The organism is Tepiditoga spiralis (assembly GCF_014701195.1).
GTDB lineage: Bacteria > Thermotogota > Thermotogae > Petrotogales > Petrotogaceae > Tepiditoga > Tepiditoga spiralis.
The window spans coordinates 2,355,658-2,413,328 of sequence record NZ_AP018712.1 but is presented as its reverse complement, the minus strand read 5'-3'; the positions used below and the strand labels follow the sequence as shown (position 1 = coordinate 2,413,328).

Annotated in this window: 59 protein-coding genes, 1 tRNA gene, 3 rRNA genes and 2 riboswitches (2 of these 65 only partly in view); of the genes, 39 read left to right on the top strand and 24 right to left on the bottom strand. The window is 26.9% G+C overall.

Annotated elements, in window-relative coordinates; all coding sequences use genetic code 11:
* Positions 1–153, bottom strand: a riboswitch (Lysine riboswitch); it reaches 17 nt to the left of the window's first position.
* Between the two features lie 207 nt (positions 154–360).
* The 18 genes from IGS63_RS11255 (at position 361) to IGS63_RS11170 (ending at position 16,153) form a co-directional block, all read left to right on the top strand.
* Positions 361–801: a GNAT family N-acetyltransferase gene (locus IGS63_RS11255; RefSeq protein WP_190614937.1), complete on the top strand. Its 441-nt coding sequence runs from the start codon at positions 361–363 to the stop codon at positions 799–801.
* Positions 801–1,835, top strand: a complete 1,035-nt coding sequence (locus tag IGS63_RS11250; RefSeq protein ID WP_190614936.1) for a transglycosylase SLT domain-containing protein — start codon at positions 801–803, stop codon at positions 1,833–1,835. The genes IGS63_RS11255 and IGS63_RS11250 overlap by 1 nt, the downstream gene beginning before the upstream one ends.
* A gap of 120 nt (positions 1,836–1,955) precedes the next feature.
* A complete protein-coding gene (rpsO, locus tag IGS63_RS11245) occupies positions 1,956–2,231 on the top strand; it encodes a 30S ribosomal protein S15 (protein ID WP_190614935.1) in 276 nt (91 codons plus the stop codon).
* An 82-nt stretch (positions 2,232–2,313) separates the two neighbouring features.
* Positions 2,314–4,446, top strand: coding sequence for a polyribonucleotide nucleotidyltransferase (locus tag IGS63_RS11240; RefSeq protein ID WP_190614934.1), 2,133 nt, complete (start codon positions 2,314–2,316; stop codon positions 4,444–4,446).
* 2 nt (positions 4,447–4,448) lie between these two features.
* Positions 4,449–5,672: a M16 family metallopeptidase gene (locus tag IGS63_RS11235; RefSeq protein ID WP_190614933.1), complete on the top strand. Its 1,224-nt coding sequence runs from the start codon at positions 4,449–4,451 to the stop codon at positions 5,670–5,672.
* A 16-nt stretch (positions 5,673–5,688) separates the two neighbouring features.
* On the top strand, positions 5,689–6,711 hold the full coding sequence (locus tag IGS63_RS11230) for a cyclic di-GMP phosphodiesterase (protein ID WP_190614932.1): 1,023 nt from the start codon (positions 5,689–5,691) through the stop codon (positions 6,709–6,711).
* Positions 6,711–7,754 carry an HD-GYP domain-containing protein gene (locus IGS63_RS11225; RefSeq protein WP_190614931.1) on the top strand — a complete coding sequence of 348 codons (1,044 nt, stop codon included), beginning with the start codon at positions 6,711–6,713 and terminating at the stop codon, positions 7,752–7,754. Before IGS63_RS11230 ends, IGS63_RS11225 begins: the two co-directional genes overlap by 1 nt.
* Positions 7,738–8,397, top strand: coding sequence for a metal-dependent transcriptional regulator (locus IGS63_RS11220; RefSeq protein ID WP_190614930.1), 660 nt, complete (start codon positions 7,738–7,740; stop codon positions 8,395–8,397). Before IGS63_RS11225 ends, IGS63_RS11220 begins: the two co-directional genes overlap by 17 nt.
* 12 nt (positions 8,398–8,409) lie before the next feature.
* Positions 8,410–9,219 carry a purine-nucleoside phosphorylase gene (locus IGS63_RS11215; RefSeq protein ID WP_190614929.1) on the top strand — a complete coding sequence of 270 codons (810 nt, stop codon included), beginning with the start codon at positions 8,410–8,412 and terminating at the stop codon, positions 9,217–9,219.
* Positions 9,220–9,230: 11 nt separating this feature from the next.
* Positions 9,231–10,196 carry a DHH family phosphoesterase gene (locus IGS63_RS11210; protein WP_190614928.1) on the top strand — a complete coding sequence of 322 codons (966 nt, stop codon included), beginning with the start codon at positions 9,231–9,233 and terminating at the stop codon, positions 10,194–10,196.
* A 4-nt stretch (positions 10,197–10,200) separates the two neighbouring features.
* Complete coding sequence (locus tag IGS63_RS11205; protein ID WP_190614927.1) at positions 10,201–10,623, top strand: Na+/H+ antiporter subunit E; 423 nt, start codon at positions 10,201–10,203, stop codon at positions 10,621–10,623.
* Positions 10,620–10,886: an MrpF/PhaF family protein gene (locus IGS63_RS11200; protein ID WP_190614926.1), complete on the top strand. Its 267-nt coding sequence runs from the start codon at positions 10,620–10,622 to the stop codon at positions 10,884–10,886. Before IGS63_RS11205 ends, IGS63_RS11200 begins: the two co-directional genes overlap by 4 nt.
* A complete protein-coding gene (locus IGS63_RS11195; RefSeq protein WP_190614925.1) occupies positions 10,876–11,160 on the top strand; it encodes a monovalent cation/H(+) antiporter subunit G in 285 nt (94 codons plus the stop codon). Before IGS63_RS11200 ends, IGS63_RS11195 begins: the two co-directional genes overlap by 11 nt.
* Entirely contained in the window at positions 11,157–11,924 is a 768-nt protein-coding gene (locus tag IGS63_RS11190; protein ID WP_190614924.1) for a Na(+)/H(+) antiporter subunit B, read from the top strand. Before IGS63_RS11195 ends, IGS63_RS11190 begins: the two co-directional genes overlap by 4 nt.
* Positions 11,921–12,604, top strand: a complete 684-nt coding sequence (locus tag IGS63_RS11185) for an MnhB domain-containing protein (protein ID WP_190614923.1) — start codon at positions 11,921–11,923, stop codon at positions 12,602–12,604. The genes IGS63_RS11190 and IGS63_RS11185 overlap by 4 nt, the downstream gene beginning before the upstream one ends.
* Before the next feature lie 15 nt (positions 12,605–12,619).
* Positions 12,620–12,958, top strand: a complete 339-nt coding sequence (locus IGS63_RS11180; RefSeq protein WP_190614922.1) for a cation:proton antiporter subunit C — start codon at positions 12,620–12,622, stop codon at positions 12,956–12,958.
* A gap of 4 nt (positions 12,959–12,962) precedes the next feature.
* Complete coding sequence (locus IGS63_RS11175) at positions 12,963–14,363, top strand: proton-conducting transporter transmembrane domain-containing protein (RefSeq protein ID WP_190614921.1); 1,401 nt, start codon at positions 12,963–12,965, stop codon at positions 14,361–14,363.
* Positions 14,360–16,153 carry a hypothetical protein gene (locus tag IGS63_RS11170; RefSeq protein WP_190614920.1) on the top strand — a complete coding sequence of 598 codons (1,794 nt, stop codon included), beginning with the start codon at positions 14,360–14,362 and terminating at the stop codon, positions 16,151–16,153. The genes IGS63_RS11175 and IGS63_RS11170 overlap by 4 nt, the downstream gene beginning before the upstream one ends.
* Before the next feature lie 98 nt (positions 16,154–16,251).
* Here the strand turns inward: IGS63_RS11170 and IGS63_RS11165 are convergent, their stop codons facing one another.
* The 3 genes from IGS63_RS11165 to IGS63_RS11155 are packed head-to-tail and all read right to left on the bottom strand — an operon-like array spanning position 16,252 to position 19,775.
* Positions 16,252–17,853, bottom strand: coding sequence for an ATP-binding cassette domain-containing protein (locus IGS63_RS11165; RefSeq protein WP_190614919.1), 1,602 nt, complete (start codon positions 17,851–17,853; stop codon positions 16,252–16,254).
* Positions 17,846–18,652: a hypothetical protein gene (locus tag IGS63_RS11160; protein WP_190614918.1), complete on the bottom strand. Its 807-nt coding sequence runs from the start codon at positions 18,650–18,652 to the stop codon at positions 17,846–17,848. Before IGS63_RS11160 ends, IGS63_RS11165 begins: the two co-directional genes overlap by 8 nt.
* A complete protein-coding gene (locus IGS63_RS11155; protein ID WP_190614917.1) occupies positions 18,624–19,775 on the bottom strand; it encodes a radical SAM protein in 1,152 nt (383 codons plus the stop codon). The genes IGS63_RS11160 and IGS63_RS11155 overlap by 29 nt, the downstream gene beginning before the upstream one ends.
* Before the next feature lie 778 nt (positions 19,776–20,553).
* On the opposite strand from IGS63_RS11155, the gene IGS63_RS11150 reads away from it, so the two are divergent.
* The 6 genes from IGS63_RS11150 to IGS63_RS11125 all read left to right on the top strand — a co-directional run bounded on the left by IGS63_RS11150 (position 20,554) and on the right by IGS63_RS11125 (position 26,779).
* A 16S ribosomal RNA gene (locus IGS63_RS11150) occupies positions 20,554–22,079 on the top strand.
* 40 nt (positions 22,080–22,119) lie between these two features.
* Positions 22,120–22,196: transfer RNA gene (locus IGS63_RS11145), tRNA-Ile, on the top strand.
* A 37-nt stretch (positions 22,197–22,233) separates the two neighbouring features.
* Positions 22,234–25,151: ribosomal RNA gene (locus IGS63_RS11140) — 23S ribosomal RNA — on the top strand.
* A gap of 30 nt (positions 25,152–25,181) precedes the next feature.
* A 5S ribosomal RNA gene (gene rrf, locus IGS63_RS11135) occupies positions 25,182–25,296 on the top strand.
* The 16S, 23S and 5S rRNA genes sit together here with 1 tRNA gene alongside, the layout of an rRNA operon.
* Positions 25,297–25,603: 307 nt before the next feature.
* Positions 25,604–26,248: a peroxiredoxin gene (locus IGS63_RS11130; protein WP_190614916.1), complete on the top strand. Its 645-nt coding sequence runs from the start codon at positions 25,604–25,606 to the stop codon at positions 26,246–26,248.
* A 57-nt stretch (positions 26,249–26,305) separates the two neighbouring features.
* Positions 26,306–26,779, top strand: a complete 474-nt coding sequence (locus IGS63_RS11125) for a peroxiredoxin (RefSeq protein ID WP_190614915.1) — start codon at positions 26,306–26,308, stop codon at positions 26,777–26,779.
* Between the two features lie 26 nt (positions 26,780–26,805).
* On the opposite strand, the gene IGS63_RS11120 is transcribed toward IGS63_RS11125, so the two are convergent.
* The 5 genes from IGS63_RS11120 to IGS63_RS11100 form a co-directional block, all read right to left on the bottom strand.
* Positions 26,806–27,312: a ferritin gene (locus IGS63_RS11120; protein ID WP_190614914.1), complete on the bottom strand. Its 507-nt coding sequence runs from the start codon at positions 27,310–27,312 to the stop codon at positions 26,806–26,808.
* 15 nt (positions 27,313–27,327) lie between these two features.
* A complete protein-coding gene (locus tag IGS63_RS11115) occupies positions 27,328–28,098 on the bottom strand; it encodes an alpha/beta hydrolase (protein WP_190614913.1) in 771 nt (256 codons plus the stop codon).
* A 202-nt stretch (positions 28,099–28,300) separates the two neighbouring features.
* Positions 28,301–29,305, bottom strand: a complete 1,005-nt coding sequence (locus IGS63_RS11110) for a hypothetical protein (protein WP_190614912.1) — start codon at positions 29,303–29,305, stop codon at positions 28,301–28,303.
* Positions 29,302–30,309 (bottom strand): hypothetical protein, encoded by a 1,008-nt coding sequence (locus IGS63_RS11105; RefSeq protein ID WP_190614911.1) that lies wholly within the window; start codon positions 30,307–30,309, stop codon positions 29,302–29,304. The genes IGS63_RS11110 and IGS63_RS11105 overlap by 4 nt, the downstream gene beginning before the upstream one ends.
* 470 nt (positions 30,310–30,779) lie before the next feature.
* Positions 30,780–32,312 (bottom strand): ATP-binding protein, encoded by a 1,533-nt coding sequence (locus IGS63_RS11100; RefSeq protein ID WP_190614910.1) that lies wholly within the window; start codon positions 32,310–32,312, stop codon positions 30,780–30,782.
* Between the two features lie 235 nt (positions 32,313–32,547).
* Between IGS63_RS11100 and IGS63_RS11095 the strand changes: the two genes are divergently transcribed.
* Entirely contained in the window at positions 32,548–33,105 is a 558-nt protein-coding gene (locus tag IGS63_RS11095; protein WP_190614909.1) for a 3'-5' exonuclease, read from the top strand.
* 80 nt (positions 33,106–33,185) lie between these two features.
* Complete coding sequence (locus IGS63_RS11090; protein ID WP_190614908.1) at positions 33,186–33,875, top strand: hypothetical protein; 690 nt, start codon at positions 33,186–33,188, stop codon at positions 33,873–33,875.
* A gap of 17 nt (positions 33,876–33,892) precedes the next feature.
* Here the strand turns inward: IGS63_RS11090 and IGS63_RS11085 are convergent, their stop codons facing one another.
* From IGS63_RS11085 to IGS63_RS11025, 13 genes are all read right to left on the bottom strand, one after another.
* Entirely contained in the window at positions 33,893–35,440 is a 1,548-nt protein-coding gene (locus tag IGS63_RS11085) for an ABC transporter permease (protein WP_190614907.1), read from the bottom strand.
* Positions 35,419–36,387 (bottom strand): thiamine ABC transporter substrate-binding protein, encoded by a 969-nt coding sequence (locus IGS63_RS11080; protein WP_190614906.1) that lies wholly within the window; start codon positions 36,385–36,387, stop codon positions 35,419–35,421. Before IGS63_RS11080 ends, IGS63_RS11085 begins: the two co-directional genes overlap by 22 nt.
* 48 nt (positions 36,388–36,435) lie before the next feature.
* Positions 36,436–36,532, bottom strand: a riboswitch (TPP riboswitch).
* Between the two features lie 13 nt (positions 36,533–36,545).
* Positions 36,546–37,304 carry a deoxyribose-phosphate aldolase gene (gene deoC / locus IGS63_RS11075; protein WP_190614905.1) on the bottom strand — a complete coding sequence of 253 codons (759 nt, stop codon included), beginning with the start codon at positions 37,302–37,304 and terminating at the stop codon, positions 36,546–36,548.
* 13 nt (positions 37,305–37,317) lie between these two features.
* Positions 37,318–38,520: a tetratricopeptide repeat protein gene (locus IGS63_RS11070; RefSeq protein ID WP_190614904.1), complete on the bottom strand. Its 1,203-nt coding sequence runs from the start codon at positions 38,518–38,520 to the stop codon at positions 37,318–37,320.
* On the bottom strand, positions 38,507–39,172 hold the full coding sequence (radC, locus tag IGS63_RS11065; protein WP_190614903.1) for a RadC family protein: 666 nt from the start codon (positions 39,170–39,172) through the stop codon (positions 38,507–38,509). Before radC ends, IGS63_RS11070 begins: the two co-directional genes overlap by 14 nt.
* Positions 39,173–39,219: 47 nt before the next feature.
* Positions 39,220–39,774 (bottom strand): nucleoside triphosphate pyrophosphatase, encoded by a 555-nt coding sequence (locus IGS63_RS11060; protein WP_420856914.1) that lies wholly within the window; start codon positions 39,772–39,774, stop codon positions 39,220–39,222.
* Positions 39,767–40,270, bottom strand: coding sequence for a Gx transporter family protein (locus IGS63_RS11055; RefSeq protein ID WP_190614901.1), 504 nt, complete (start codon positions 40,268–40,270; stop codon positions 39,767–39,769). Before IGS63_RS11055 ends, IGS63_RS11060 begins: the two co-directional genes overlap by 8 nt.
* Positions 40,264–40,638 (bottom strand): NusG domain II-containing protein, encoded by a 375-nt coding sequence (locus IGS63_RS11050; RefSeq protein WP_190614900.1) that lies wholly within the window; start codon positions 40,636–40,638, stop codon positions 40,264–40,266. The genes IGS63_RS11055 and IGS63_RS11050 overlap by 7 nt, the downstream gene beginning before the upstream one ends.
* Positions 40,635–41,672 carry an FAD:protein FMN transferase gene (locus tag IGS63_RS11045; RefSeq protein ID WP_190614899.1) on the bottom strand — a complete coding sequence of 346 codons (1,038 nt, stop codon included), beginning with the start codon at positions 41,670–41,672 and terminating at the stop codon, positions 40,635–40,637. Before IGS63_RS11045 ends, IGS63_RS11050 begins: the two co-directional genes overlap by 4 nt.
* Entirely contained in the window at positions 41,645–42,640 is a 996-nt protein-coding gene (gene amrS, locus IGS63_RS11040) for an AmmeMemoRadiSam system radical SAM enzyme (protein WP_190614898.1), read from the bottom strand. Before amrS ends, IGS63_RS11045 begins: the two co-directional genes overlap by 28 nt.
* 1 nt (position 42,641) lies before the next feature.
* A complete protein-coding gene (gene amrA, locus IGS63_RS11035) occupies positions 42,642–43,163 on the bottom strand; it encodes an AmmeMemoRadiSam system protein A (protein ID WP_190614897.1) in 522 nt (173 codons plus the stop codon).
* A gap of 471 nt (positions 43,164–43,634) precedes the next feature.
* Positions 43,635–44,534, bottom strand: coding sequence for an ankyrin repeat domain-containing protein (locus IGS63_RS11030; protein WP_190614896.1), 900 nt, complete (start codon positions 44,532–44,534; stop codon positions 43,635–43,637).
* A 7-nt stretch (positions 44,535–44,541) separates the two neighbouring features.
* Complete coding sequence (locus IGS63_RS11025) at positions 44,542–44,766, bottom strand: hypothetical protein (RefSeq protein WP_190614895.1); 225 nt, start codon at positions 44,764–44,766, stop codon at positions 44,542–44,544.
* A 217-nt stretch (positions 44,767–44,983) separates the two neighbouring features.
* Between IGS63_RS11025 and IGS63_RS11875 the strand changes: the two genes are divergently transcribed.
* The 12 genes from IGS63_RS11875 (at position 44,984) to IGS63_RS10970 (ending at position 53,578) form a co-directional block, all read left to right on the top strand.
* Positions 44,984–45,139: an ATP-binding protein gene (locus tag IGS63_RS11875; protein WP_269777960.1), complete on the top strand. Its 156-nt coding sequence runs from the start codon at positions 44,984–44,986 to the stop codon at positions 45,137–45,139.
* A gap of 388 nt (positions 45,140–45,527) precedes the next feature.
* Positions 45,528–45,806, top strand: a complete 279-nt coding sequence (locus IGS63_RS11020; RefSeq protein ID WP_190614894.1) for an AtpZ/AtpI family protein — start codon at positions 45,528–45,530, stop codon at positions 45,804–45,806.
* A complete protein-coding gene (locus tag IGS63_RS11015; protein WP_190614893.1) occupies positions 45,772–46,077 on the top strand; it encodes a hypothetical protein in 306 nt (101 codons plus the stop codon). The genes IGS63_RS11020 and IGS63_RS11015 overlap by 35 nt, the downstream gene beginning before the upstream one ends.
* 17 nt (positions 46,078–46,094) lie before the next feature.
* The gene (gene atpB / locus IGS63_RS11010) at positions 46,095–46,931 is read left to right on the top strand and encodes a F0F1 ATP synthase subunit A (RefSeq protein WP_190614892.1); all 837 of its coding nucleotides are present in this window, start codon (positions 46,095–46,097) and stop codon (positions 46,929–46,931) included.
* A 48-nt stretch (positions 46,932–46,979) separates the two neighbouring features.
* On the top strand, positions 46,980–47,258 hold the full coding sequence (locus IGS63_RS11005) for a F0F1 ATP synthase subunit C (RefSeq protein ID WP_190614891.1): 279 nt from the start codon (positions 46,980–46,982) through the stop codon (positions 47,256–47,258).
* Between the two features lie 31 nt (positions 47,259–47,289).
* Positions 47,290–47,784: a F0F1 ATP synthase subunit B gene (atpF, locus tag IGS63_RS11000; RefSeq protein ID WP_190614890.1), complete on the top strand. Its 495-nt coding sequence runs from the start codon at positions 47,290–47,292 to the stop codon at positions 47,782–47,784.
* Positions 47,781–48,335, top strand: coding sequence for an ATP synthase F1 subunit delta (atpH, locus tag IGS63_RS10995; RefSeq protein WP_190614889.1), 555 nt, complete (start codon positions 47,781–47,783; stop codon positions 48,333–48,335). The genes atpF and atpH overlap by 4 nt, the downstream gene beginning before the upstream one ends.
* 5 nt (positions 48,336–48,340) lie before the next feature.
* Positions 48,341–49,858, top strand: coding sequence for a F0F1 ATP synthase subunit alpha (gene atpA / locus IGS63_RS10990; protein WP_190614888.1), 1,518 nt, complete (start codon positions 48,341–48,343; stop codon positions 49,856–49,858).
* Between the two features lie 14 nt (positions 49,859–49,872).
* Entirely contained in the window at positions 49,873–50,709 is an 837-nt protein-coding gene (gene atpG / locus IGS63_RS10985; RefSeq protein ID WP_190614887.1) for an ATP synthase F1 subunit gamma, read from the top strand.
* 26 nt (positions 50,710–50,735) lie between these two features.
* A complete protein-coding gene (gene atpD / locus IGS63_RS10980) occupies positions 50,736–52,139 on the top strand; it encodes a F0F1 ATP synthase subunit beta (protein WP_198423124.1) in 1,404 nt (467 codons plus the stop codon).
* 15 nt (positions 52,140–52,154) lie between these two features.
* The gene (atpC, locus tag IGS63_RS10975) at positions 52,155–52,553 is read left to right on the top strand and encodes an ATP synthase F1 subunit epsilon (protein WP_190614885.1); all 399 of its coding nucleotides are present in this window, start codon (positions 52,155–52,157) and stop codon (positions 52,551–52,553) included.
* Between the two features lie 47 nt (positions 52,554–52,600).
* Positions 52,601–53,578 carry an HD domain-containing protein gene (locus IGS63_RS10970; protein WP_190614884.1) on the top strand — a complete coding sequence of 326 codons (978 nt, stop codon included), beginning with the start codon at positions 52,601–52,603 and terminating at the stop codon, positions 53,576–53,578.
* On the opposite strand, the gene IGS63_RS10965 is transcribed toward IGS63_RS10970, so the two are convergent.
* Genes IGS63_RS10965 through IGS63_RS10955 form a run of 3 tightly spaced genes read right to left on the bottom strand, consistent with a single transcriptional unit; the run spans position 53,573 to position 56,198 of the window.
* Positions 53,573–54,238: a hypothetical protein gene (locus IGS63_RS10965; protein ID WP_190614883.1), complete on the bottom strand. Its 666-nt coding sequence runs from the start codon at positions 54,236–54,238 to the stop codon at positions 53,573–53,575. The genes IGS63_RS10970 and IGS63_RS10965 overlap by 6 nt on opposite strands.
* Positions 54,235–54,801 carry a hypothetical protein gene (locus IGS63_RS10960; RefSeq protein ID WP_190614882.1) on the bottom strand — a complete coding sequence of 189 codons (567 nt, stop codon included), beginning with the start codon at positions 54,799–54,801 and terminating at the stop codon, positions 54,235–54,237. Before IGS63_RS10960 ends, IGS63_RS10965 begins: the two co-directional genes overlap by 4 nt.
* Positions 54,801–56,198 (bottom strand): aminopeptidase, encoded by a 1,398-nt coding sequence (locus tag IGS63_RS10955; RefSeq protein WP_190614881.1) that lies wholly within the window; start codon positions 56,196–56,198, stop codon positions 54,801–54,803. Before IGS63_RS10955 ends, IGS63_RS10960 begins: the two co-directional genes overlap by 1 nt.
* Before the next feature lie 200 nt (positions 56,199–56,398).
* On the opposite strand from IGS63_RS10955, the gene IGS63_RS10950 reads away from it, so the two are divergent.
* Positions 56,399–57,671, top strand: partial view of a methyl-accepting chemotaxis protein gene (locus IGS63_RS10950; protein WP_190614880.1) — the 5' portion only. 731 nt of this gene lie beyond the right edge of the window; only the first 1,273 of its 2,004 coding nucleotides appear in the window; its start codon is at positions 56,399–56,401; its stop codon lies off the right edge, out of view.

Genomic DNA, 57,671 nt, shown 5'->3' with positions numbered 1-57,671 from the left:
ACATAACTGTGACAGTTAAACGGGTATTTCCCGAGTAACCAGGAATATAAAGTGAGGAACCTTTATATCCTTCGGCATCTTTGCCTTTCGTCTATCCCATGCTTCCTCAAGCGAAAATAGATTACTAATCGCAGATGCGCCTCCGTACTTTTCATTCTTATTTATTTTTCATATAAATTTTAACATTTATTTTAAAAAAAAACAATTAAATTTAGGTTAACAAAAAAATTAAAATTTTTTAAATTTAATTTTTGCATTGTTTCTTTTGTTTATTGTACCATTTATTTTTTTTCATTGAATATTAATGAGAATTTGATATAATTATTATTATAATGTAAAAATAATTAAGGAGTGATTTTTATGAATGTATCAACCGTATCATTTTTATTTAAAGATTTTGATTTATTTCAAAAAGCATATGAAATAAGAAAAACAGTTTTTATTGATGAACAAAAGGTATCTCCACAAGAAGAATTAGATGGTCTTGATGCTGGTTGTATTCATTTTTTAATATTTTTAGAAGAGAAAGCAATAGGTACCGGAAGACTTAGATATATAAACGCAAATACTATGAAAGTAGAAAGAATTGCTATTTTAAAAGAATTTAGAAAAAATGGATATGGTATAGATTTAATGAAAGCAATAGAAGAAAAAGCTAAAATTATGAAGATAAAAAATTTAACTATGAATGCACAACTCTATGCAAAAAAGTTTTATGAAAGATTAGGATATAAAGCAGATGGAGAAGTATTTGAGGAGGCTGGAATTAAACATATAAAAATGACAAAGGAAGTGATTTAATGAAAAAGTATTTGATTTTTATTTTTTTAATTACTTTCATATTTAATTTTTCAGAAATAAGTCAATGGGAAAGACAAATTGAACAAACGGAAAAATTATGGAAAGATCAGCAAGATAAAACTAATAAAGAATGGGATAAATATTATCAACTTGTTCAATCAAAATGGAATGAAAATAAGAGAAAAATAGAAGCTATTTGGGGAAAAATAGAAGATTATACGGCAAAAAAATGGATAGAGTATTCTTATGATAAAAAAACTTATAGTGTAGTTAACTTTGATGAACAAAATGGTGGATATATAGAAATAAAAACAATTTTAAATAAAAATGATTCTATAAATAAAGCAAAATCAAATATAAAAACACAGTATAACAAAATTTCTTCAGAAAGGGATAAATCTACAGGACAGCCAATTTTAAAAGATATAGCACCAAAAAGTATTTCTGTTGATAAAGTAGAAGTAGAAAATAAAGGAGATAAGAAGGTTTATAAAGTAAAGGTTCCTCTTGAAAAAAATTTTATTTTAAAAAAAGCAAAAGAATATATTCCAATAATAAAAAAGTATGCAAAAGAAGCAAAAATACCAGCTGAATTAGTAATGGCAATAGTTCATACAGAATCTTCATTTAATCCAAAAGCATACTCTAAAATAGGTGCTTATGGTATGATGCAGTTGATGCCAAAGTATGGTGCTGCTGATGGATATTATTATTATTATGGTAAAAGAAAATTTGTTAGAATAGATGATTTATATAAAGCTGAATTAAATATAAAATATGGTGCTGGGTATTTAAATATATTAACAAATCAATATATGAAGGTAGTTACGGATAATACCAAAAGACATTATTTAGCAATAGCAAGTTATAATCATGGACCAACTAATGTTCTTAATTTAATGAAAAAGTATAATGTAAACAAGATGTCTGTAAAAGATGTTTATAATTTAATAAAAACAAAAACTCATCCAGAAACTGCTAATTATATAGATAGAATTTTAAGTAGAGAAAAGGAATATAAAAAATATTTTTAAGTTACAAATATTTAATTGACTAAAAAAAATATATATGTTATAATTTCGATACCTAATACTCAGTTTTAGGAATATCCTATTACTTAGTTTTAGGAATTGAAAAAATGGGAGGAACGACAAATGTCAAGAGGAATTGAAGAAGAAAGAAAACAAGAAATTATCAAAGAGTTTAGAATTAACGAAAAGGATACAGGTTCTGTAGAAGTTCAAATTGCTTTATTAACAGCAAGAATAAAACATTTAACAGAACATTTAAAAACTCATCCAAAGGATTTCCATACAAGAAGAGGACTTATGTCAATGGTTGGTAAGAGAAGAAAAATGCTTAAATACTTAAAGAGAGAAAAAACAGAACTTTATTCAGAAATAATAAAAAAATTAGGAATAAGAGGTTAATAAAAAACGGGGCTTATGCCCCGTTTTATTTATTTATAAAAATATGGTAAAATTATAGTAAGTATAATTGTGAGGTGAAAAAATGAAAATATGGGAAAAAGAACTATTTGGTAAAAAACTAAGAATAGAATATGGAAAAATGGCAAAACAATCGTTAGGATCAATTTTATTAATTTATGGTGAATCTTCACTTTTAGTTACTGCAAATGCAAGTGAAGAAGAAAAACCTGGTATAGATTTTTTCCCGCTTACAGTAGAGTTTAAAGAAAAATTTTATGCTGTAGGTAAAATTCCAGGAGGTTTTATTAAAAGAGAAAGTAGACCAAGTGAGGAAGCTATTTTATCTTCAAGATTAATAGATAGACCAATAAGACCTTTATTTCCAAAGTCTTTTCATAATGAAGTTCAAGTTATAAATACAGTTTTTTCAATGAGAAATGAAGATTATATAGATACTTGGGGAATAACAGGTTCTTCAATAGCTTTAAATTTATCTCCAATACCTTTTAAAGGTATTGTAGCAGGAGTGAGAGTTGGATATGTTAATGGAGAATACATAGCTTTTCCAACTGAAGAACAAATGAAAAATTCTAAAATAGATATAGTTGTAGCTGGAACAAAAGATGCAGTTACAATGGTTGAAGGTGAAGCTTTAGAAGCTTCTGAAGAAGAAATGGTAAAAGCATTAACTTTTTCACACAATGCAATAAAAGAAATAATAGAATTTCAAGAAGAAATAATTTCTGAAGTAAGTATTGAAAAATGGGAAGTAAAAGAACCTGAAATTCCAGAAGAAATGATAAATGCATTTATGAATACAGTTAACAATGATATGATTAAAGAATGTATGTTAAAAGAAGGGAAAAAGAATAAAGATAAAGCAATAAAAGAATATAAAAAAGAACTTTTTTCAAATTTTATTGAAAACAATGAAAGTTGGGATGAAGAGTATATAAATGAAAATATGTCTTTCATAAAAGAAGCATTTGAAGAAAGATTTAAAAAAGTTATGAGAAGAATGATAATTGAAGAAAATAAAAGAGCAGATGGAAGAACAGTTGATCAAATAAGGCCTATTACATGTGAAGTTGGTTTGATTCCAAGAGTTCATGGTTCTTCATTGTTTACAAGAGGAGAAACACAATCTTTAGGAATAATAACCTTAGGAATGCAATCAGATGTACAACATGTTGATACTATATTTAGTAATGAAGAAAAGAAATTTATGCTTCATTATAATTTTCCACCATTTTGTACAGGAGAAGTAAAACCTTTAAGAGGACCAGCTAGAAGAGAAATAGGACATGGTCATCTCGCTGAAAGATCACATAAAAATTTAATACCTTCTGAAGAAGAATTTCCATATACAATAAGATCTGTTTCTGAAGTGTTGGAATCTAATGGATCTTCTTCAATGGCAACTGTTTGTTCAACATCTCTTGCATTAATGGATGCTGGTGTACCAATAAAAAAACATGTTGCTGGTGCAGCAATGGGACTTATATTTGAAGAAGATGGATATGTTGTGTTAACTGATATACTTGGAATGGAAGATCATTTGGGAGATATGGACTTCAAGGTTACTGGTACAAGAGATGGAATTACAGCTTTCCAAATGGATGTTAAAGTTGAAAAAGTAAACGAAGAGATAATGACAGTGGCTCTTGATAAGGCAAAAAAAGCAAGAGAACATATATTGAATTTAATGTATGATACAATTTCAGAACCAAGAAAAGAACTTTCACAATATGTTCCTTATGTAAAAATTACAAAAGTTCCAGTTGATAAAATTGGAGAAATTATAGGTCCTGGCGGTAGAGTTGTAAAAGATATTAATAAGAAATTTGAAGTAGAAACTGATATAAATGATGAAGGTTTAGTAAAAGTAGTTGGCTTTGATAGAGAAAAGGTTAAAGCAGCTATTAATTATGTAGATGGAATAATTAAAGTTGTAAAAACAGGAGAACATTATGAAGGGACAATAAAAAAGATTGAAAAATTTGGTCTTTTTGTTGAAGTGTTGCCAGGAAAAACAGGACTATTACATGTTTCTAACTATAATAAAAATGTAAAATATAATATTGGAGATAAGATAAAAGTTGAGGTTCTTAGAGTAGAAGGGGCTAATAAATTTCAATTAAAAGAAGAAGGGTTTGTAAAAAAACCTTATAAAAAACCTGAAGAAAAAAAAGATGAAAAAGATGGAGGGAATTGATTTTGTATAAATTGCACAAATTGAACAGTGGCATGGATCTCATTTTAATAAATAGAGATTCGATGAGAAGTGCCGCCGTTCTATTCTGTGTGAAAGCTGGTTCTGTTCATGAAATTGATGAAAATTCTGGTGTTTCACACTTTATAGAGCATACTGTTTTTAGAAAAACTAAAAATAGAGATATAATTGAAATAAAAAAACCAATTGAAGAAATAGGTGGAACAATAAATGCATTTACGTCAAGAAATATAACGGTTTTTTATTCAAAAGTTCCAGAAAAAGAAGTCGAACTTGCAATAGACACTTTATCTGACATTACTTTTCATGCCTCATTAGATGAAGAAGATATAGAAAAAGAGAGAAGTATTATTTTAGAAGAAATTGCAATGTATGAAGATGATCCAGTAGATAATGCTTTTGAAAATCTTTTTAAAAATGTTTATGATGAAAATTTTGGAAGACCAATACTTGGATCTAAAAAAAATGTAAAAGCATTTAATCATAAAAAAGTATATGAGTACTATGAAAAATATTATGTTCCTCAAAATACAGTAGCAGTTGTTTCTGGTAAATTTAATGAAAAAGAAATAATAGAAAAATTTGAAAGTATAAAATGTTTAAGAAATGGAGAAAAAAATACATTTAAAAGTCCAATTTTAAAACAAGAAAATGTCTTTGTAAAAAAAACAAAGAGAGACTTGAATCAAGTGTATATAATAAATGGATTTGAAGCACCTGCAAAAAATTCAAAATTATATTTTCCAACATTGGTATTGAATACCTTACTTGGAAGTGGAATGAGTTCGTTATTATTTACTGATATAAGAGAAAAAACGGGTTTAGTTTATGAAATAGCAACGGATTATAATGCGTATTCTAAAAGTGGATTATTTGTTATTTTTGCAGCCACTTCTGAAGATAAACAAGAAAAATTTGAAAATAAATTAAAAAACATATTAGAAACAATAATTGAAAGAAAAGATATAAAAGAATGGGTTGAGTATGGTAAAAAAAGAATATCTGGGAAACTAACTTTGGATATTGAAAGTAATGTTTCAATGGGGATGAATAGTTTAGACCTTTATTTAAGTTATAATAGGATAGTGAATATAGATGAAATTATTGAAAATATTTCAAAAGTAACTGTGGAAGATGTAAAAAAAGTTGCTAAAACTATCTTTTTTAATAAAAAATATGTATCTATTTTAAAACCAGAGACTGATTAAATCCGGAGGTGGATTTATGAAAAAAATAAAGATAAGAAATTTGAAACCAGGATTAATCTTGGCTGAAAATTTGACAAAAGACTCAATAATTCTTTTGACGCAGGGGACTGTAGTTACTGAAAAAGATATAGAAAGATTAAAACGCTATAAAGTTGATGAATTATATATTTATGATGAAGATGATTTTCAAAAAGAAAGTAATATAAAAATAGAGTTTAAAGAAATTCCACCAGTTATAGAATCAAAAAAATATAATGCGTGGAATGAACAATTTGATAAAGTTCTTGATATAACTAAAATACAAGAAGATACATCTGAATTAAATGATATGGTTGAAGATATTTATAGTACATTTTTAGAAAAAGATGAAATTTTTTTGAATTTATTTCATTCGATTGGAGATAAAGCGTTACAATCACATTCTATAAATACTTCTATAATATCTTCTATAATATCAATACATTTGAAAATGCCAAAAATATTTTCAGATCAGCTATTAAAATTGAGTTTAATACATGATATGGGGTATGCTTTTATAGACAAAAGAATCGTTTTTGATTATGAAGAAACACAGAGTAAATATGTTAAGTCACATTTAATATCTGGATATAAAGCATTTGAAAATTTAAAAAAGCAACTTTCTAAAGAAGTTGTTAATTCTATAATAGCTCATCATGAAAGATATGATGGTAATGGAATATTAATGGGATTAAAAGGAGAAAAAATAAGTCCATTAATTAGAATTATGCAAATTGGTGATGCTTATGATTCACTCATAGAAATAAAAAAGACTCCATATGAAGCAATGAGTTATTTATTAAAAAATTCTGGGAAAATATTTGATCCATATTATGTTAGCACTTTTTTCTCAATAGCTGGATTATATCCAACGGGAACTAAGGTTTTACTTAATAATAATGAAGTTGGAGTCGTTATGAAAAAAGGAAAAGCTGCTGTATTCCCTATAATAAACTTAAATGGACATATAATTGAAACTGGTCCAAAGTCTGGTGTTTATATTAAAGAGGTAATTGGATAATGATATTTAAAGATGTTGATAAATTAGAAACATGGAAATATATTCTTGCTTCTGATATACCTTCTTTAAAATTAAAAAAAGGTACAATAATTGATAGTTCTAACAAATATTTATTATTAAAAAATGGAATTTTTACAGTTCCAGTATTAAAAAATAGAGCAGCAGATGTTGCTGTAATAGATGAAAAAAAAGTAGAAAAATCATATATGGATATGAAAGATTTATGGAAAAAATTAGATAGTGAAGATAAGGTTATAGATAAAAAAGTAGAGGATATGTCCGAAGAAATAACTGAAAGTGTACTTAAAAATTTTAAAGAAGTTTTATACTTACCTTTAAAAAAATTAAAAGATTACGATGAATATACATACACACATAGTTTAAATGTTGGAATGGTTGCATCTTTAATAGGAGCTGAATTTGGATTAGATAAAAAAGAATTAAAAAACTTAACTTTAGCGGGACTCCTTCATGATGTTGGAAAATCAAAAATTAAATATGAAATCTTAAATGCTCCAAGAAGGTTGACAACAGAAGAGTTTAATGAAATAAAAAAACATGTTGTGTATGGAAAAGAGCTTTGTATAAAAAACCATATATTGGATGAAGATTTAATAGATGGTATTCTTCATCATCATGAAAGATATGATGGTAAAGGATATGTGGAGGGTATGAAAGAAAAAAATATCAGCTTATTTGCACGACTTTTAACTATTTCTGATGTTTTTGATGCGTTAACTTCGAAAAGAGTTTATAAAAAGAGTTGGAATTATTATAGAGTAATTTCTCATATAATACAAAATTCTAACAAAATGTTTGATCCAGAATTAGTTACACTTTTAATAAAAATTTTTGGACTCTATCCACCTGGAACAATAGTAAAATTAAATGATTTTAGAGTCGGTACGGTTGTTGCTTCACAAAAAGGAAATGATATACAACCAATAGTTCAAATTGAAGATAAAGTTATTGATTTAAAAAGTGAAAAAAAATATATTGTAGATGTTGTTGATGAGGTAGAAAATTATGAAGAAAATATCTGAGAGTTTAGAAAATTATTTAAGAGCAATATATATATTACATATTGATGGGAAAATCCCAAGAATAAGAGATATATCTAAAATGCTTGAAGTTAGGGACGCTTCAGCTTTTGATGCTATAAAAAGACTTGAAAATATGGATTATGTTTCACATGAAAAATATGGATATATTGATTTAACAGAAAAAGGTTTAGCAGAAGCCGAAAGTGTTTATAGAAAATATATAACCTTAATAGATTTTTTTGTAAATATTCTTAATATTTCAAAAGAACAATCTTATAAATTATCTTGTGGTGTAGAACATCATATGACAGAAGATTTTTATGTTTCTCTTGAAGCAATGATGATATTTTTAAAGAGAAATCCAATAGAATATAGAAAACTAAAAGATTTTATAAAAAAATATAAAAAAGAAATGCCACATGTATTTAGAAAAACATTAGAAGAACTTAATGTTGGAGAAGAATCTGAAATAATAAATATATCTTGTAATAATGAAAAAAAAGAACAAATCTTTAAATTAGGGCTTTTTCCAGGAATAAATTTCTTAGTAAAAAGCAAAAATGAAACAAGTATAGAATTAGAAATTAATTCTAAAACTATAAGAGTATTACTTGAAGATGCAATGTATGTTATAGTTAAATAGGGGGGAAGTAAGATGGTTGGAAGAGTAAAGAAAGCTGTAGAATATATTTTAGAAAAAATTGAAGAAAAACCAATTATTGGTTTGATTTTAGGATCTGGATTAGGCTATATTGCAGATAAAATTGAAAATAAAAAAGAAATAAAATATGAAGATATACCTTACTTTCCAAATTCAACGGTTTCTGGTCATGAAGGAAAGTTAATAATAGGAAATTTAGAAGGTATTCCTGTAATAGCATTAAAAGGAAGATTTCATGCTTATGAAGGTCACAAATTAAGTAAAATAATTTTTCCAGTATATGTAATGAAAGAACTTGGTGTAAGAGGATTAATTTTAACTAATGCAGCTGGTGGTATCAATAGAACATTTAAACCGGGAGATATAGTAGCAAATACTGATTTCATAAATTTTGCTATAAATCCTCTTATAGGTCCTAATGATGAAGAACTTGGGCCAAGATTTCCATCTATGGCGAAACCAATAGATAAAAAATGGTTTGAAAGAATAAAGATTAACTGTTTTGAAAATGGTATAGAAATAAAAGAAGGGACTTATATATGGATGCTTGGACCAACATATGAAACACCAGCAGAAATAAAGATGGCTGCAAATTTTGGAGCAGATTTAGTTGGAATGTCTACGGTTCCAGAAGTAATAGCTGCAAATCACACAGGAATAAAAGTTGTATCTTTTTCTGCTGTTACAAATATGGCAGCTGGAATACTACCAAAACCATTGAATCATAAAGAAGTAATTGAAGTTGCAGACAAAATAAAAGATAAATTTGAATTAGTTGTAAAAACATCAATTAAATTGTTTTAGGAGGTAAATCAATGATAGACGAAGTAATAAAAGAAATCAATAGAGCTGATACAATATTAGTAGCAGGTCATATTATGCCAGATGGTGATGATGTTTCATCTATATGTTCATTGGTAATGGGATTAGAAAAATATGGTAAAAAAGTTATTGGGGCAATAGATGATGAAATACCAGGATATTTAGAAGAATTACCAATTTTAAAAGAAAAAATAAGAGATTTTGATTGTGTAAAAAATACTCCAGCTGATTTAATAATAATAGTAGATGCTTCTTCACCAGATAGAGTTGGAAGAATACAAGAGTTATTTGAATATAAAAGAATAGTTGTTATAGATCATCATGCAACAAACTTAAATTTTGGACATGTAAATTGGGTAGATGCAACATCTGCATCAACAGCACAATTAGTTTTTAAATTAAATCAAAAACTTGGAGTTAAATATGATGAAGAATTAGCAACAATAAATCTTTTAGGTGTAGCAACTGACACAGGATTTTTTAAATATTCAAATACAAATGCACAAGTATTTGAAGATGTATCGAAATTAGTATCTTTTGGTGGAAATATTTCGTACATCACAAATGCAATATTAGAAAATAAACCTATAGAAAATGTTCTTTTATTTAAAGATGTTATAGAAAATCTTAAATTTAAAAAAGATAAAAAAATAGCTTATACTTATGTAAGTTTAGATATGTTAAAAAAATATAATATATTACCTAAAAACACACCACCATTTGTAGGTGATTTAAGATCATTAAAGGGTGTTGAAGTTGCAATTGTTTTTAATGAACATGAAAAAAATGTTTTTCATACTTCAATGAGATCAAAAAAATACTTTGATGTTTCAGAAGTTGCGTTACATTTTGGTGGTGGTGGACATGTTAGAGCTGCTGGATTTTCAAAAGAATCAGATAATATAGAAAAGTTAATGGAAGAAGTTACAGATTATATAGCAGAAAAAATGGAGAAATAATGAAATGATATATATTTTCTTATTTTCTATATGGTTACTTTTAATGGGTGATTTTTCAGACTTATCAATAACACTTGGAGTTTTTTCTGTTTTAATAACTCTTTATTTAACAAAAGTTTTTTTTAATAAGAAAATTGTTGGTACAGTTGAAATATTTATTTCAGCAGTTGGTATTGTTGTTGAAATGTATAAAAATACATTTAAATTTATTCCATTAATATATGGAAAACATTATTCGGGTATATCTTATTTAGATGTAAAAAACAAAAGTAAAATTGAAAAAGCAGCAATAGCAAATTGTATTACTTTAACTCCAAAAACTTTATTTTTAAAAGAAGAAGACAATAAATTATTGATACATAAAGTTGCTAGAACTAATGAAGAAGCTCATTCAAAGGATGGAATATGGGATGGTGAACTCTTTTGATAGAAAATATATTAGAAATTTTATTAATGATACCAATTATATTAACAATGACAAAATTAATAGTCGGTCCTACAAGTTGGGACCGACTTTTAGCATATGCATCATTTTCAACTAAAATAGTAATTTTAATGATTTTCTATACTTTTATTAGTGAACAATTAATTCTTTTAGATATGATCATAGTTGTTTTAATATTAAATATATGGGGAATATTGATAACAACCAGATTTTTAAAAAAGGTGGTTTTAAAAGATGATAGCTGATATTTTAATCATATTTGGACTTTTTTTATTTATAACTGGAAGTTTAGGTTTTTTTACAATGAAAGATATATTTTCTCAAATTCAAGCAGTTGGAATTTCAGATACCGTTGGGCTTTTTACAATTGTAATAGCCTTTATAATAAAATATCCAGAAGAAATTGGAAGATTACTTTTAATAGGTATTTTAACATTAATTTTAAATCCAGTTATTTCTCATGTAATAGCTCAAGGAGCTAGTGAAAGTGGTTTGAAAATAGGTGGTAAAGAAAAATGACAATAACAATTTATTTTTTATTTTTAATTTTAATTGTAATATCTTTTTATATTTTATTTCAAAAAAAACATATAAATACTCTTTTAGCTTATGGAAGTTTTGGAATAGCTTTATCTGGTATATTTTTTATAATGAATGCACCAGAAGTAGCAATAGTCGAAATAACAATAGGATCAGCATTTGTTTTTTTTATATACTTAATAGCTTTAAAGAAAACAGCAACTTTGAAAGTATTGTATGTAGAAACACCTTATTTAATTGAAATAAAAAAAGGAAATTTGTATGGATTTGAATATTATATACTAGATACTTTTTTAAAAAAAAGAGGTTATGAAGCTGAATACATAAAAGTAGATCCAGAAAAATCTTTAAGCAAATTAAAAAAAAATGGAGATATTTTAATAGGTGGAATAGTTGTTGAAGATAAAATTGAAGGTATACATGTTTCAGAAACTCATTTACCTACTAAAATATTAAAAATAGGAAATTCTTTAAAGACAACACACGGAATTTTATACAATAATTTAGAACAAAAAATGATAAATGAACTAAAAAAAGATTTTGTAATAGATGTAATAAGATATAAACATTTGATGTATAAAGGAAAAAAATTTGATGATATAGAAGAAGTAAAAAAAACTGGATACAAAATAATTTTTAATGAAAAAAATGCATTTTTAATAAAAGATTTTAACGAATATATAAATGAAATAAAAGAAAATGAAAAATTATATAATGAATTAGTAAGAAGGTATATAGGATGAAAAAGATAATTGTTTTTTTATTACTATTAATTTCATTTTTATTATTATTAATTAATTTAAAAACAGGTAATGCTATTAGTGTTTATACTGCAGAAGAAATTAAATTAGAAAACACTTCAAAAAATATGGTTTCAGCAATAGTTTTAGATTATAGAATGCTGGATACTTTTTTTGAAGTCCTTGTATTCACATTAGCAATAACAGGAGTTTCTTATTATTTAAAAAAACTTCCAGAAGTAAAAGATTTTGAATTTGAAAAAGAAAGTGGAATTGTAGAAATTATAACTCCTATTTTATTTCAATTATTAGCTTTATTAGCTTTTTATGCAGTAGTTACAGGGCATGTTGGAACAGGAGGAGGTTTTTCGGCAGGAGTTATTTTAGGAACGGCATTATTAGGTGTAACTTTCGTTAAACCAATTGAAGACATTGAAAGAGTATTTAAAAAATCTAAAATAGAAAAATATAAATATTTAACACCACTTATAATAGTGATATATGGTATGCTTGGTAAAATTTGGGGAGGAGAATTCTTTTGTAATTTCCCAATACTTGGAAATTATGGTCATTTATTTAGTGGAGGATCAGCAATATTTCTAAATTTTTTAATAGGTATAGAAGTTTTTGCTGGAACATGGACAATTTTATATAAATTTATAAAACATAGAGGAATGTTGTAAATAGGAGGGAAAAAAGTGCTTACTTACGAATTATTTTCAATATTTATATGTTTTATAGGACTATCAGGTGTTATACTAAAAAAAGATATAATATTAAAATTAATGAATTTAGGTGTTTTTCAAGGTGGTGTTGTATTGTTTTTTGTAAGTTTAGCGTATAAAGGAAAAGCTCCAATGATTACTGAAGGAGTTACAAAATATTCTGATCCACTTATACATTCATTTTTACTTACAGTAGTTGTAATTGGATTTGCAAATTTAGCTTTAATCTTAGTATTTTCTATGATTTTATCTAATAAATTAAAGACATATAGAATAGATGAATTAGAAAAAAAGATTAATAAAGGTAGGTAAAAAAATGTTTTTATTATCTTCGCTTTTACCAATAAGTTTTGGAATACTTGCATATATTTTTAATAAAAAACATAAAATTTTTGCTATATTTTCCTATATAATTGAATTTTATATTTTAATATTTTCAAAATTTGGAACTATTATACCTGGAAAATGGAATCCAATAAATGGAATAGAACTTTTATATAATTATGAAATTAAAGTTATTTTATTATCAATATTTTTATTTTCTTTAATAAATTATATAAGAATAATTAAAAAATATGGAAGTGAATTTACATTTTTATGGTTAATCTTAAATGGTGTAATAAATAGTTTTTTTATGAGTAGAGATTTTTTTAATTTATATGTTCATCTTGAATTAATTTCAATGATAGTATTTCTTTTAATACCTTTAGATAGAACTGAAAAAAGAATTTGGGCATCATTGAAATACATGATAATGAGTGGAGTAGCATTAAATTTTTATTTAATAGGGGTAGGGATTTGGTATTCTGTATCTGGTACATTAAATATTATTGAAATACAAAATTATACAATGCCTATTTTTGCTCAAACTTTTATAGTGACGGGTCTTTTAATAAAAACAGGATCCTTTTTTTTGGGAGGCTGGTTACCAGATGCCCATGCTGAAGCTATGAAAGGAATATCGCCTATTTTATCTGGTATAGTTGTTGAGCTTGGATATTTTATACTTTATTATATTAATGGTTCTTTTGATAATAAGATAAAAAGAATGTTAGTATATTATGCAGTAATAGCAACAATTGTATCGTCTATTTTTACATACTTTCAAAATAATTTTAAAAGATATTTGGCATATTCAACAATGACACAAATGGGTTATGCATTACTTGTAATATGTTTAAAACCAGAATTATTTCCTTATTTTTTTATATATCATTTATTTTCAAAAGGATTTTTATTTTTTATAGCAGAAGATTTGCATATGGAAAAAATGAATGAAAAAAAGATAGAAGTAAGTTTAGATACTTTTATTTTAACTGCATTGCTATTATTTAATATGAGCGGTATTTATCCTTCAACATTATATTTTATAAAAAAAGCAATACATTCTCCAATAATTTTTGAAATAAATGCATTCATATTTGGTCTTTATTTTATAAAATTATTAAATGGGATGAAAATAAACTTTAAAATAAAACCATTAAAAATATATATGTTTTTTTCATTTTTCATTTTTTACTTTTTGAGTTATAATTATTATGTATTTGATTTAAAAAAAGTTTTAATATCTTATGTGATGTTTATTTTTGCTTTTGTATTTCATAAAATTTTAAAAAAATTCAATGGAGAAAAATTTAATATATATAAATTTGAAGATACAATTATTTATCAAATGATATTTGTAGTATTTCTCATGCTAATGGAGGTGTTAAAATGAAAAAAGTATTAATAATTATTGCTTTATTATTGATTTCAATTAATATTTTTTCAGCAACAATACAAGCAATAGATGGAAATATACTAAAAAAGATAACGGTTATTTCAATAAAAGACGGTAAAGCAGAAATAGAATCAAGATTTACTGGAAAGATAACAATACCACTTGATAATATAGTTTACATATCTTTTGATGATGTTTCAAAAGATATGGAGGGAATATTGATATCTAATTATAATTTATCTGGTTATGTAAAAGAATACAATGCTGAAAGTAATGAAGCAACAGTAGTTACAACATCAGGAGAATTTTTTATTACAGATCCATCTGTAATAAAATTTTGGAATATAAGACAAAATACTATAAAAGAAGAAACAAAAAAGGATTATTCATCAAAAAATTATAATATAAAAATAGAAAAAAATACGTTTTATAAAGGTGAAATAGAAAATATAAAAAATGGTAATATTCAATTTAATGTAAAAGAATTAGGGACAGAAATTATTCCAATAGATAATATAAATATTTTGTATAGAGACACTATTGATAAGATTCCAGATGGAAATATACTCTTAACTAATGGGATATTATTCAAATTTAAAGATTTAAAATATGAAAATGAAAATTTAGAAATAACTTTACCTTTTGGTATATTCAATACAAATATGAAATATGTAAAATCTTTTGCAGGTTTTTCAAAAGAGATATCAAAAATGCCGTATTATTTTATTTTAAATGATGAAGTAAGATTTTATGCAGATATAAAAAGATTTAATGATAAAACAATAACTTTAAAAACAGCATTCCAAGAACATGAAATTTCAAATGATATAATAACAACATTTTTGAAAATGCCAATAAATAAAAAAATGATAATAGCAACAAGTGATGATATTGTATATGGAGATTATACTAATCAAAATGAAAATTATATTTTAAAATCATCTTTGAATGAAAAAAAGATAACTGATGTAAAAATTATAAACAAAGAAAAAACTGAATTTTTATCAAAAACTTCTGATCCAATATATACATTAAAAATTAATTCTGAAATAAAAGATTTTAATGTACAAAATAATAAAATTTATATTATGCAAAATAATATGATAAAAGTTTTTTCTATTTCAGAATTAAAAGAATTAGAATCAATAGATTCAAAAATAAAACTACCAATTGAAATAAAATATATAAATAATGATTATATAACATACAATTTTTTTGGAGAACTATATTATTCTAAAAATGAAAAAAATCAAAAATTTGATAATCAAATATCATATATTAATTGTCAAAATAAAAAAAATTTTTATGTAGCATTAAAAAATGGAGAATTATATTCATTTGATATAGAAAATAATGATGTAAAAAAAGTATTTGATTATAAAGAAGATATAAAACTTATACAAGATAATTATGTAGTTACAAAGTTTGGAAAAATATATTCAAATGGAAAGAAGATAAAAGATTTTAATATAAATTTGAAAAAGGCTTTAAAGTATAAGAATTTTTTATACCTTTTAGATTTTAACAACAATGTATATATATACAATTTAGATAACAATGAACTAAAAACAATAAGTTCTAAGGAACAAATAATAGATTTAAATGTTAGTGAAGAATATATATTTGTTTCATATAAAAATAGTATATCAATTTTAAATAAATCAAGTGAAGAAGAATCAAAGAAAATAAAAATAGATAAAAAAATATTTAAAACTACCATTTATAATAAATATTTGATAATAATGTCAGAGGATGAAATGTTTTTATATAAAATTTTTGAAAACTAAAGTTAAAAATTGACTTTAGTTTTTTAAAAAAAGAATAGAAACATATAAATTTAAATTATTATATAATTAAAAGGTTCTTTCATTTATGAAAGAACCTTTTAATAAACGTATTTATTGTTTAAATCTATTACTTTATCAAATAGATTTGAATTTTTTAATCTATGAGATATTACTACTATACACATATTTGGATACTCTTTTATTAAATTTTCTAAAATATCTTTTTCCATTTTTTCATCTAGAGAACTTAAAACTTCATCTAAAAGTAAGACATCAGGTTTTTTTAGAATAGCTTGAGCCAAATTTATTCTAGCTTTTTCTCCACCAGAGATCTTATCTTTATTTAAATTACGATTATTATTTTTATAAAATTTTTCTAGTTTTACTATTTTTAAAATTCTTTTGAGATCATTTTTATTAAAATTATCTTCATTAAAAAACAAATTTTTTTCCAAAGACCCTTCAAAGATGACTCTATCTTGAGATAACAAAATGATCTTTTCTCTTAAAGAATTGATATCATAATGTTTTTTTTCCAAGTTGGATATTAATATTTCTCCATTATATGAGCTAAATAAACCTATTAAACAGTTAAAAAGAGTGCTTTTTCCTCGACCACTTTCTCCTAAAATCATAACTTTTTCTGAACTATTTATTTTTAAATCTGGAATGTAAATCTTTTTTTTATCATAATTATAAGAAAAATTTTTAAATTCAATAGAATTAACATTTTTTAAAATTAAGCTTCCAGAATATTCTTTTTCTAAGTTTAAAATATCATTCATAGACTTTATATAAGGAGTTATACCTAAAAAGGATAAATATAAATTATAAATTTCTTTAATAGAATTAATAAAAATAGGTACAAAAGTATATAGTATAATTATATTTCCTTGAGAAATAGGTTCATTTTTTAAAAGAATTGTGATTGTTACTATTAAAATGGGTAATATATTTATAAATATATTTAAAATACTTGTCCATGTTTCCGAATAAACAGCAGTTTTTATTATTTCATCATTCATTAAAGAATGCATTTTATTAAATCTTTCAGTAAAAAATTTTTTAGTTTTGAGAAGTTTTATTTGCTTTATTGCAGAAAAAGTTTCTATACTTTCTCCATAAAGATTTCTATAAATATTTAAAACTTTATTTTCATGAAATTTTATTTTTTTACCTAAAAAGAAGGTAAAAAATAAAATTATTGGTAAAGATAATAATAGTAATAATATACCAATTTTAGAACTAGACTTTGTAATAATATAAAAATATACTATTGATTGTATTATGTTTATTGGTAACAAAATTAAAGATTTATAAAATGAAGAAACTCTATTAGTTGAATTTATAAAATCTCCCCAAATATTTCCAATTTTATTTTTTATAAAGTATTCAAACTTTGTGTCTATTATTTTAGAAAGCATATAATTTCTTAAATTTTTAATTCCAGAATATAATAGTTTATGAGAAATGTATGATATAAAGACATTTGTTAAAAGTAAAATCAAGTAAATAAATACTATAATAATTAAAAGCTTGAGAATTGAAGTGTTTTCTGATATTAAAAAATTCTTATTCATAAGTATTTTTGTTTTTTCTGATATAAAAAATGATGAAAATAAATTAAAAGTTAGAAATAATAATAAGATTGCTCCTTTTTTTTTATTCTTATGAAAAAAAATTTTAATTGATTTATTCATTTATATCACCTGAACAAAAAGTTATAGTTTTTAGATATTCTATATTATTTAAATTTTTTGAGTTAGTATACTCAGATAAATATTTTTTTTCAAACGCATTATTCATATCATTGTGTTTAAAGTTTTTTAAAGGATTTTTTTTATTATAATTGACAAATTCAGAAAAATTTTTTAAATATATTTCTATATTCTTTGTGTTGAGTTCATCATAACCATAGTGAAATATAAAATAATAAATTATATAATTAGAATAAATTTCATAATTCATCATAATAGAAAAATATTTTTCATAATCTTTATCTTCATAAAAAGAAAAAATATTAGTTAGTATAGAATTTGGATTACTAACTAAATTTCCTTTAAAATAAACTATTTTATATATTCCATCAGAAAAAAATTTTGATTTAGGAAATTCAAATTTAGATTTGATCTTTAACTCATCTATTTTTTTATAATCAGACAATAAAGGATTTTTTTTAAAATAAATTCTTTTATAATTGTTTGTAAGTGAATAAAAAATAGATTCGGAATCAAAATTTGTATAATTGTGTATATAAAAATCAGATTTCTTTTTAAAATTTTTTAAGGTACAATCATCTAACTTATCTTTAATAAATTTTAAATTATCTGGTAAATCAAATTCATAATTTATTTTAGAGTACTTTTTAAAATCATTTTCTCTTAAAAAAAAACAATTATTTCTATAAATAAATTGAATATCATTGGCTTTAAAATAATTAATGATTGAAATATCAAGACTTATATTATCACTATAAACAGTTGTATAAATTTTTTTCACCTTCTTTTAATAATTCGGAAATTGAATCAAAAAATAATTTTTGAAAACATAATGTGTTTTTTTCAATTGAATTATAATTATTTCTCAAATTATATCTTTTATAAAAACAACTTTCTTTAGCTGAATCAACTATTTTATCAGAACAAAAATCTATATACTTACAATAATTACAATTTTTTGAATTTATTTCAGATTCAACAATTTTTAAAATTTCATACTCAGAAAGATTTTTGAAGTAATAATTTTTTATAAAGGATTCTTTAAAAGTGCTTTCGATATCTTTAATATTATTAAAAGAAAAAATATTTTGAGGAAAGTATCCTTGATTATCATACTCGTATAGAAAATGACAAGGATACAAATTTCCATTTTCGGATATTGAAATTATTGAGTTTTCCTTATTTGTACAACTGCTCAAAGTATTTTTATATTTTTTTCCTAGTTTAAAGTTATTATAAACATTTATATATTCTTTTATATTCCAAAAATCAATACAATCGTTATTCATAACAAAAGAAATTATTTTTTTTATGTTTTCTTTTAATATTTCAATATCAAATGATTCTTTTGATTCTTTTAAATTCATATCTACATTTACATTAGTATTGAAGCCTAAATTATTAAAAAATAAAAAATCATCGTATAGATTTTTATAATTTTTAATAGTTAAAGTTTTTGCTATAGAAATATTTTTAGAAATATTAGATTTAGAAAGAATTTTCAAATTTTTAAAAACGTTATCAAATGTATCTTTATTGGTTAAAGTTTTTCTACCCATATTATGTGATTGTTTATTCCCATCTATACTCAAAAGTAAATTAAAGTTATAATTTTCTAAAAAATTAATGTAATCATTATTTAAAAGACTCAAATTTGTTGTTATTGAAAACTTTTCTACGTTAACATTTAAATTACTTACAATTTTATTCATAATAGGAAAGTTCATAAAAGGCTCTCCACCAAAAAAGTGTATTAATTCTATTGAATCATTTAAATTTAATAAATCAATAATTCTTTCAGCTGTATATTCATTCATAATAGTTTTAGCCTTTTTCTTTTGATAGCAATACTCACAAGAAAAGTTACAATCATTTGTGAGTGAAATCCAATAATACTTACTCATATCAAATCTCCTCCTTCTTTAAAAATAAGCACGTTTTTAAAAAACGTGCTTTAACTTAACATTGAGCCATAAATTCACCGTGTTCTTCTATCATAATAGCACAACCCAAAGGTAGAAAAATATCCACTTTTTTTCTTTTCTTTGATACTATAAAATTCAATTTTCACACTTCCTTCAATATATATGTGTTTGTGTACACAAATATTTTTAAGGTTATAGTTTTTAATATGTTAAAGTTATATAAAATTAACATGCTTTTTTTTCAATTATATAAATATTATACCAAAAAAATGTAATTTTACAAATAAAAAATAAATAAATTTACATATCCATAATATATATTGATTAATTTATAGATGTTTTATAATAAATATATTTTATTAATCAAATATTAATTCTTTTAACCTTATGAAATATTTTAATAAGTATTTGTTTTTTCATCAATTAATGTTTTTTCATAAGTTATCGATTTTTCTGTTTTTTACATTTATTTTTATTGAGGCATTTTGTGTATATAAAGGGTGCTATATCCATAGTAGAGAATATTAAAAAAACAAAAACACACGAACAAGTGGAAAAGGGTAAGATAAAAAAAACAAAAAAGTAAAAGAAAAGCAATTGACAAAAGAAGGAGAAAGTGATAGAATGATTGAGTCGCTGAGCGAAAGTCAAGCGAAGGAGAAACAAGCTCATTGAAAAATGGATAGAGGTAGTAAAATAAAACTTTTCGAAAGAAAAGACGCTAGTAAGAAAGAACTAGAGTGAGAATCAAACCATTCGAATGGAGGGTTTGATCCTGGCTCAGGGTGAACGCTGGCGGCACGCCTAACACATGCAAGTCGAACGAAGAAATCCACTTCGGTGGAGAGTATTAGTGGCGAACGGGTGAGTAACGCGTAGGAATCAACCCTTTGGACTGGGATAGCTATGGGAAACTGTAGGTAAAACCGGATAAGCTCGAGAGAGGAAAGGAAGAGAAGCGCCAAAGGACGAGCCTGCGTCCCATCAGGTAGTTGGTGAAGTAAAAGATCACCAAGCCGACGACGGGTAGCCGGTGTGAGAGCACGAACGGCCACAAGGGAACTGAGAGACGGACCCTACTCCTACGGGAGGCAGCAGTGGGGAATTTTGGACAATGGACGGAAGTCTGATCCAGCGATGCCGCGTGAAGGAAGAAGTCCTTCGGGATGTAAACTTCTGAATTTACAGAATATAAAGTACTGGGGACAGTACAAGGAAGGTATGTAAAGAAAAGCCCCGGCTAACTACGTGCCAGCAGCCGCGGTAAGACGTAGGGGGCGAGCGTTGCCCGGAATCACTGGGCGTAAAGGGAACGTAGGCGGTTATGTAAGTCAGGTGTGAAATGTCACTGCTCAACGGTGGAACAGCGCTTGAAACTGTATAACTTGAGGATACTAGAGGAAGACGGAATTACCAGAGTAGGGGTGAAATCCGTAGATATTGGTAAGAAGGCCAGTGGAGAAGTCGGTTTTCTGGAGTAATCCTGACGCTGAGGTTCGAAAGCTAGGGGAGCGAACCGGATTAGATACCCGGGTAGTCCTAGCCGTAAACGATGTTCACTAGGTGTGGGATGTCAAAGTTCCGTGCTGAAGCAAACGCGATAAGTGAACCGCCTGGGGAGTACGTCCGCAAGGATGAAACTCAAAGGAATTGACGGGGACCCGCACAAGCGGTGGAGCATGTGGTTTAATTCGAAGCTAACCGAAGAACCTTACCAGGAATTGACATGGAGATAAGGTAGTAGAGATACTACTAACTTTCGCAAGAAAGGAGTCTCACACAGGTGGTGCACGGCCGTCGTCAGCTCGTGCCGTGAGGTGTTGGGTTAAGTCCCGCAACGAGCGCAACCCCTGCCATTAGTTGCCAGCATGTGAAGATGGGCTACTCTAATGGGACAGCCGTCGACGAGACGGAGGAAGGAGGGGATGACGTCAGGTAAGCGTGCCCCTTATGTTCTGGGCGACACACGTGCTACAATGGTACGGACAGAGGGAAGCGAAGCTGAGAAGTGGAGCAAATCTCACAAACTGTACCTCAATTCGGATTGCAGGCTGAAACCTGCCTGCATGAAACCGGAATCGCTAGTAATCGCAGGTCAGCCAAACTGCGGTGAATACGTTCTCGGGTCTTGTACACACCGCCCGTCACGCCACCCGAGTTGGAAACGCCCGAAGATGGATGCTGTAACCGCAAGGAACGGATGCATCGAGGGTGGAGCTAGTGAGGGGGGCGAAGTCGTAACAAGGTAGGTGTACCGGAAGGTGCGCCTGGATCACCTCCTTTCTAAGGAGAACAACTACCTCTATCCATTATTGAGTGAGATGGGCTAGTAGCTCAGGTGGTCAGAGCGCACGCCTGATAAGCGTGAGGTCGGAGGTTCAAATCCTCCCTGGCCCACCAGATCACAAAGTTCATTGACAAGTGCATAAGAAAGAAAGTCCAAAGTAAAAAGGGCATACAGGGGATGCCTAGGCGACCAGAGGCGAAGAAGGACGTGGCAAGCTGCGAAAAGCTACGGGGAGAAGCAAGCAATCGAAGAACCGTAGATATCCGAATGGGGAAACCCGGAAGAACCCGAAAGGGAGGCGAACCCAGCGAAGTGAAACATCATAGTAGCTGGAGGAAAAGAAATCAAAGAGATTCCCTGAGTAGTGGCGAGCGAAAAGGGAAAAGCCCAAACCAAATTGATGTAAAAGGGTACAGCCGTTGTCAATTTGGGGTAGAGGGACAGCTTAACTCGAACTGTAAATAGAGGGAATAGGTAAAGAGGAAGTCGAAGTATATGGGAAGATAAACCAAAGAAGGTGAAAGTCCTGTAGACGAAAACTCGTAAACTAATCGAAGCTGATCCCAAGTAGCGTGGGACACGAGGAATCCTGCGTGAATCAGGGGAGACCACTCTCCAAGGCTAAATACTCCTGGTCGACCGATAGCGAATAGTACCGTGAGGGAAAGGTGAAAAGGACCCCGTGAGGGGAGTGAAAGAGAACCTGAAACTGTATGCCTACAGGAAACGGGAGCGGAAGTGACCGTGTGCCTTTTGATTAATGTGCCCGCGAGTTATCGTATATGGCGAGGTTAAGTCGAAAGAGACGAAGCCGAAGGGAAACCGAGTTTTAAAAGAGCGAAAGTCAAATGCGATAGACCCGAAGCCCAGTGATCTATCCATGTGCAGGTTGAAAGTTAGGTAAAACTAAGTGGAGGACCGAACCGGTAGGTAGTGAAAAATCTTCGGATGACATGTGGATAGCAGTGAAAAGCTAATCGAACTGGGTGATAGCTGGTTCTCTCCGAAACGTGTGTAGGCACGGCCTCGACAAAGAAAGTATTGGGGGTAGAGCACTGATTGACGTATGGGGGCGACCTCAGAAATCAGTCAAACTCCGAATACCAATACTGAATAGTCGGGAGACAGACTACGGGGGATAAGCTCCGTGGTCGAAAGGGAAACAGCCCAGACCGCCAGCTAAGGTTCCGAAGAAATGGCTAAGTGTGAAAGGTAGTGAAGTTCTGAAGACAGCCAGGAGGTTGGCTTAGAAGCAGCCACCCTTTAAAGAGTGCGTAACAGCTCACTGGTTGAAGAACAATGCGCCGAAAATGTAACGGAGCTAAAGCCATACACCGAAGCTGCGGAATTGGAGTAATCCAATTGGTAGGAGAGCATTGTGTAGTAGGGAGAAGGTAAACTGGAAGGTTTGCTGGACGAGACACAAGAGCGGATGCGGGCATGAGTAGCGAAATGAATGTGAGAATCATTCACCCCGAAAGTCTAAGGGTACCTGGGGAAGGGTCGTCCACCCAGGGTAAGTCGGAGCCTAAGGTGAACCCGAAAGGGGTAATCGATGGGAAACAGGTAAAGAGTCCTGTACCAGTATGAACGAGATATAAGGGGGGACGCAGGAGGTGAATCACCGAGACCAAGTTGCAAGGTCTTCTAAGCAGTAAAGCCGAAGAAACGAGTAGGGAAAACCGCTTGTGGAGGAAAAGCTGTGAAGGGAAGGACGTAAGTCTAACGGGGAGGAGTCACACTGCCAAGAAAAGCCTCGTATATTGCTTGAGAGAAATACTGACCGTTCCGTAAACCGACACAGGTAGACGGGTTGAGAAAACTAAGGGGAGCGGAATAACCTCTGTTAAGGAACTAGGCAAAATAGCCCCGTAACTTCGGGAGAAGGGGTGCTCTTGATGGTGTTGCAAAATGCGATTGAGAGTCGAAGTGGAAAGTCCCAGGCGACTGTTTACCAAAAACACAGGTCTATGCGAACACAAAAAGTGGAAGTATATGGACTGACGCCTGCCCAGTGCCGGAAGGTTAAGTGGAGTGGTGAGAGCTACGAAACGAAGCCCCGGTAAACGGCGGCCGTAACTATAACGGTCCTAAGGTAGCGAAATTCCTTGTCGGGTAAGTTCCGACCTGCATGAATGGCGTAACGATCTGGGAGCTGTCTCAACAGAGGATCCGGCGAAATTACAGAGTGGGTGAAGATGCCCACAACCCGCAGTTAGACGGAAAGACCCCATGGAGTTTTACTGTAGCCTGACGTTGTAAATGGTTATAATGTGTACAGGATAGGTGGGAGGCGAAGAAGGAAGATCGCAAGGTTTTCTAGAGCCGACGTTGGGATACCACCCTCATTATAATGATTTACTAACGGTGGAATGTGAAGAGCATGAGCCGGACAGCGTTAGGTGGGCAGTTTGACTGGGGCGGTTGCCTCCTAAAGAGTAACGGAGGCGTACGAAGGTCGGCTCAGGTGGGTTGGAAATCCACCGGTGAGTGCAAGGGCAAAAGCCGGCTTGACTGCGAGACTGACAGGTCGAGCAGAATGGAAACATGGTCCTAGTGACCCGGCCGAGGCGAGTGGAAGCGCGGTCGATCAACGGATAAAAGTTACCCTGGGGATAACAGGCTAATGACGCTCGAGAGTTCATATCGACGGCGTTGTTTGGCACCTCGATGTCGGCTCATCGCATCCTGGGGCTGAAGTCGGTCCCAAGGGTTGGGCTGTTCGCCCATTAAAGCGGTACGTGAGCTGGGTTCAGAACGTCGTAAGACAGTTCGGTCCCTATCTGCTGCGGGCGTAGGAAGCTTGAGGAGGGTTGCTCTTAGTACGAGAGGACCGGAGTGAGTGTACCGCTGGTGAATCAGCTGTCAGGCAAATGGCAGGAGCTGAGTAGCTAAGTACATGACCGATAACCGCTGAAAGCATCTAAGCGGGAAACGGGCTCCAAGATAAGGCTTCCCGCTCATTTATGAGGTAAGGGTAGTTCGAGACTAGAACATAGATAGGCCACAGATGTAAGTGCAGTGATGTATTGAGTCGAGTGGTACTAATAACCCGAGGCTTTGGACAAACTTTCTTATGCACTAGTGAGTGAATAATTTGGGACGAGGATAAGGTAAGGGGAACCACCCAGATCCATTCCGAACCTGGCCGTTAAGCCTTTATCTGCCGATGGTAGTACACTTCGTGTGTGCAAGAGTAGGTTTTTGTCCCGCCACTTTTCTTTGAGTCAACCGAAAAGGTTGACTCTTTTCTTTTTTTATAAATTTCTCTCTCTTTTTTAATGATTTATCATCTTCTTTTTGTTTTTTTTTGCCTTTTTCTTACATTTTCTACTTGACTTTTACACTTAAATACTTTTTTCTTTTAAAGTAAAAAAAGATACATTATATTTTTATATAATTAACTAAAACTAAATAAATTATATTAAAAAGTTACTTGACTTTTTATTTAGTTTGGAATATAATTTAAATGTAATTAAATCGTATAAAATAAAAATAAAAATTAAAGGGAGGAATTAAAATGGAAAATACAATGCCTTTATTAGGAGAAAGATTTCCTGAATTAAAAGTTAATACAACACTTGGAGTTAAAAATTTACCAGAAGATTATAAAGGAAAATGGTTTGTATTGTTTAGTCATCCAGGTGATTTTACACCAGTGTGTACAACAGAATTTATAGGTTTTGCAAAAAAATCAGAAGAATTTAAAAAATTAAATACAGAGTTAATAGGATTATCAATTGATCAAGTTTTTTCTCATATTAAATGGATTGAATGGATTAAAGATAATATGAAAGTAGAGATTCCTTTTCCAGTAATAGCTGACGATATGGGAAATGTTGCAAAAAAATTAGGAATGATTCATCCAGGAAAAGGAACAAATACAGTAAGAGCTGTTTTTATTGTAGATGATAAAGGAATAACAAGATTAATTATGTATTATCCTCAAGAAGTAGGAAGAAGTGTTGATGAAGTTTTAAGAGCTTTAAAAGCTTTACAATTATCAGATAAAAATAAAGTTGCTATGCCTGAAAATTGGCCAAATAATGAAATAATTGGTGATAAGGTAATTGTACCACCAGCAAGTGATTATGAAACAGCTATGGAAAGAAGAAATAATTCTGAAGAAGGATTTGATTGGTGGTTTAAAGTAAAAAAATTATAAAATTAAAAAAATGGCTTATATTTATAGGCCATTTTTTAACATGGATGGAGGAACTAAATGAAGTATTTTAAATATGATATAGGAAATAAATTAAGCTTTAATTTAATAGATAGTAATTCTAATGAAATTTCTTCAAATGATTTTATTGGAAAATGGCTAATATTATATTTTTATCCAAAAGATAATACAAAAGGATGTACGACAGAAGCAATTGATTTTACAAATTCATTAGAAGAATTTAAAAAATTAAATGCTGAAGTTGTTGGAGTTAGTCCAGATGAACCTAAAAAACATATAAAGTTTATAGAAAAACATAATTTAAAGGTAACTTTATTGAGTGCTGAAAATGAAGTTTTAAATGAAGTTGGAGTTTGGCAAATGAAAAAGATGTATGGAAGAGAATATTATGGAGTTATGAGAACAACAGTAATTTTAAATCCAAATGGAGTTATTGAATATGTTTGGGAAAAAGTAAAAGTTTCAAATCATATAAAAGAAGTATTAAATAAATTAATTGAATTACAAAAATAAAAATGGGCTATGCCCATTTTTATTTTTTATACTGGTGGTGTAAATACTCTTTTTGCAAGTTCTGAATCAAGCATAAAAAGAGGTTGAATATTGTCTTTAATCATAGATAGTCTATCCAATATTTCTTTAGCATTCTTTTCTTCTTCAACTTGTTCCATTATAAACCAATGAATAAAAGTTTCTGTTGGATAGTCATTTTCTTCTCTTGCAACTTTAAAAATTTCATTTATTGATTTGGATATAAATTGTTCATGAGCATAAACATCATTAAAAGCATCAAGCGGATTTTTCCAAGTTATTTTTGGTTTTTCAATTTTTTCTAACTCTATATGTCCGCTTCTTTCAACTAAATAATCAAAGAATTTAAATGCGTGTGCTTCTTCTTCTTGAAACTGTATTCTCATCCAATTTGCAAAACCTGGTAAGTTTTGTTCTTCAAAATAAGATGCCATAGCTAAGTACAAATAAGCTGAATAAAACTCCTTATTTATTTGTTCATTGAACATTTTTTCAATCTTTTCTGACAATGCCATAAATTCACCTCCATATTAATTTTTAAACCATTTTATTATTTCTTGAGCAACATACTCTCTTTTTATATCATTTACAAGAACATGACTGCTTTTTTCTAAAATTATTTTCTTTTTATTTTTAGAGTTTATTTTTTCGTCTATAATGTCTCCAACATTAAGTGGTACAGAACCATCTGTTTTAGATAAAATAGTTAATGTATCTGCTTCAACTTCAGATAAACATTTTAATGAAATTTTTTGGAGTTTTCTTAAATCAGCAGCTTTATTTATCCAATTATAATGCCAATATTCCTTTGCTAATTTATTTAAATTTTCGTCTTCATGAACTTCTTTATATTTTCTATCAGTTTTTTTTATAAAATATTTTAAAAAAGGAGTTATTTTTATTTTTTTATTTTTTGCTTCAATAGCGGGAGCAGCTAATACTATTTTTTTAGGTTTAAATTTTGAAGCTAATATTAAAGTTAAAACTCCTCCCATAGATAATCCAGAAATATATACTTCTTCATATTTATACTTTAAATCTACATATTCATCTGTTACTTTTCTTAACCAATCTTTCCAATTTGAATTTTGAAAGTCAACAGAATTAGTTCCATGACCAGGTAAACGTGGTATTGAAACTGTGAAACCAGCTTTGTGTAACATATGACCTAAATATCTCATATCATGTGGAGTTCCTGTATAACCATGTATTAAAAGAACAGCATTTTCTCCACCTTCAAAAAAAGATGGTTGTGAAATTTTATTTACTGAAGTTTCTTTTGGGATGTTATCAAAAAACATTTTTTCCTCCAATCAAAATAAATATAAAAAAATTTATAATCTACTATTAATTATATCATTTTTTGAGGATAGATCATATAAGTTAAATTTTTTTTAATATAAAGCATTTATTAATTTATGAAATAAATTTAACCAAAAAATGATTCCTGTATTACCAGGAATCACTTAAAAAAATCTATATATATTTTTTCTTAAATACTTATTATTTGACTGTAAAAACAAATTCACCGACTTTTTTCGTTTTTTTCCAAAAAAAATTAATAACAATTTTTCCTTCATGATCAGTTATTAAATTATATGTTATATCCTCTATGCTGCATAGCAAATTATCTAATTTATTGCAAGCAGTATCAAATAAATTATTTAAATAATCTTCAAATTTATAGAAGCTATTCCAAGTTATTTGACTAAAATTTTTAATATACTTTCCGCCTTTGATATTTAAAATTAATAAATTAATTTTATCCATATCTTCTTTACTTAAAATAAATTTGTTTTTTTCTAAAACTTTCTTATATTTTATTAAGCTATAAAAATAAGCTATGGCGTTTTCTAATTTGATGTTTTTTTTATCTTTTAGCTTCATTAAAACTTTACTCAATTCAAAGTATGCATCAATATTCTTAGTATTATAAGGAAAATGATGATTTACTTCAAAGTTAAAAATATTTTTTCTTGATTCAAAATTTTTTACAGCTTTATATTCTATATTTTTATTTTTTTCATTATAAATTAATTTTAAAATTAATTTATTCTTAAGTACGAGTTTGTTTATATTTTTATAGGAAGTTTTGAAATAAAAAACATTTTTATCAAAGTCATTCAAATAAAAGATATCTTTTAAATTTTTCTTTATATACAAATTTTTTCCTTCTAAAATAAAATTTAGTATTTTTTTATCTCTTAAATCAGAAAATTTTAATGATAAAAAATATTCATTTTTTGAAATATCATAATTTAAAATTAAAAAAATACTCTCTTGCCTTTCTTTATTAAAAAATTCATTCAAATAAAACTGTATATCACTACAGCCAAATGATTCATCTATGTAAGTATCTTTTAAAGTAATGTTATCTATATTTTTATATTCAAATATGTTTTCAAAAGTTATTTCTTTAGAAAAATGGTTTTGATTATTATAATAATTAAAAAAGATTACAATGAATAATAACAATATTATTAATAATATTATATATATTTTTTTCATTGTACAATTACTCCTGAATTTGCTAAATCAATTTCATATCTAGTCTTTACATAATTTCTCAAATAACTATTATTATGATATTTATTAAATGTGCTTGATTCTTTGTTTTTTGCAACTTGAATATCTGAGTTTTTATAAGATTTCATTTTAGTGCACTCTATACCACTTGAATCTTTATAATGAGCTTTTAAATTCATATATTCATCTTTAAACAAATCATAATAATTTCTAATAGCTATTTCGGAATAAAATCTAACATACTGTGGTGCTTTTTTATCTAAAACGGTTCTTTGACCGTTAGGATCCCTAAAGTAAGTTAAAACTTTTCCTTTTCCAGATTTAAAATCTGTATATCCAAATTTTGTAAAAACAATATACTGATTTGCTGTTGAATCTATTAATAGATTAGCAGCGCTACCCAAAATATAACCAGGAATACTTTTTTTAAAAAACAAATCAGCTGCATAATTAGCTGCTGAAATCAAATTTGATAATATTTTTGATGAATTTGAAATTAGCCCTTTATCGGTCCAAGTTTTACTTTCTATATTATTAGATGTTGATTGATAAATTGATATTGATATTACTTTAAAAATAACTGGCTGAGTATTTTTTGTTTTAACAATATTATTTTGGTTATTGCTTATAAAATCAGGTAGAATTTTATAATTTGATATACCTTTTGATATTTTATACAAATTATTTTTAAAGTTAAACTTATTTATTAAAATTTTATTATTAATAAAATTCTTTGAAAGAACAATTTCACCATTTTTATTATAATATTCTGTTAACTTTAAAATTCCTTTTTTAGTATAATAGTCAGTTTTTATTTTTGTAAAATCTAAAGTATAAAATGTTTCTGATTCTAAATGTGAAGACTCATTTAAGGTTATTTCTTTATCATTTTTTTGTACGGAATTAGTAATATTTTTAGTACACGAACTAACAAAAAAAACAATTAACAAAATCAAAAATATCATAATTACAAAACTTTTTTTCACTTTTGTTCCTCCTCTAAATTTATATTTATATTTGTACACACAAATATTTTTATACAATAAATTAAATAATTATTTTTCTTTTTTTACATAAACATTATATAAAAAAAAAAAGAAAAAATCAACTATTTTTAGTGTACTAATTAACATTTTTACCTAAATATAATTTTTTTGATTAATTTATATCGTTTATTTTATTTTTTTATATTATTAATTTTATATTAAATGTTAATATTTGTGAATTTGAATTTTATATTTTTTATAATGTTATTATTAATCATTTTCAGAAGAAAAATTTGTGAAATTTTATTAAATATCTAATTTTTATATATAAATATATTTTCTTTTTCGTTATTAATTCAATATTAACTTTGAAAATTTTAATGTTTTTTATTTTGATTTTATCCTTATACTACTGTATTTTGTTTTAATTTTATACATTTTATAAAAAATGATCCCAGCACCCGCTGGGATTATATCTTTTCTATTTTGTATTCGTCTATGTTCCTTTTTTCTGAGTTTATGTTTATTCCTATTATATAAATTTCTTTTCCTTTGTATTTTTCATAGTACTTCATTTCTTTTATTTGATTTAAGGCTTTTTTTGCACTTTTGTCTATCTTTATTTCCATTATATATATAACGTCTTCAAATTCTATTACTATATCGCTTCTTCCTAAGTTCGTTAATTCTTCTGCTGTTACGTTTAGTCCTGCTGATGCTAATATTGTATATATCAATGAATGATAGTAACTTTCTTCCTTTTTATGCAAGTTGTATGGTATTGCACTTATTATTCTTTTTATTTCTTTTATTATTCCTTCTATGTCTTTTTCATATATTCTTTCATATATTGTGGTTTCTATTTGCTCTGTTTCTCTTATTCCATAGTTTGCCTCTAATATTATCTTTGAAAAACTATTTTTTACTTCTATGTTTGGATAGTCTAATATGTACTTTTTCCTCAATCCTAATCTTTTTATTCCTTTAAAGGTCAAGTATCCTGCTTGTGTAAAGAATATGCTTGCATTTGCTTCTTCTATTTCTCGGGTTGAAAAATCGAGTTCGCTCACTGGATACTTCACTAAATCTTCATATCTTATCTTCTTCCCTTTTATGTATTCATACAAAAATGATGGTGATCCACTTTCAAACCAATAGTTTTGAAACTCCATTTCATTAAAAAATCTTAATATTGAAAATGGATTGTATACACTATTTTCTCCATCAAATGAAAATCCATTGTAGTACATCTTTAAGTTTTTTAATAACTCTTTTTCTTCCATATTCATTTCAATTGCTGTTTCTTTTATGTGCTCTTTAAAGTTACTTTCTAACTCTTCTTGTGTGTATCCCAACATCTGTGCATATTTTTTATTCAACGATATATCATTTAAGTTGTTCAGTGCTGAAAATACTCCTGTTTTTGTGAACTTTGTTATTCCTGTCATGAATACAAACTTTATGTATTCGTCTTTTGATTTTATGCTCACATAAAAGTCTCTCAATATTTCTCTATACTTTTCTGCTTTTTCTTTGTTGTTTATATTGTCTAATATTGGTTTTTCATATTCATCTACTAATATTACTACTCTTTCTTTTTTTGATAGTTTTATTATTAGTTCATTGAATGCAAACTTGTAGTCTGTTTCTGTTATTTCTATTCCATTTCGCTTTCCTTCTAATTTTATTATCTTTGTTAGACTTTCTTTCATTCTTTCCACATTATCCGTTGCTACATCTAAAAGGTTTATCCTTATTACTGGATATTCTTTGAACTCCCATTTGTCGTATATGTATGTTCCTTTAAATAAGTCTTTTTCCCCTTTAAACAGATAGTACAGTGTTGATATCGTTAAACTTTTTCCAAACCTTCTTGGGCGTGATAAAAAAATAGGTGCTTCTGAACTTATTAAATCTAATATATACTTTGTTTTATCTATATATGTATAATTTCCTTCTTTTATTTTTTTATAGTTTTGTACTCCTATTGGCAGTTTTTTCATTTTTATCACCTCTAATTTTTATTATACCATATGTTTTTTTTAAATTTATTTTTTTTAATATATGTATATTTCTCAAAAAAATAATTTAATATAGATTAATAATATAAAAAACGTCTTTAGTTTCATTGAAAAAGTTTATATTATTAAATAAATTCAAATTAATTATTGTTTTTTACGTATTAGACTTTAAAATAAAAAGATTTTATGATAAAATATTTTTTTGTGAGGTGATTATATGATAGAGATTTTAAAAGATAACAATACTTATTGTGTATTGGATACAGAAACAACAGGATTATCTCCTCAAAATGGTGATAAACTTGTAGAAATAGCCGTTTATAAAATAAAAATTTTAGAAGATAATATAAATTTTATTATAAAAGATAAATTTATTACTCTTTTAAATCCAGAAAGGAATATCCCATTTTATGCTTCAAAAATACACGGAATAAGAGATAAACATGTTGAAAATAGTCCGAAATTTTTTGAAATACAAGAAGAATTTTTGAATTTTATAAATAATTGTGTGTTAGTTATACAAAATGCAAGATTTGATTTAAAATTTTTAAACTTTGAGATATCAAATGAACAATATATAAAAAATCAAATTTTAGATACTATGAAAATGTCTCATAGAGTTTTTAAAGGTGAAAGAAAACATAATTTAGATATTATTTGTAAAAGATTGAATATTAATACAAATGTTTCAAGGCATAGAGCTGAAGGAGATGTTATACTAACTTCTCAAGCATTTGTAAAGATGAGAAAATATATTATTGAAAATAATAATTAATTTCTTAGTACTTAATTTTAACTTAAATGACATTATTTTTATTATATAATAGTTTAAAGTAAGTATTTGGAGGATTAAAAATGCCTGAATTTGATGATTTTGAAAAATTTTTAAATGATATATTAAATAAAAATCCAGAACTTGGAAATTTTAATTTAGATTTTTTAAAGAATATAAATCCTGATGAGTTAGAAGATATTATTGAGAAATTAAAAGAAGCTTCTGCAAAATTTAAAGAAGCTGATGATAAAATTACTGAAAAGGTACTAAAAAAACTGAATTTTGAAATTAAAGACTTAAAAATTAACTTTGATACATATTTAAATACAATAGCTACTTTCCCATTTGCTTTAGCAATTGGAGAAGAAGCTTTAGAAAATAATCATGATTCTGGAGTTTTAAAAGGAAATTTTTTTGGTAAGAAGGTAGAATTTTCTTATAATAATGTTTTTGAAATGGTTTCTATAAAAAAAGCTGTTGCTATGGAAATTTCTAAATTGATAAGAAAAAATTTTTTATTATTTTTAAATTTTAAGGATGAGTTGAATCAGTATATAACAGAAAAAGTAAATACTTATATAAGGTTATATAATTTAGAGGACTTTATAGAAGTTACGGATATAAAAGAATTCAATATGGTAGTTAGAGTTAAATCAAAAAAATATAATACTTTTAAAGAGTTAATGGATCAAGATATGGAACTTTTTGAAAAAGTTAATTTTTTTAAAGCCTATTTAATAACAGAATTTTCAATTGCAATAATAGAATAAAAAAACAAAAGATGATTTTATTTAAAATCATCTTTTGTTTTTTTTGAAAAAATTTTAGATATATAGAAAATAAAAAATATAATTAAAATATTTAAAGAACTTAAAGCAGAACTTTCTTTATATAGTCTTGAAGAAGATAAAGTATAATTTACTAAACTAACTAATGGATAAGAATTATTAATTTGCATAGTATAAGCTATTGTAAATTCTCCAAATATTATAGTAAATATTTGTAAGAATGAAGATAACAAAATAGGAAACATTAATGGAAAATCGATATAATATAATAATTGCAATTTATTAGCACCATCTAATTTTGCTGCTTCTTCTATTGTTCTATCAAAAGATAAAAAATGAGAATGCATAAATGATATACAGATAGGTACTGTTATTAAAAAATATCCAATAGTTAAAAGATAAAAATAATTTATACTAAAAAGAATATTTAAATAAACTAATCCCATGGCTAAAAATGCTGAGGATATTCCAATAGTAGATGTAATTAATATATTAGTAAATTTAGAATATTTTTTTAATATATAATAAGAAAATAGTACAGTTATTATAGAAGTTATAAAAGATAATGATAATGAGTTAATTATAGATTCAATTATATGATACTTAGAATTTATTTTTTTAGAAAATAAATTTAATATTCCACTTATATCAAATTTGGATTCATAAAAGTTATAGATAGAAGCTAATATTCCTACTATAACTATTGAATATTCAAATATTATATACATTAAAGAAAATATAAATAAAAAAATATTAGTTTTTTTAATTTTAAAATCTTGATATTCTATTTGATATTCTTCAGTTTTTGAGAGAAATATATTTATTATTGTCAATACAATAAATTGTATCATTGCATAAGTTAAGGCTTTGGAAAAGTTCATAGATCCTCTTAATGTTGTAGAAATTGCAACTTCAAAAGTTGAATATTTGATACCTCCCAATGAAAGAACAATTGCAAAACTTGTAAAGCAGTATGTAAAAACAAGAAAAAAACCTCTTGTTATAGACGGCATTATAATTGGTAAATCTATTTTAAAAAACTTTTGTAATTTATTAGCCCCCTCAATATTGACTGTTTCTTCAATATTTTGAGGTATTTTTTTAAGAGCTTCAGATATGTATTTGATAAATATTGGAGAATTGTAAAATGTATGAGCTATTAAAATGGCTTTTAGATTGTACATAACATTTAAATTTATTCCGATTTTAGATAAAAGACCATTTCCTGAATATAGTATAGAAAAAGCTATTATAGCAGATATTGGAGGAAAGAAAAAAGGTATAAATAATGAATTTTCTATAACATTAGAAAGTATATTTCTTTTTCTTGATACATAGTAAGATGGCAACAATGAAATAATTAATGAAAGTAAGGATGATAGTATACTTTGTAATAAAGTAAAAGATAGGATCCGCAATGTTCGCAGATCCCATATTAAAATTAAACTTTTTGTATTAAAAAAATCTTTAAGTATAAAAAATATAGGAAATATCCAAAGTAAAGCATAATAAAACTCTACTTTTTTTAATACATTATTTTTTCCCATTGTTCTAACCAAGTTTCCATATTTTTAGATATTTTTTCAGAATCGACAGAAACTATTTTTTCTGGTATTATTGCATATTTAAAGGATTCGGGTAAAGTGGTATTAGTTACGGGAAACATCCATTGATTTAAAGGTATCTCTTTTTGAAAATTATTCATTAATAAAAATTCTATGAATCTTTTAGCTAATTCTTCATTTTTTGTATTTTTTATTATACTAGCAGTTTCAATTTGAACATAGGCACCTTCTTTTGGTATAAATGCTTTATATTTAGTACTTTTGTAATATTGATAAGAGTATGCTCCATCTGTTGCATAACTAACCATTATAGGTGCTTCTCCTGCTTCAAATTTTGAAAAAGATTCATCCCATCCTGGTGCTACAGTTAATATAGCTGGTTTTAATCTTTTCCAAAAATCTTGCCAATTATCTCCATAAACTGCAATTGTCCATAAAAGAAAAGATTGTCCTGTACTTGACGTTCTTGGATCTTGAATAATTATCTTTTTATTTAATTTTGTTAAATCTTCAAAAGAAGTTGGAACTGTTTTTAATGTTTTTGGATTATAAACAAAAGCTATTCCTCCATAGTCATATGGTACTGTATAATCATTTAATATTAAATCTTTATTGTTTATTTTAGATATATTTATTGGTGTATATTTTTCTAAAATACCTTCTTTAATTGCTTTTACTGATAAAGATTGATCAAGACCAACTACAACATCAGCTTTTGAATTTTTCTTTTCTAGTAATAATCTTGAAAGTACACTTCCACCATCACCAAGTTTTACAAGATTAACATCACATCCATACATACTTTCAAATTCTTTTAAAACTTTGTCTTCAACCCAATTTAAACTTTCATAAGTGTATACAGTGAGAGTTGTTGAGAAAACACTTATAACAATTAAAATACTCATAATAACTAATATACCTTTTTTCATATTATACCTCCATAAAAAAATTTGCTCCCAAGCGGGAGCAATTATAGTTTTATAATTTTTCCGCCTTCCTACACCAGCATTATCTGGATCAGGTATTAGGGTCGATTGAAAATCCTCTCAGCATTAAGCTCCCCTGGCTTTTTTTAGTATTTACTTTATTAATAATTTTCTTTAGAAACTTCTCCATTTATTATTTTTATACCAGCACTTGCACCAATTCTTTCAGCACCTGCTGCAATTACTTTTTTTGCATCCTCAAAGCTTCTAACTCCTCCAGATGCTTTAACTTTTAAGTCATTTCCAACGACAAATTTCATTAAAGCAACATCTTCTGGAGTTGCTCCACCTGTTCCAAATCCTGTTGAAGTTTTTACAAAGGTTGCACCAGCAAGTTTTGAAAGAACACAAGCTGCAATTTTTTCTTCTTTAGTTAAATAACATGTTTCAATTATAACTTTAACTGTTTTACCATCGGCTTCATCAACAACAGATTTTATATCTTCAAAAACATAATCATATTTTTTTGCTTTTAACATACCGATATTTATTACCATATCAAATTCATCTGCTCCATCATCAAGTGCAGCTCTTGTTTCAAAGGCTTTAACAGTTTTATCATTTGCACCCAACGGAAATCCTATAACTACTGCTACTTTAGAATTACTTCCATTTAATTTTTCTTTTGCGAGTGATGCATATGCAGGGTTAACACAAACTGAAAAAAAATCATTTTCTTTAGCTTCTTCACAAAGTTTTTCAATATCTTTTGGTGTTGCAGTAGCTTTTAATAAGGTGTGATCAATATACCTTGCAATATTTTCTGGTTTTAATTCGATGTTTTTTTCAGAATAATTAAAACTTTCATTTACTTTTTTTATTTCTTTTTCAATACTTTCTTCCAACCTTTTTAAATCCATAATTGAACCTCCATTAATAAAGTCTTTTACACGTTCTCCATCCAAATAATAATCTTAAAGATTCATAAAAAGGAACATTTATAATAAAATCGAAATCCTTATGATAATTATTTTTTAAACTTTTTAAAATTGTTTTTAATTCAGTATAATAGTCTGGACCTTTTAAAGTCATTTTATATTTTGTAGTTTCAGTAATAAACTCTAAAGTTTTCAATCCCATTTTATTTGTGCTTCCGGGAATAAATAATATATCTAATTCACCATATATTTTAATCATGCTTTGATACACTTTGTTTGCTTCTTCTTTAAGGTTTGCATTAAAAAAGTTTATAAAATTTAAATCTAATTTTTCAAAAATATAACTTTTTGATGATTCGTTTAAAAAAAGTATGCTGTTAATTCTTTGTGAAAAAGCACAATATTCAGGAGTTTCATGCCCTTTTTTTGATTGTATAGTTTCTATACATTTTGCACAAGGAGTATTTTCTCTTCTAATAGAAGAGAAAATAGATAATCTTTTATCAATGTCTGTTCCAAATAAGGTCATATAATAATCTAATAAAGTTATAGTTTTTTTTGCTTTGTTTTCAAGAAAACATTTTGATAAATAGGCTTTTGATGCTATAAAATCTTTCTTATATATTGAAAGAGCTAAAGAAATAAATGAATAATTTAAAAATTTATTTGCAGTAGTTAAAAATTTATAAGCACCATCAAAATTATTTACAGAAATAAAATATAAGGATAACAACAAATATGGATATCCTGTTTGAGGGTATTTATTTACAATTTCTTTTGCATAAACAAGAGCATCTTCATCTTTTCTAAAAACTTTTAAAACTCCATAGTTAAATTTAGATTCGATATCTTTACCAAGTAAAAAAAACTTTTCTGCTTTTTCATAATCATTTCTCAATAAATGCATTAGCCCAAATTGATTATAAAAGTAACCAGGCGATTTGTTAGTTAATTTACTTTCAAAGTAAAAAGATAATTTTTCATCACTAATTTCTATATCATATAAGTTTATATCGAACCACGTTTTTATTTTTTCAAATGGTATATTTATTCCAGATAAAACTTTATCTGGTTTGTATATGGTTCTCTTTTTTTCTGTTTCTTCTTCAGATTTTATTTTTCCCCCTTTCTTTTTTAAGTCTTTTTCCATTTCTTTTTTTAATTTATATATTGCCTCTAATTTGTCATTCTCGCTCATTTATATACACCTTCTTTTGTAAATTAAAACTATAATATGAATTGTTTCCTATTATAACATGATCATTTAATTTTATTCCAAGTAAAGTACCGGCTTCATTAATTTTATTTGTTAAATCAAAATCTTTTTTACTTGGTTCAGGGTTTCCTGATGGATGATTATGTACAAGAACAATAGAGATTGCATTATTTTTTATTGCACATTTAAAAATATCTCTTGGGTGTGCTATTGAAGCATTTGCAGTTCCTTGACTTACTTCGTTAGAATTTATAATATTTAATTTTGAATCTAAAGATATAACCTTTACAACTTCTCTATCATAGTATATCATATTTTCTGATACTCTATAAACATCTTCGGGTGAATTTATACTTACTTTTTTTTCTTTCATTTTGTATAGATGATATCTTTTGCCAAATTCAAGAGAAGCTTTTAAGTTTATGGATTTTACTTTTCCAATACCTTTTATGGAAGATAATTCTTCAAAACTTGCCTGTTCTAACTTAGTTAGAGTTTTATATTTTTTTAAAAGTTCTTTTGAAAGTTCAAAAACATTTTTTCCTTTTATTCCACTTCTTAAAATAACGGCTAACAATTCATCATTGGTTAATTTTTCTACACCATATTTTATAAGTTTTTCACGTGGAAGCATATTTACTCTCCTTTTTTAAGTATAAATAATATTAAAATATAAAGTATTCAAAAAGATTGTAATTCAAAAAATAATCTTGATATTGGAAGTCCCATAACATTATAATAGTCACCTATTATTTTATTTATAAAAACGGCTCCAAAATCTTGAATGCCATAACTTCCAGCTTTATCAAAAGGTTCATAAGTACTTAAATAAAATTTAATTATAGAATCAGTTAAATTATTAAAAAAAACTTCAGTTTTTTCATAAAAGCATCTTTTTTTGTTTAATGTTCTTATAGTAACTCCAGTAAATACCTCATGTTTTTTTCCAGAAAGACTTTTCAACATATGAAAAGCATCTTCAAAATTATTAGGTTTTCCTATAATTTTTTCATTTAAAACAACTATTGTATCAGCTGTAATTAATAGTTTATCATTACTAATTTTTATAGAGTTGCTTTTTAATTCTGAAAGTTCTACAACTATATTTTCTGGTTTTTTTGAACTATATTTTTCAACTGTATTTGATACTTTTACTTCAAAATTGTTGAACAATAATTTTAGTAATTCATATCTTCTTGGTGAACCTGATCCTAGTATAATATTGTATTTATTCAAATTCAACACTCCTAATAGTTATTTTTACAATTGAAGCATTTATAAAAGCTGTTAAGAAACCTGTTCCTACCATAAAAGGATAGTACCAAAAAATTCCTTTTGAATGTATTATAAAAATACCAGCTACTATAATTTGAACTGAATTATTTACAAAGGCTCCAATTTCACTAATTCCAACTATTCCAAATTTTTTAATTTTAGATGCATAAAACATAAAAATACTTCCTATTAAGCTACCAGTAATCCCCATCCAAAAAGTTGGAGTGAAAAGTTTTCCTGTAAACATAGAACCCATAATTGATTTTATTAAGATCATATAAATTATATTGCTAAAACTCATATTTTTAACTATACCAAGTAATACTGGAAAATTAGAAAATCCCCAACGTGCTCCAGGTACAGGAATAGGCATAGGTAAAAAACTTTCAAAATAATATATAGCTGAAGAAATGGCACTTAAAATTGCAAGATAAGATATTTTTTTAGATTTTACCATGTGATTAAGTCAACTCCATTTTTTTTCTTTTTGCCTATAGGTTTAATTACAATTTTATTTGGTATACAGATTATATCTTGTGAGGCATTATTAACCCAGCCAGTATCAATACAAACCTTTAATTTACATGTTGAATCTAAAGCTCTTACCATTTTATTTTTATACTCTACATGCATTAAAATATTACCAGATTCATTTTTTATAGTATAGGTACCATCTTTTGTTATGTTAAATATATTTTTACCATTTAAAAAAACTTTTGCTCCTTCAATTGAATAGTTATTTAAATTTTGAAATATATATAATGAAATTAAAAATAAAATACCAGCTAGGATAAAGTAAAGGTCTCCTTTTTTTAAAAAAGTCATCTTCCTTTCTCCATAAAATAATCAAAACCAGAAGTTTTTGTTCCTTCACCAGTTGGTGAAATAATATAAGCTTGAATACCAAAATTAGTAAAGTATTCAAGAGAAGGATTGTTGTATCCAAGAATAAAAAGTGTTGTTGCAAATGCATCAGCTGTCATTACTTTTTTTGCAATTACAGTTGAACTAACAGATTTATTTGATGGATATCCAGTTTTAGGATCTATTAAATGATGATATCTAATACCATCTTTTATAAAAAATCTTTCATAATTTCCAGAGGTAGCTACAGCTCCACTGTATAAATATAATGTTCCTATGCTACTATACATACCTTTTTTAAAAGGATCTCTTATACCAATTACCCAAGGTAAATTTCCATATTTAGGACCAATTATTCCAATATCTCCACCAGCATCAATAAAACCTGTAGCATTAGGGTCAATTCCTTTTATTCTTTCAATGACTTTATCAACTGCATAACCTTTAGCTATTCCACCTAAATCAATTTCTACACCTTTTTTTAATAGATAAACTTTATTATTTTTTTGATCTATTTTTACATATCTATAATTTACATATTGTAATGCATTTTTTATAGCTTCTTTACTGGGTACTTTTTTTGGTGAATTAACATCATCAAATCCCCATAATTTCATTAAAGGACGTATTGTTGGATCAAAAGCATCTCCGCTTATTTTAGCTGTATTTAATGCTGCTTGAAATAAGAATAAAGCTTCTTCATCACATTCAACTTCATCATTTTTATTTAATTTGTAGACTATACTTCCTTTAACATTTGCACTAAATTTTTGATTTAGTCTTTGAAGTTCTTTTTCTGAAATATCTAAAAGTGTATCAGTTGATACTTTTTCACCAGAAATGTATAGCTTTACTATAGTGCCAAGGGTACTTACAATTCTTTCTTTATATTGAGGTTTAGGTTTTGAAAGTATTAAAAAAAGGATTAAAGATACAGAAACTAAAAATGCAATACTAAAAATTGTTTTTAGTACTTTATTATTTTTTGACCACACGTTTTACAACCTCCATGTTCATCTAAATTAATTTTTTGAATTTTATATCCATTTCTTTTTATTAATAAATTACCACAATTTGGACAAAATGTAGATTCATATTTCTCTTCCCAAAGATTTCCAATATAAACATAATTAAGATACTTTTTTGCCATTTCATAAATTTTTATGAGTAGTGATCGGCTTGTTTTAGATTCATTATACTTAAAAATAGGATAGTATTTTGAAATGTGCAATGGAATATTTTTTGATAAATGTGAAATCCACTTAAATTCTTCTTCTAAATCATGTAAATTATCACTAATTTTTGGAACTATCAAGGTAGTTAATTCAACATGAATATCTTTTTGAAAGGCTAATTCTATAGAATTTAAAACATTTTTTAAATTTCCTTTTAGATATTTCATATAGTTTTTTGAATTAAACGTTTTTAAATCTATGTTTACAGCATCAATATAATTTAATAGTTTTTCAAATGGATATTCATTTATAAAACCATTTGTAACTAAAATATTGTAATAATTTTCATTATATTTTTTTACTTGAACGCATGATTCATATACATATTCATAACAGGATAAAGGTTCTGAATAAGTATAGGCTATTCCATTCACATTTTTTTCGTTAATAATTAATGGGATTTCATTAGCTTTTACTTTAGATAGGTAATTTGGTTTAAATTGAGAAATTTCAAAATTTTGACAAAAAGGACATTTTAAATTACAACCCCAACTTCCAATTGAAAGAACTTTATCTCCTGGATGATAATGGAAAATAGGCTTTTTTTCAATAGGATCAATAGATATTGAAGAAATTTCTTCATAATTTAAAGAGTATAATTTATTATCTATATTTTTTATTGTTTTACAAAGACCAGTTTGCCCATTTTTTAATAGACATTCATTAGGACACAATTCACATTTTATACTTTCATTTGTAGCTTTATAAAAAGAAAGTATTTTTTTCATTTTAATAAAGCCTTTCTACTGAAAATTTATATATGTCTAATGGTTCATTTCCATAAATTCCTGCCTTCATTTTTGCAACTTTTATTTGTTTTTCAATAGAATCGATCCCTTCTAGATCTGGTAATAAAACACCTCTTCGCCAGCCACTTTCAACAACTATTCCATAATAACTTGGATCTAATTCTTCTGTATCTTCGACATACTCTAATTGTGAAAGTATATCGACAGTTACTTGTATATCTTCGAGTTCGTTAATTGAAACTGCAGGAAATCTTGGATCTGTTGTAGCAGCTGAAATAGCATTTTCTCTTATTTCTTTAGCTAAATTTTCATAAACAGGTTCAATAGTTCCTATGCAGCCTCTTAAACTTCCATCAGAGTTGTGTAAAGTTACAAAACAACCAGCTTTTCTTATAAAAAGTTCTTCTGGAAGATTATTATCTATATTTATTTTAATTCCATTTTTTATGTAATTTTCTATTACCTTTATTGCCCATTTTACATAAGGGTGTTCTCCAAACATAAATGTACCTCCTTTTATAAAACTGTTTTTTTATTAATAATTATATCATACTTTGTGTATAATATAAACTTTTTATACATAATTTATGCTATTCTTTTCACTGCTAAAGTACTTAAATTTACACATTTTTTTGTGAATTGAAAAGTTAAAAATTATATGTAAATAAAAAATAAGGTGAGCATATCTAAGTGTCCCAAAAGAAAAGAATAAGTAAAAAAAGAGAAAAAATGGAAAAACAAAGGCGAGAGTACTTTGTAACGTTTTGCTACTTTCTTGAAAAGTTTGGAAACACAAACGACACGCTGATAATGTATAAAAAAACATACGAACTGAAAATTGACAATCCATGGCTGAACTTTCTGTTCTACAACTATTACGGAAAAACAGATGATTCAGGTGAATTTAAAAGATGTATAACCTTGCAGGAAAGTATTAATTATAACAAAAAACTACCTCGAGAGTAGTTTTTTGTTATTGTAGGTAAGATTTTAAAATTTTCATAAGATTCGGCTTGCCTTTTACGTAATCATACACGGCCTTTCCAGTTTTATCCTTTAAGGTTACGTCAGCTCCTTTTTCAAGTAAATATTCTGCAGTATTTTTTTTTCTGGAAATGATGGCTTTTGTGAGGGGGGGATAATATTTACCCATTTGATTTAAATTACATTTATTTTCCACCAACAGTTTGACAAAATCTAATCCGGTGTATATCGCTATATCTAAGATTGTTTCATTTTCCCATGAAATGGCATTAGTATCCGCACCATTTTTTATGAGATATTCAGTCATTTCGTAATTTTTATTCTTAATTGCATAATAAAGCGGGGTATATTCGTGCCATCCATTGGTGTTTACACTGATACCAGCATTTACAAAGTATTTTATGAGTTCAAAATTATTTTCTTTTGCTGCAAGAACAATTGCTTCATCATTATATTTTACGTTTCTTTCTAACAATAATTCAGTAATTTCAAAGTTTTTCCTTATTATTGATAGATTAACAGCACTATCGTCTGGTAAAAAGTTTGTATAATCGTAAGTGCCATAATTATCAAGTATATATTTTACGATGTTATAACTGTTATAGTATATTGCATAGCCATAGGCTGAAATCATTGTTTCTTTAGTTAATTCTAATCCGCTGTTATAAATGACTTTAAAAGTATCAAAATAATTATTGATTGAACTGGTATCGAGGACGGTACGATAATCTTCGTTCCTATAGTTGAGATTAAGATTTTTATTTTCCAATATGATTTTTACTTCTTCAATATTTTGATTGCACACGGCATTGAATAAATCATTGATTGAATTTGAAAAACTAAAAATATTAAATATTACAATGAAGAGTACAGTAATTTTGTTTTTCATATAACCCTCATTTTATATCCTTGTTTGATATTTTGTAGAAATCATGTGCAAAATTGTTTTTGCCTTTGCTTGTTCTCTTTAAATCAAAGTTTTTATCTTCATATGGTGAACTATGTTTAAAAGAATCTTCCCAAACCTTTTTAGCGTCATCTATATCATTATTTGTTCTTTCAATGTTTTTTAAATTTATTCCATCTATTTTATTTTTAATATTCAACTTTTCATCAAGCAAATAAATACCCGTAATGATAACAAACACCTGCCTAAAATATTAATGATTTAAAAAAGTTTTCGTTTAATACTTTTTGCATTGTATCATATTTATTTTATTTTTTCAAGAATTAATTTGCAAAAGTTATAAAAAATATCAAGTAATTAAATATTTATAATTTTCAAGAGCGATTAAAAAATTACTGTTTAATGTATAATAAAAGTAAGCCAGGAATACAATTGAAAAATGGTCCAGTAAGGAAAAAATATTTAATAATCCAGTACTCTCAGCAGCAATTGTGGATAGATTAACTCACAGAGCATATTTGGTAAATATGAATAGAAATAGTTATAGACTAAAAGAAACTGAAGAATTTATTAAAATATTAGAGTAAAGGGAATATATAAAAAAATAGTTAGAAAAAAATAACTAAAATTTAGTAATATACAAAGTGTAGATTTTTTTCAATATTTTATTTTTTAACCAATTTTTCAATTATAATTTGTCTTATTTTTGATATGCAAAATAAAAAAGAGAAGTTATTTATTTTTTGAAGTGTTTTTTTTAAATTCAATAATAATAACGAATAATATACGGTATATAGGTATATTAACTTAATACCTGTTTTATTAAAGGTTGACTATTTTTTATTTTCAAATATAATATATTAGTTAACATTATTTATAAAACAAGTGTTGTATTTTTCTAAAAAAAGGAGTATAATTTCCAATGTAGGGACTTTAATGTTTATTAAATTCGAAATTCTTTAAGAGGGGAACAAAATGAAAAAAAATGATTTGAAAACTTTTGGACAAATAAATTTAGTAATTTTTTTTGGAATAGTTGTTATTACAAATATATTTGTTGGATTTGGAATAGGATATTTTATATACACACTTACTAATAATAAACTTTGGTTAATAATAATGTTGTTTTTAGGGATGATATCTGGATTGTACAATGGAATAAAAGAACTTTTAAAAGAGGCAAAAAAATATGACGAAATTGGAAATAACTCTAAGAGAGATGATAAAAAAGACGATTCTTCTAACGATAATTGAAGTTTCAATTTCTTTTTTTATTTATAAATTTAATTCTTTTTGGATACTTTATGGAAGCATTGGTACAATATCGGCATTGCTTTTAATGTCTACAGATATAAAAAAAATGGCTTTTTATAAGAAAATTCCAAATGGTTATTTTGTACGTTATGCAATTTACGCTTTTATATTATTTACTGCGGCATTAGTTTCTAAAATAGCACTTATACTATCTTTTATAGGTTTAATTAATTTAAAGATAGTTCCTTTTATTACGAATAAAAATTTATAGAGCTTGGGGGTGTAAGGATGTCAAACGAAAAAGACAATAAATTAAAAAAAATAATTATTTCGTTTTTTTCGCTTTACGTTGTCCTCGGTATTGTAAACGTCATCATGTCAAAAGAAGGATTAAAAGAGATGTTAGATGGCGTTGGTCAAAGGTGGATTTATAAGTTTGGTGATGGTTTTTGGGGACAAATAAACCCTATGACTTTAATCATTTCAGCTGCAATTATGATTATAGTTGTATTGTTTTTTTCAACAGTCAAATTTGAGAGAATTCCAGGAAGAAAACAATCAATAGTAGAGTTAGTATTGGATTACTTCTGGGAACTTGTTGAAGATACTATTCCAGATAAAAGATTTAGAAGAGCAACATTTGTAATTGCCACAACTTTATTCTTTTATATTTTAGTATCGAATTTATTGGGCGGTATGCCTGGGATAAGTGTTGTACCAAAATCTTCTGGATTATCTTTAGAACTTTTTACAGATACATGGTATACTCCAACATCTGATTTGAATGTTAATGTAACTTATGCTGTAATGGTACTCATCATTAGCCATATTTTTGCAATAAGATCTAAAGGAATTAAGAATTGGTTGAAGATGTTTATAGATCCAACACCATTAATGTTGCCTATGAACTTGATTGGTGAAATTGCTAAACCTGTTTCTCATTCATTGAGGCTTTTTGGAAATATAATGGGTGGTGGAATATTAGTTTTAATATTGAGTTCAATGTTAAAATATTTTGTACTACCAGTATTTTTATGGGGCTTTTTTGGCTGGTTTGTTGGATTAATTCAGGCTTTTGTTTTTTCACTTCTTGCAATTGCCTATATAGGTGCTTTACTTGAGTAAAAATGTTCAAAAATATAATCAACCATCAAAAAAAAGGAGGAGAAGAGTATGGATTTATTAAAAACTCTTGCGGATAATGCAGGTACATTAGGTATTGGTCTCTACTTTCTCGGTAAATTTATAGGTGCAGGGCTTGCAATGGGTATAGGAGCTATTGGTCCTGGTGTCGGTGAAGGTAATGTTGGTGCACATGCAATGGATTCTATTGCTAGACAACCAGAAATGGCTGGTACAATAACTTCAAGAATGTTACTTGCTATGGCTGTTACAGAATCAACAGGTCTTTATTCTTTAGTTATTGCTTTTATTATCCTTTTTGCAATGTAATTAAATTTTACCCGGAAAAGGGGTGTGATAAATGCTTAGTTTTAACATGACTTCAATAGTTAATCTAATTGGTTTTACTGCATTTATGATTACTCTATACTACATGCTTTATAAACCATATTTTGAGATGACTGATAAAAGACGTGCAGAAATAGAAAAAAACTTAAATGAAGCAGAAAAGCTTCGTATTGATGCACAAGAAAAGAAAAAGTTATCGGAAGAAGAACTTTTAAAAGTTCGTGAACAAAGAGAATCTTTGATTAAAAATGCTGAAATGGAAGCAAAAAAAATTGTTGAATCAGCAAAAGAAATAGCTGAAAAAGAAAAAGGAAACATAATAAAAAAAGCTGAAATGGAAGCAAATGAAATTAAAGAAAAAGCAATGAAGGAAATGCAATCAAAGGTTGTAAGTTTATCAATAGCAATTTCTGGAATGATTTTAAAGGAACAATTAGATAAACAAGCTAATCAAAAGATGGTACAAAGAGCTATTGACTTATTTGAAAAAAGAGGAGAAAACTTATGAAAGTTTCTTACTCACTTGCAACCAGATACACTAACGCATTGATTGCCCTTCTTGTTAGTAATGAAAAACTGGAAGATTTGGATAAATATATATCTGGAATAAAAAAAATAAATGCAAAAATTGAAAATGATGATGCATTAAAAGATATTGTATTTAGTCCTTTACTTCCAAAAAAATATATTTCAGACTCTTTAGTAAAAGTTTCTGAATTAAATGACGAAATATTTGAAAAATTTATTTATGCAATAGTACAAAAAAAGAGACAATCACTTTTAAAAGCTATTGAAATCATACTTGAAAGATATAGCTACGAACTAAAAAAACTCATAGAAGTAGACGTAATGCTTTCAGATAAAATTTCTGAAGAGTTGCTTGAGAACATAAAAAATGTGCTTAAGAAAAAAACTGGAAGAAATATTTCTTTAAAAGAGGTTATTAATGAAGATCTTATTGGTGGATTACAACTAATAATTGATGATAAACTCTTTGATTACTCTGTAAAGGGTTATCTTGAAAGCATTGAACGTTTATATGCTTCCAGTCGGGGGTGAATAATTTGCGAGTAAATCCTGATGAAATAACAAAGGTTATAGAAGAAAGAATAAAAAGCTATGAAAGTGGTGAAATAAAAGAAGTAGGTTGGGTAATACAAGTTGGTGATGGTATTGCAAGAGCCTATGGAATGAAAGAAATAGTAGCCAATGAATTAGTAGAAATAAAAACAGAAAATAATGATATTGTTTATGGAATTGCCATGAATCTTGAAGAAGATAATGTAGGTATAATAACTCTTGGAGATTATAAAAAAATCAAAGAAGGCGATAGAGTTATAAGAACGAAAAAAGTTATTGAAATTCCAGTTGGAGAATCTTTACTGGGTAGAGTTGTTAATCCTTTAGGCTTACCTCTTGATGGTAAGGGGGAAATAAAAACAGAAACTTTTTATCCAATTGAAAGAAAAGCAACTGGAGTTATAACAAGAAAACCTGTTGATACTCCACTTCAAACAGGATTAAAGTCTATTGACTCTTTAATACCTATTGGTAGAGGTCAAAGAGAATTAATAATTGGAGATAGACAAACTGGAAAAACTGCAATAGCAATAGATACAATAATAAATCAAAAAGGAACAGGAGTTAAATGTGTTTATGTTGCAATCGGGCAAAAATCTTCAGTTGTTGCAAGAATAATAAAAAAACTTGAAGAAGCTGGTGCAATGGATTATACAACAGTAGTTGTTGCAAGTGCAGCTGATTCTGCTTCATTACAATACTTAGCTCCTTATGCAGGTGCATCTATTGGAGAATATTTTATGTTTAATAAACAAGATGCTCTTGTTGTTTATGATGATTTATCTAAACATGCTGCAGCTTATAGAGAAGTTTCACTTCTTTTAAGAAGACCACCTGGAAGAGAAGCTTATCCTGGTGATGTATTCTATTTACATTCAAGACTATTAGAAAGAGCTGCAAACCTTGAAGAAAATTATGGTGGTGGTTCTTTAACCGCTCTTCCAATAATTGAAACTCAAGCAAATGATATTTCAGCATATATCCCAACAAATGTAATTTCAATTACAGATGGTCAGATATATCTTGAAAGTAGTTTGTTTTATGCTGGATTTAGACCTGCTGTAAATGTTGGTTTATCCGTTTCAAGGGTTGGTGGTTCTGCTCAAACAAAGGCTATGAAAAAAGTTGCTGGTAGTTTGAAACTTGAACTTGCTCAGTATAGAGAACTTGAATCATTTGCACAATTTGCAACAGATCTTGATGAATCAACTAAAAAACAATTAATAAGAGGTGAAAAGTTACAAGAATTATTAAAACAACCTCAATATAGTCCTATGACAGTTTCAGAACAAGTAGTATTGTTGTTTGCTGGTTCAAAAGGATATTTAGATGATTTACCTGTAACTTCAATACAAAAATTTGAAAAAGAATTTTTAGGATTTTTAAAAACTCAAAAAACATCTTTAATGAATGAGCTTGAAGAAAAAAAGGTTTTATCAGATGAATTAAACAAAGACCTTACTCAAGCACTTGACGAATTCAAAAAAATGTTTAAAGCCTGATTGGCGGTGATTTTATGAGTAGAGGTAAACTACGTTTAATAAAAAGAAGAATAGAATCTACAACATCAACTATGCAGATTACAAGAGCAATGCAAATGGTTGCTTCTGCAAGGTTGAGTAAGGTTCAAAAAAAGATAAACTCAATACAAGAATATGCTTCTTATGCTGAAAGGATAATTTCTAAAATAGAACCAGATTATGATAGTCCTTTAGTAAAACCAGGCGACGGAACTTTAATAGTGGTAGTTTCTACTGATATGGGACTTTGTGGATCATTTACAGGGGATATCTCTTCTCATGCAATAAAAGAAGCAAATAATTGTTCGGATTTTAAAGGATTTCTTGTAATAGGAACAAAGGGAGAAATAGAAATAAAAAATTATGGTGATATACTGCTTTCAAGAACAAAGTTGTATGATATACCAACTTCTGACAATGCAGAGTATATTTTAGATGATATACTAAATATTGTTAATTCAAAAAAAGCAGGAAAGGTGAAAATTGTATATGGCGAGTTAAAAAATGCTTTAATACAAAGGCCAAAAACAATAGACCTTTTGCCAATAAAATATGAATCAAAATTAGATACAAGATATGAATATGAACCAGCTCCCGAAATACTATTTAAAGAAGCATCATATTTATATATGCTTTCACAAGTATATAGATATATGTATGAAACAAAAGTCAGTGAGCTTTATGCAAGGCAAAATGCAATGAAAAATGCTACTGAGAATGCTAAAAATTTAATTGATGATCTTACTCTTGATTACAATAAGCTAAGACAGTCTTCAATAACTACTGAATTAATAGAAATTGTAAATGGTGCCCAAGCACTTCAGGAGCAATGATACACACGGGGGTGAAAAGTGTGGAAATGAATAAAGGTAAAATAGTTAGTATAATAGGACCAGTTGTTGATATAAAATTTGAAGAAGGACAGCTTCCTGAAATATACGACGCCCTTGAAGTTATGAACCCTTATACAAATACAAAATTAGTTTTAGAAGTTGAACAATTAATAGGTGATAATACAGTAAGATGTGTCGGTATGGATTCAACAGATGGATTAAAAAGAGGACTTGAAGTAACTCACACAGGTTCTTCTATAAAAGTTCCTGTTGGTAAAGGTTCATTGGGAAGAATGTTTAATTTACTTGGTAATCCAATAGATGAAAAAGGTGAAGTTACTGATGTTGAGTACTGGCCTATTCATAGAGATGCACCTTCATTAGAAGATCAAAATACAGAAATTGAAATACTTGAAACTGGTTTAAAATGTATAGATCTTTTAGCACCATTTCCAAAAGGTGGTAAAGTTGGTTTTTTTGGTGGAGCTGGTGTAGGTAAAACAGTTCTTGTTATGGAATTAATAAGAAGTATTGCTATAGAACATCATGGACTTTCTGTTTTTGCTGGTGTTGGTGAAAGAACGAGAGAAGGAAATGACTTATGGCTTGAAATGAATGAATCAGGAGTTATAGGAAATACAGCTCTTGTTTTTGGACAAATGAATGAACCACCTGGAGCAAGATTTAGAGTTCCACTCACAGCATTGACTATGGCTGAATACTTTAGAGATGCTGAAAAGAAAGATGTATTATTGTTTATAGATAATATCTTTAGATTTGTTCAAGCTGGATCAGAAGTTTCAGCACTTTTAGGAAGAATGCCTTCAGCTGTTGGTTATCAACCAACTTTGGCATCTGATATGGGACAATTACAAGAAAGAATTACTTCAACAAAAAATGGTTCAATTACATCAGTTCAAGCTGTTTATGTTCCAGCAGATGATATAACGGACCCTGCACCTGCAACGACATTTTCACATCTTGAAGCTACTATAGTTCTTTCAAGAAAACGTGCAGAACTTGCTTTATATCCTGCAGTTGATCCACTTGATTCTAATTCTAAAATATTAGATCCTAATGTTGTTGGAGAAAAGCATTATGAAGTTGCAAGAAATGTACAAGAAGTTTTACAAAGATATAAAGATCTTCAAGATATAATAGCCATTCTTGGTATAGAAGAACTTTCAGAAGAAGATAAGTTAATTGTTAATAGAGCAAGAAAAATAGAAAGATTCTTAACACAACCTACATTTGTTGCTGAAAAGTTTTCAAATATACCTGGAGCTTATGTAAAATTAGAAGATACTATTAATGGTTTTGCTGAAATATTGTCTGGAAAATATGATCATATATCCGAAAATGCTTTTTATATGGTTGGAACAATAGAAGATATGCTTGAAAAGGCAAAAAGTATGGGTATAAAAGTATAATAAAGGAGGGGTGCAATGTTTAAACTAAAAATAGTTACCCCTAATGGTATATTCAAAGAATTAGATGTAGAATATGCAGAATTTACTACCGTTGATGGTAGCATGGGTGTGTTAACAGATAGACTTCCAATTGTGTCTCGGTTGAAGGTTTCTTCACTTTTAGTAAAAGATAAAGAAGAAAATAATCATGTGTTTGCCATAAATGGTGGAGTTCTTGAAATGGATGGTAAAGAATTAATTATTTTAACAACCGATGCAGAAAACCCAGAAGATATTGATGTTGATACAGCTATGAAAGCTATTGAAACTGCAAAGAATCAATTAAAACAATCCAATGATACCATTGAAAAAACAAAATTAAATGCAGAAATAGAAAAAAATATTGTAAGGATTAATGTTGCAAAAACAAAATAGGGTTATCCCTATTTTGTTTTTGCATTTATTTTTTTAGGAGGAAACTAATGAATGCATATATTGTTTCTAATCCAAATTCATATTTAAAAATAAAAAAATATTTAGAAAAGCTTAACTTTTTTTCTTTAATAAACTTTTATTCAGAAGATATTGAAGATAAAAAAGAAAACTTTATAATATTTTGTGAAAATTCAGAAAAAGAAGTAATTGAATCTATAAAGAATAAATATATATTTTCTCCTATTTTAATCCTTTTTGAAAAAGAAATAAATGAATATTTATATGAATATATGTTTGACGAATATTTATATTTAACTGAAAGTATTGAAAAATCAAAAATAAAGATAAATAATTTATTTTTAAAAAAGAAATTTGAAATTGCTTCAAATCATATTTTTGAAGCTGAGAAATTATTGTTATCTAAAGAAAGAATAAATTTAATACAAAAAATAGAGGAAGATAAATTTTTATTTATAAATTTTTTAGTTGGAATTTTAGAAGTTATTTATGAATCTAAATATAAGAATTTATCTTTTCATGCTCATAATGTAGGGCATCTTTCTGGTATATTAGCAGAAGAAGAAGGTTTAAAAGCAAGACAAGTAACATATATCGAATGGGCTGGTTTTTTTCATGATTTATATATAATATTTTCTGAAGATAAATCAAAAAGTATGTTAGATCATATAAAGTTTTCAAATAAAAAAAAAGATTTAACAGTATTATTTGAAATAAATAAAAATATATTTGAAAATGACATATATGATATTTTAATTGATTTTTTTTCTAATAATTTAGTTAAAATGAATAAACTTTCTAAATTCATACAGTATTCAGAAATAATAGATTTAAAAGTGTTTGATTTAATAAATAAAAACTATAAGCTATCTTCAAATGACGTGGATAAACAATTAAAAGATTTAATTAAAAATATTCCATTTGAAGATATAAAAAGTACATTTGAAAAATCTAAAAAAAGAATTTTATCTTATTATTCAAAAATAGTAAGAAATCTAAACTCATAAATACTTTAATATGGAATTTAATAAATCTTCATTAGTATTTGAAAAATTTTTTTGTAATTTTTTTAAGTTTTTGGTTTCTATTTTTAATATTTTTTTTAGCTTAATACTATTTTCGTTTATTATATCAGGAAAAATTATTTTATCTTTATTAAAAATATAAATAATATCATTGTTTGCCAAATCTTTGCATTTTTTTTCATTTTTTTCATCGGTAATTAAAATATCTAATTTTTTGAATTTAATTAAAGAAATTAAAGCAGGATTATTCATTTCAGTATTAAATATAAAAGATAATTTATTAGTTTTTATTTGAATTTCTCTATCTTTAAAAGGAGTTTCTGTATTTATAACTGTTATTTTATTTTCATAAATTTTTACAAATAAGTTTTTATATTTTATTATTAAATATATTCCAAAAACTGATAAAATTTCAGCTAATTCTTGTAACTTTGTTTTTTGTAATTTTTTTGTAGTTTCATAAAAATAAAGAATACAACCATTTTTTAAACCAATTTCAATTTGATCAAAAAATGTTTGACCTTTTAAATTATTTAATATATAAAGATTTATTTTTTTTAGTTCAGATTCTTTAAAATTAATATTTTTTAATATTTTTTTTATTTTATTTTTTAGAAAAAAATATTTAATTTTTTTTATCATCTATATATCCTCGATTTAAAATTAATTAAAGCTTCCTTTAATTCTTTTTTATACCTTCCATAAGTATACATAATTTCTTTTTTTTCTAAGTTAATATAAGCATAAATAGCATCTTTAAAAACAAACATATTTTCGTTATTTGAAACTATATATGAGATATAAATCTTTTTTTTATAAAAATAAAATATCATAACAGGTATGTGGACTTTTCTAATATTAGATTGAACATGTTTGTATATTTTTTCAAGATTGTTTAAAGTGCTAATTTCAAATTTGAATATAATTAAATCAGTTTTAATTAATTGATTATAAAAATAATAATTAAAGTTTAAAACATCTTCTATATAACCAAAGTTTATTTTAAAATTACTTATTTGAATTTCTCTGTTTTTTTTATTTAATAAATAATGTTTATTATTATTGAATAAGTTTATACTCCTTTTGTTCATAATAAAAATAACTTCACCTTGGTCATAAGACCAAGATGAAGTAGAAAATATTAAATTAATGTCTTCATTTAAAAATTCAATTGCATTTATTGGATCTCCTGCAAATATTTTCATTAATACTTTTCCATAAACACCTTATAAGCTCTGTATGTTTCATATAAGTCGGCTTTTGAAGCAATTTCATAAGGAGCATGCATTCCAAGAAGTGCTACGCCAGCATCAATAACATCAAGATTTTTTTCAGCAAAAAATTTAGCTATTGTTCCGCCTCCACCAAGGTCAGTTCTTCCAAGTTCTCCTGTTTGCCATGAAACATTGTTATCATTTAATACTTTTCTCAATTTCCCTACAACTTCAGCATTTGCATCATTTGTACCACCTTTTCCACGAACACCAGTGTATTTTGCTATAACAATTCCATAACCTAATTTTGGTGCATTTAAAGGGTCATGAGCATCTTTATAATTTGGATCGAGAGCTGCAGCAACATCAGCGGATAGTAAAGTTGAATTTTGCAAAGTATCTTCAATAGCAATAACAACATCTTCATTTTGTAATTTTAATAATTTTTTTAATACAGGTATCCAAAAATGATTTTTAGCTCCAGTATTACTGTCGCTTCCAATTTCTTCTTTATCAATTAATAATAATGCTGGACTTTTTCCATCTGGTGATGATTCAATTAATGCTGTAAGCCCTGTGTAAGAACAAATTCTATCATCATGTCCATAAGCAGCAATTAAACTTCTATCAAATCCGACATCTCTTGCATTAAATGCAGGAACTATTTCAAGTTCTGCACTTATAAAATCTTCTTCTATTATTCCATATTTTTCATTTAATATATTTAATATATTTAATTTAGTTCCATCTTTTATTTCTTCATCATAAGTAATAGATATTGTCCCAAGTAAAACATTTAATTTTTCAGCATCAATAGCTTCTCTAATAGGTTTTGTGTTTCTATCCAAATGAGGTAGTAAATCAGAAATAACAAATATAGGGTCGTCTTCTTTATCCCCTATAGAAACTTCAATAGGAGTTCCATCTTTTTTTATTATAACACCATGAAGTTCTAATGGGATATTTAACCATTGATATTTTTTAATTCCACCATAATAATGAGTTTTAGCCATAGCAATTTCTGTATCTTCAAATATTGGTTCTGGTTTTAAATCAATTCTTGGTGCATCTAAATGAGCTCCAACTAAGTTAATTCCATCTTTTATTTTTCCATTAATTTTTATGGCAAATAAAGATTTATCTCTGTTTACAAAATAAACTTTATCTCCATTTTCTAACTTTCCTAATTTTTCATAATAATCTAAAGGTTTAAAATTATTTTTTTCAAGTTCTTTAATAGAGTACTTAACGGCTTTTCTTTCTGTTTTTGATGAATCTATAAAAGTTTTATAACCTTTTGCATAATCATCAATAACCTTAAATTCAATATTTTTCCAAACTTGTTCTTTTTTCATGCTAAGTTTTTTTTGAAGTTCTTTATAATCCATTTTAACACCTCCATATATATTTTAACACATTAATTATTTTTTAAAAAAGTAATAATATGGTATAATTAAGTTGTTGTAATATTTAATGTATTCTTAAATAATATATAATATAATTAATTCGTATAACGTATTAATTATATCATTAAAAGTAATTATGTCAACTTTAGTTTTAATAGATTATTGTTAAAGAAGGTGGGAGTATGTTTAAAAATTCTTTAGTTTTAAAAATTTCCATACCAGTGGTAATTTTTTTAATTTTAATGATGTCTACTATGGGAATAATGAGTATTAAGAATGCAAAAAAACTTTATTTAGAAACATTTAATGAACAGGCTATTGAACGTTCAGATGAAGTAAAAGAACTTCTTCAAAGTTTATTTGCTCAATTTTATGGTCCAATTCAAATGGCTACAGGAGAATTAAATGCCCTCTATTTTTTTGATCAACAAAGTGTTGAAGATACTTTAGATTATGTTAGAGAACCATTTAAAACTATTAAAGGAATGTACTTTGCAAGTGAAGAAAGCGGAGATTTGTATGGTAAAGGTGATTTTAAAGTAAATGGAGATCCAAGAAAAACATTTTGGTATAAAGAAGCTGTTGAAAGTAAAAAAACAACTGTAATACCCCCTTATTATGATAAAACGAGAAAGGTGCCAATCTTAAGTTTTGTTTCTCCTATTTATAATGAAGATGGAAAACTAATGGGAGTTCTTCTTTCAGAGCTTAGTTTAAAAAAGATATTTGAAACATTGTCAAATGTGAAATTTGGGAAATCAGGTTATTTAACTATAGTTGATAATACAAATAAACTTATAATATATAAAGATTTAACTTTAATAGGTATGGATATTTCAAAACCAACTTCTAAAAATACTGATATGAATAAAGCATTTAAAGAGCTTTCAAGTAATTTAAAAACAAAAAAACAATTTACATACAGTATTGGAGAAAAAAATATTCTTGCAACAGTTGATTATTCAAAGGAATTAAAGTGGTATATAATTTTTAATTTAGAAGAAAATGAAATAGATAGTGCTTTTAATTATGTAAAAAATAATTTAATCATAATAGTAGTTACTTCATTAATAGTGATATTGCTAATTTTAATTATAAGTTTAAAAATAAGTTTAAAACCAATAAAAAATAAGATAGTTCCATCAATGAATAAATTTTCAAAAGGCGACTTGACATTTGAGTTAAATGTTAAATCAAAAGATGAAATAGGTAGCATTGCTAAAACAATAAATGAAACACGTGAATCATTAAAAGTTTTACTGTTAGAAATTAAGAACTCATCAACAGACGTTGAGATGTCTTCTGGTAAATTAAAAAATATGGCACAAGAACTCGATTCATTGACTATTCAAATAAGTACATCATTAGATCAAATGTCGCAAGCAAATACTAACATGGCTGGAGATATAGACAATATATCAAATAAAGTATCTAGAATTTATGGAAGTATGGAAG

Excerpts from the sequence above, each read along its gene's own strand:
- IGS63_RS11255 (WP_190614937.1), top strand. The coding sequence starts at position 361 with ATGAATGTATCAACCGTATCATTTTTATTTAAAGATTTTGATTTATTT.
- IGS63_RS11250 (WP_190614936.1), top strand. The coding sequence starts at position 801 with ATGAAAAAGTATTTGATTTTTATTTTTTTAATTACTTTCATATTTAAT.
- rpsO (WP_190614935.1), top strand. The coding sequence starts at position 1,956 with ATGTCAAGAGGAATTGAAGAAGAAAGAAAACAAGAAATTATCAAAGAG.
- IGS63_RS11240 (WP_190614934.1), top strand. The coding sequence starts at position 2,314 with ATGAAAATATGGGAAAAAGAACTATTTGGTAAAAAACTAAGAATAGAA.
- IGS63_RS11230 (WP_190614932.1), top strand. The coding sequence starts at position 5,689 with ATGAAAAAAATAAAGATAAGAAATTTGAAACCAGGATTAATCTTGGCT.
- IGS63_RS11225 (WP_190614931.1), top strand. The coding sequence starts at position 6,711 with ATGATATTTAAAGATGTTGATAAATTAGAAACATGGAAATATATTCTT.
- IGS63_RS11220 (WP_190614930.1), top strand. The coding sequence starts at position 7,738 with ATGAAGAAAATATCTGAGAGTTTAGAAAATTATTTAAGAGCAATATAT.
- IGS63_RS11215 (WP_190614929.1), top strand. The coding sequence starts at position 8,410 with ATGGTTGGAAGAGTAAAGAAAGCTGTAGAATATATTTTAGAAAAAATT.
- IGS63_RS11210 (WP_190614928.1), top strand. The coding sequence starts at position 9,231 with ATGATAGACGAAGTAATAAAAGAAATCAATAGAGCTGATACAATATTA.
- IGS63_RS11205 (WP_190614927.1), top strand. The coding sequence starts at position 10,201 with ATGATATATATTTTCTTATTTTCTATATGGTTACTTTTAATGGGTGAT.
- IGS63_RS11195 (WP_190614925.1), top strand. The coding sequence starts at position 10,876 with ATGATAGCTGATATTTTAATCATATTTGGACTTTTTTTATTTATAACT.
- IGS63_RS11190 (WP_190614924.1), top strand. The coding sequence starts at position 11,157 with ATGACAATAACAATTTATTTTTTATTTTTAATTTTAATTGTAATATCT.
- IGS63_RS11185 (WP_190614923.1), top strand. The coding sequence starts at position 11,921 with ATGAAAAAGATAATTGTTTTTTTATTACTATTAATTTCATTTTTATTA.
- IGS63_RS11175 (WP_190614921.1), top strand. The coding sequence starts at position 12,963 with ATGTTTTTATTATCTTCGCTTTTACCAATAAGTTTTGGAATACTTGCA.
- IGS63_RS11170 (WP_190614920.1), top strand. The coding sequence starts at position 14,360 with ATGAAAAAAGTATTAATAATTATTGCTTTATTATTGATTTCAATTAAT.
- IGS63_RS11165 (WP_190614919.1), bottom strand. The coding sequence starts at position 17,853 with ATGAATAAATCAATTAAAATTTTTTTTCATAAGAATAAAAAAAAAGGA.
- IGS63_RS11155 (WP_190614917.1), bottom strand. The coding sequence starts at position 19,775 with ATGAGTAAGTATTATTGGATTTCACTCACAAATGATTGTAACTTTTCT.
- IGS63_RS11130 (WP_190614916.1), top strand. The coding sequence starts at position 25,604 with ATGGAAAATACAATGCCTTTATTAGGAGAAAGATTTCCTGAATTAAAA.
- IGS63_RS11125 (WP_190614915.1), top strand. The coding sequence starts at position 26,306 with ATGAAGTATTTTAAATATGATATAGGAAATAAATTAAGCTTTAATTTA.
- IGS63_RS11120 (WP_190614914.1), bottom strand. The coding sequence starts at position 27,312 with ATGGCATTGTCAGAAAAGATTGAAAAAATGTTCAATGAACAAATAAAT.
- IGS63_RS11115 (WP_190614913.1), bottom strand. The coding sequence starts at position 28,098 with ATGTTTTTTGATAACATCCCAAAAGAAACTTCAGTAAATAAAATTTCA.
- IGS63_RS11110 (WP_190614912.1), bottom strand. The coding sequence starts at position 29,305 with ATGAAAAAAATATATATAATATTATTAATAATATTGTTATTATTCATT.
- IGS63_RS11100 (WP_190614910.1), bottom strand. The coding sequence starts at position 32,312 with ATGAAAAAACTGCCAATAGGAGTACAAAACTATAAAAAAATAAAAGAA.
- IGS63_RS11095 (WP_190614909.1), top strand. The coding sequence starts at position 32,548 with ATGATAGAGATTTTAAAAGATAACAATACTTATTGTGTATTGGATACA.
- IGS63_RS11090 (WP_190614908.1), top strand. The coding sequence starts at position 33,186 with ATGCCTGAATTTGATGATTTTGAAAAATTTTTAAATGATATATTAAAT.
- IGS63_RS11085 (WP_190614907.1), bottom strand. The coding sequence starts at position 35,440 with ATGGGAAAAAATAATGTATTAAAAAAAGTAGAGTTTTATTATGCTTTA.
- IGS63_RS11080 (WP_190614906.1), bottom strand. The coding sequence starts at position 36,387 with ATGAAAAAAGGTATATTAGTTATTATGAGTATTTTAATTGTTATAAGT.
- deoC (WP_190614905.1), bottom strand. The coding sequence starts at position 37,304 with ATGGATTTAAAAAGGTTGGAAGAAAGTATTGAAAAAGAAATAAAAAAA.
- IGS63_RS11070 (WP_190614904.1), bottom strand. The coding sequence starts at position 38,520 with ATGAGCGAGAATGACAAATTAGAGGCAATATATAAATTAAAAAAAGAA.
- radC (WP_190614903.1), bottom strand. The coding sequence starts at position 39,172 with ATGCTTCCACGTGAAAAACTTATAAAATATGGTGTAGAAAAATTAACC.
- IGS63_RS11055 (WP_190614901.1), bottom strand. The coding sequence starts at position 40,270 with ATGGTAAAATCTAAAAAAATATCTTATCTTGCAATTTTAAGTGCCATT.
- IGS63_RS11050 (WP_190614900.1), bottom strand. The coding sequence starts at position 40,638 with ATGACTTTTTTAAAAAAAGGAGACCTTTACTTTATCCTAGCTGGTATT.
- amrS (WP_190614898.1), bottom strand. The coding sequence starts at position 42,640 with ATGAAAAAAATACTTTCTTTTTATAAAGCTACAAATGAAAGTATAAAA.
- amrA (WP_190614897.1), bottom strand. The coding sequence starts at position 43,163 with ATGTTTGGAGAACACCCTTATGTAAAATGGGCAATAAAGGTAATAGAA.
- IGS63_RS11030 (WP_190614896.1), bottom strand. The coding sequence starts at position 44,534 with ATGAAAAACAAAATTACTGTACTCTTCATTGTAATATTTAATATTTTT.
- IGS63_RS11020 (WP_190614894.1), top strand. The coding sequence starts at position 45,528 with ATGAAAAAAAATGATTTGAAAACTTTTGGACAAATAAATTTAGTAATT.
- IGS63_RS11015 (WP_190614893.1), top strand. The coding sequence starts at position 45,772 with ATGATAAAAAAGACGATTCTTCTAACGATAATTGAAGTTTCAATTTCT.
- atpB (WP_190614892.1), top strand. The coding sequence starts at position 46,095 with ATGTCAAACGAAAAAGACAATAAATTAAAAAAAATAATTATTTCGTTT.
- IGS63_RS11005 (WP_190614891.1), top strand. The coding sequence starts at position 46,980 with ATGGATTTATTAAAAACTCTTGCGGATAATGCAGGTACATTAGGTATT.
- atpF (WP_190614890.1), top strand. The coding sequence starts at position 47,290 with ATGCTTAGTTTTAACATGACTTCAATAGTTAATCTAATTGGTTTTACT.
- atpH (WP_190614889.1), top strand. The coding sequence starts at position 47,781 with ATGAAAGTTTCTTACTCACTTGCAACCAGATACACTAACGCATTGATT.
- atpG (WP_190614887.1), top strand. The coding sequence starts at position 49,873 with ATGAGTAGAGGTAAACTACGTTTAATAAAAAGAAGAATAGAATCTACA.
- atpD (WP_198423124.1), top strand. The coding sequence starts at position 50,736 with ATGAATAAAGGTAAAATAGTTAGTATAATAGGACCAGTTGTTGATATA.
- atpC (WP_190614885.1), top strand. The coding sequence starts at position 52,155 with ATGTTTAAACTAAAAATAGTTACCCCTAATGGTATATTCAAAGAATTA.
- IGS63_RS10970 (WP_190614884.1), top strand. The coding sequence starts at position 52,601 with ATGAATGCATATATTGTTTCTAATCCAAATTCATATTTAAAAATAAAA.
- IGS63_RS10965 (WP_190614883.1), bottom strand. The coding sequence starts at position 54,238 with ATGATAAAAAAAATTAAATATTTTTTTCTAAAAAATAAAATAAAAAAA.
- IGS63_RS10960 (WP_190614882.1), bottom strand. The coding sequence starts at position 54,801 with ATGAAAATATTTGCAGGAGATCCAATAAATGCAATTGAATTTTTAAAT.
- IGS63_RS10955 (WP_190614881.1), bottom strand. The coding sequence starts at position 56,198 with ATGGATTATAAAGAACTTCAAAAAAAACTTAGCATGAAAAAAGAACAA.